Source organism: Pseudomonas sp. NPDC088368 (genome assembly GCF_044753445.1).
Lineage (GTDB): Bacteria > Pseudomonadota > Gammaproteobacteria > Pseudomonadales > Pseudomonadaceae > Aquipseudomonas > Aquipseudomonas bambusae.
This window is the reverse complement of record NZ_JBIVNG010000001.1, coordinates 115,343-171,713: the sequence shown is the minus strand read 5'-3', so window position 1 is coordinate 171,713 and position 56,371 is coordinate 115,343. Positions and strand designations below refer to the sequence as shown.

Below are 56,371 nucleotides of genomic sequence, written 5' to 3'. Positions count from 1 at the left end.
TTCGCGATACTCGCAACCGAGGCTCTTGAGCGCCTTGCCCATGTCTTCCATGCGCACGTCGACCGCCTGAAGGTGATCGAGCAACTGGCCGATAGCCTTGGCGACCGGGTCCGGCATGTCCTCACTGACGCCATACGCGTCAAAGCCGATCTTTTCGGCCATCGCCTTGCGCTTGGCGTGGGTCTCGTCCTCATCTGCCTTGACGATGATGCGCCCTGGAATGCCCACCACCGTCGCGCCCGCCGGCACCGGCTTGGTGACGACCGCATTGGAACCGACTTTGGCACCCGCACCGACGGTGAACGGGCCAAGCACCTTCGCACCCGCCCCCACCACAACACCGGATTCCAGCGTCGGATGGCGCTTGCCTTTATTCCAGCTGGTGCCGCCCAGCGTCACACCCTGATAGAGCGTCACGTCGTCGCCGATTTCAGCGGTCTCGCCAATGACGATGCCCATGCCGTGGTCGATGAAGAAACGGCGGCCTACCTTGGCACCCGGGTGGATTTCGATCCCCGTCATCCAGCGGCCGAAATTCGAGACCATACGAGCAGGCCATTTCAGGTCCTTGCCCCACAGCCAGCCTGATAACCGATGCAGCCAGATCGCGTGCATGCCGGGGTAGCAGGTCAGCACTTCGAATGCGTTACGGGCTGCCGGGTCACGGTGAAATACGCTTTGAATGTCTTCTCGCAAACGCTCGAACATCACTGATCCTTCCGCTTGTAGGGCTCACCGTTGGCCGTTTTCTGGGTCTCGGTGAGGATGCCACGCAAAATGTTCATTTCGGAGCGACTGACAGCAGAGCGACCATAAAGCCGACGCAACCGCGCCATCAGATGACGAGGCTTCTCGGGATCAAGGAAGCCAATGCTGACCAACGTGGCTTCCAGATGCTCATAGAATTTTTCCATCTCATCCATGGTCGCCAGCTCGTTACTGCGTACGGACGTCACTTCGTATTTCTCGACCTTGCTCGCCTGCCCTTCCGCCGCCAACCACGCCATGCGTGCCTCGTAGCTCAACACCTGAACAGCGGCCGCCAGGTTGAGCGAGCTGAATTCGGGGTCGGACGGAATGTGCACATGGTAATGACAGCGTTGCAGCTCCTCATTGGTCAGGCCGGCGTATTCACGGCCAAACACCAGAGCGATCTCTTCACCCTGAGCAGCGTGCTCGATGGTCTTGACGCCCGCTTCACGAGGGTCAAGCAAGGGCCAGGGGATACGACGATCCCGGGCGCTGGTGCCCATGACGAGATTGCAGCCAACCAGCGCATCTTCGAGTGTCGCGACCACCTGGGCGCTTTCCAGAATGTCGCCGGCCCCGGAGGCACGGGCATCGGCTTCGTGATGGGGGAAATGCGCAGGGTCGACCAATACCAGCCGCGACAGCCCCATGTTCTTCATGGCACGCGCCGCACCACCGATATTCCCCGGATGACTGGTTCCGACCAGAACGACACGAATGTTTTGCAGCACTGGGGCAGTCTCGCTAGCAGCTGGAAAGGGGGAGGAATCTTACAGAAGCGCCCGGCCCAAGGCTATGAACCCTTGCGCCAACGCCTCTGGATAGGCCCTGAAACTGACACGAATCCGCGACCGCCCGTCGCGCATGAGGCGACGAGACGCGGAGGAAAGGCCGTCTTCGCGCTGGAAATCATCGACAAGAACCCCTAGAATGCCCGGCTCTCTTTAACGACCTAGGTGATTACATCCATGCAGCCCATGCTGAATATCGCGCTGCGCGCCGCCCGCAGCGCCAGCGAATTGATTTTCCGCTCCATCGAGCGCCTGGATACCATCAAGGTCGACGAAAAAGACGCGAAAGACTACGTAACCGAGATCGATCGCGCCGCTGAAAAAACCATCATTGAGGCGCTGCTGAAGGCTTACCCGAATCACGGCATCCTTGGCGAAGAAAGCGGCCTTAAAGAAGGCACCGGCGAAGGCGCCGATTACCTGTGGGTCATCGACCCGCTGGACGGCACCACCAACTTCGTACGCGGCGTGCCGCATTTCGCAGTCAGCATTGCCTGCAAATACCGCGGTCGCCTGGAACACGCCGTGGTTCTCGACCCGGTTCGCCAGGAAGAATTCACCGCCTCCCGTGGTCGTGGCGCTCAGCTGAACGGCCGCCGCCTGCGTGTCAGCCCGCGCAAGAGCCTGGAAGGCGCCCTGCTCGGCACCGGCTTCCCGTTCCGCGAAAACCAGCTCGACAACCTGGACAACTACCTGAACATGTTCCGTTCGCTGGTCGGCCAGACCGCAGGCATCCGTCGCGCGGGCGCCGCAAGCCTGGACCTGGCTTATGTTGCAGCCGGTCGTTTCGACGCGTTCTGGGAGTCGGGTCTGTCCGAGTGGGACATGGCCGCCGGCGCCCTGCTGATTCAGGAAGCAGGCGGCCTGGTCAGCGATTTCAACGGTGGCCACGAATTCCTTGAGAAAGGCCACATCGTTGCGGGCAACACCAAGTGCTTCAAAGCCGTGTTGACCTCAATCGCACCGTTCGTGCCAGCGTCGCTCAAGCGCTAAGCGTTGATGCTACAAAAAAACCGGCCATGTGCCGGTTTTTTTTATGCCTATGAATCTCCACGGCGCTAACGGCTACAAACGGACCTGTAGGAGCGAATTCATTCACGAGACGGCGGTTCAGGCGATAAAAATGTGTCGTCTGCATGGGCGCCTCGCGAATGAATTCGCTCCTACAGGTTGATCATCGGCGGTGGCGCCTCCCACTCAACTCTCGGGACAAACCGATGAAGTTCTGTAACGGTGGCAGTTGATTGAAGCTGCGACACACCAACGTGATCGGCGCATGCAGTCGGGGCTTGGCGTCGACGATCGGGCAATAGACAACGCTCTCTTTGTGCACGTCCTTCATCGACGCGGGCACGATGGAAATCCCCGCGCCCGCAGCCACCAGACTGACGTTGGTCAGCATCCGCTCAACCTCAAAGGCGATCTTCGGATTGAAGCCCGCGTTTTGGCAGGCCTTGATGAGATTGGCGTACATCCCCGGCGCTCCGGGACGACGGACGAGAATGAACTGCTCGTCGGCCAGATCGTTGAGCGAAATGGAAGGCGCCCCATTGCCCGTATCGCGCCCCGCCAATAGACGATGACCCACCGGCAATGTCAGCAACATCTCCTCGTTAAGCAAGCGGTGGAACTCGATGCTTTGATGCCGCCCCACCGGCGCACGCAGAATCCCGACGTCGACGCTGCCTTCAATGGCCGCTTCGGTCAGTTGCTGGGCGCTGCCTTCTTTGAGCATCACGGCAACGCCAGGAAAGCGCTCACGGTAGGCGCGGATAATGCGCGGGATCAATGGATGGGCTGCAGCCGAACTGGTGAATCCCACCCCCAACTGTCCCTCGATGCCGTGGGCTGCGCGGGAAGCCTTGAGCGATCCTTCTTTGACCCGCGCCAGAATGTCCTGCGCTTCCTGCAGAAAGACCTGCCCGCCCGCCGTGAGATCCACTCCCTTGGGATGGCGTTTGAACAGCTCGAAACCCAACTCGTCTTCCAGCGCACGGATCTGCTGGCTCAACGGAGGCTGCTGCATGTTCAATCGCGCCGCCGCACGGGTGAAATGTCGCTCTTCGGCCACCATGACGAAATAGCGCAGATGACGAAGCTCCATGGTGGTCTATCCCGCAGCGAGGTTTTATGATTGCCGCCCGGTCATTGCGACAGCAGGCCGGCAAGCGTGCCCAATCGCCACCGTGCTGACAAGCCACGCTCATGACAATAAATACAACATCTCCGGAACGCCGATGCCGACAAGGCTTTTGAGCAGTGCCACGTTGCAACTTCTATTGGCCATCTTCTGTGGCGCGCTGCTGGGTGTCTTCGATCCGAAGCTCGCCGTTGAGATGAAACCGCTGAGCGACGGGTTCATCAGGGTCATTGGCTGGCTGATGCCGTTCATGATGTTCCTGCTGATCGCTTCGGGCGTTGCGGGCCTCAAGGTCAGGCAACGCGGGTTGGCGGGCAAGGTGTGGCTTTACTTTCAGGCGATGGCGCTGCTGTCGCTGTGCCTCGGTTGCCTGATCGCAGAACTCACTCATCCCGGCGCAGGCGCCACGCTGAGCACCTCGAACGTTTCCCTTTACCTCGGGCACATTCCTCCAGCGACGCCAGGCTTTTCCTGGTCCGCCGTCGGCTCGATTTTGTTGCGGGCGCTCACTCAGAATCCGATCTTGCAGGTCATGCTCGCGGGCTTAGTGACAGGCTTTGTGATGATGCGCGCCAAAGGCCACCGCCAGACTGATCGCTTGCACGCATTGCTGGAAAAGCTGGTAGAGCTGCTGTTCAAGGGCTTGAGGATCATTCTGCGTTTCGCACCGCTCGCCGCGTTTGGCGCCATCGCATTTACCCTCGGAAAATTCGGCCCCGCGTCCGCGCTGCCGTTGCTGAAGTTCGTCGCGGTGATGTACCTGGCCAGTGGCGCCTTTGTTGTATTGGTGCTGATACCGGTGGCGCAGCTGTCCGGCGTGTCGCTCTGGTCGCTGGTGAAACACGTCAAAGATGAACTGCTGTTGGTCACCTTCACCGGATCGTCCGTCGCCGCCCTCCCCGGCCTGATCGAGAAAATGCAGACACTGGGTTGCGAGCGGCAATTGACCCGATTGGTCCTGACCACGGGTTACACCTTCAACCTGAGCGGCTCGAACATCTACTTGATCACGGCGGTCCTGTTTCTGGCTCAGATGTCGGGCATCGAACTGACAGGTTCGGATCTGCTGACCCTGCTGTTGATTTCGCTGGTGACGTCGCTGGGTTCGACCAGCATGGCTGGCTCGGCGTTCTTTACGCTGATCGCCACGCTCAATCTGCTGCACATCGTGCCGGTGGAGGGCGTAGGTTTGCTGCTGGGCGTGGAGCGATTGATGAAATGCCGCGTACTGACCAACGTACTGGGCAACTGTGTCGCGTGCCTGGCGATTGCGCGGTGGCAGAATGCCCCAAACCTGTGGGAGCGAACTCATTCGCGAGACGGCGGCATGGGCGGGAATTCTCTACCGCCCAAGACATCGAATCGCGAATAAATTCGCTCCCCAGGATTTTGGTCAATCCATCAGGCAGTTTTTCAGAAGCTGACCTCAGCCCTTGGACGACAACAGCTTCTCGAACGCCCGGTCCAGATTGCCTTCCGCCTGGGTCAGCTTTTCCCGACGCTCACGCAGCCAGGTCTGATCGCCTTCCAGGTTTTTGTGCGCCTCCGCCAACATGCGCTTGACCTCTTCCGGTTGCGGGCCGCCAGTCCCCTTGCGGGTCTTGACCATGTTTTCCGGCGACAACGACCCTCGGAAAGTCGCTTCATCCAACGGCAGAGTGTTCGGTTTCCACTGGTACTTGTCGGCAGCTTTGGTGTAGAGCTTCTGCGCGTCGGCGTACGGGAAGGTCTTTGGCGTAAGGCCCTGATCGCGAGCCTGTTCGACGATCAGCGAAGCGAAGCTGTGGCCGATACGAAACGGTACTTTCTGTGTGCGCTCCAGCGTGTCGGCGAGTTCCATGGACGTGGTCCATTCATTTTCCAACTCTTCCCGCGCACGCTGCGGATTAACCTGCAACGCGTCGAGCACGGCATCCATCGCACCGAACATATCCTTGGTCGAATCGAAGACCCCCAGCGAGTCAAAAGCAAACTTGTAATCGGTCATGCCGGTGGTGACGTTGTGGGCGCGCAAGGTCACGGTCTGTGCCAGGCCTACCACATCGGACGCCGTTTCACGCGCACGCATCAGAAGACCCGGATTGCGCTTCTGTGGCATGGCGCTGCTGGTGTAGGTCTTTTCCTCGTCCAGCAACAGCCAAGGACGAATCTGGTGATATTGCGTGTGAATGTCGCCGATCAGCGCACCGATCCGAATGGCGGATGACGAGGCCACGTTGGCGGCTTCGATGGGAATGTCGTAGGTGGAAACCTGGCTGGAATCCAGCGAGTTTTCACGCACCCCGTCGAAACCCAGCAGCTCGGCCATCCGCTCGCGATTCAGTGGATAGGCTGAGTTCGCCAACACTGCCGTGCCCATCGGGCTCTGGTTCAGGCGCTGATACAGCTCGCGAATCCGCTGGCCGTCACGGTCGAACGCCGCTTCGTACGCCAACAGGTAATGCGCGTAGGTGATTGGCATCGCCTGCACGCCGTTGGTGTAGGCCGGAATCAGGGTGTCGATGTTCTTGTCCGCCAGATCCAGCAAGCGCTTGCGGGTAGCATTCAGGGCTTCGCTGTAAGCAAGGACGTCGGAGCGCAATTTCGCCAGGCGATACGTGGCGAGCATGTCCTGACGGCTGCGGCCGGAGTGGATCAGCGAGGCTTCCGGCCCAATCTTGTCGGTCATGATTTCTTCAAGCTGAAGCACGTCGCTGGGCCGCTTGCCGTTGGGCTGATCGGCTTGGTCGATGGCATAACGCACCCCCGTGGCGATCTTCTGGCCCATTTCCGGCTTCACGATGCCCTCTTCGGTCAGCATGACAATAGAGGCCTTGTTGATCCGGTTCAGCCAGGAAAACTGGCTTTCGGTCTTGCTGCCTTTTGTCTTCGACTTGTCGACCGTCGCGCCGATTTTCGCGGCCTGAGCGGCGCATTCTTCAGTGGTTTTGCAGGGCAAGTCAGCCGTGTTGGCGGCGTACGCGCCATAACTGTTGAATAGGGCAAACGCGACAGCCAGGTGGATAAGCGTCTTTCTTGTGGGCATTGCAGGCTCCAGTGCGGCGATGGCCGGGGGGGGTGAGCGTTGTCGGGATGTTGCTGAAAGTGTTGAGGCTCAGAGCAGCGGCAGCGTGTAGCTGACAATGACGCGGTTCTGATCGATGTTGTTGCCGCCGTTGCTGCGGTAGCTGCCGTTGCGCCACTTCAATTCGAGATTCTTTAATGCGCCACTCTGGAACACGTAGGCGATGTCGCTATTGCGCTCCCACTCGGTGCCTTCCTTGTTGCCACGCGCGAAGTTGTCGCCCTGCAGATAGCGGGTCATGAAGGTCAGGCCCGGCAGGCCGACAGTGGCGAAGTTGTAGTCGTAACGGGCTTGCCAGGAGCGCTCTTCGGGATTGGCGAAATCCGGGGAAATCATCACGTAGTTGACTAGGAAGGAATCAGTGCCTGCCAGGTGAGGGAAGCCGGTGTCGCCGCTCATCTTTTGATAGGCGAGGCCAAAACCATGGCCGCCGATGTTGTAGGTGAAACGTGCGCCAATTGCCGTGTTATCGACGTTGGTATTACCGTCCTTCAGCGAGCGTGCGTAACGCAGGTCGCTCTTGATCGACTGCGAATCACTCAGCGGAAAACTGTGCAGCAGCGTGACGATGTGCTGCTTGTAATTGTTCTCAAGACCGCCGTAGTTGTAGGACGTGGTCAGCCCCTTGGTCCAGTTGTAGCTGGCGCTGGCAAAGTCGAACTTGTCGCTTGGACGACCGCCCTTGATGCCCTTGGCTTCGGCGACGATGTCTTCGTGACCACTGTCATTGCGCTCGGTGTTACTGGTCAGGCGCCCGACGTTCAGGGTCATGTCGGTGATGTCTTTGGAGGTCACCTGTGCGCCACGGAAGGTTTGCGGCAGCAGACGTCCATCGTTAGGAACAACCGTTGGCAGTTTGGGAATCAGGGTGCCGACGCGCAGCACGCTCTTGGAAATTCGCGCCTTGGCCGTCACACCGGAACGGCCGTAGTCATCGGGCGCTTTTTCATCTCCCACCGGCAACAAACCGGTGTTGCGGCGATCAGGACCAGAGTCGAGTTTCAAGCCAAACAGCCCTATGGCATCGACGCCAAAACCGACCGGGCCCTCGGTGAATCCAGATTCAAAGTTGAGAATCAGGCCTTGGGCCCATTCGTCGCGTTTGGATTGGTTCGCGCCTTCCTGACGGAAATCGCTGTTGAAGTAGAAGTTGCGAAATTCAAGATCGGCTTTGCTGTCTTCGAAGAAATCAGCTTCAGCGAAACCTGGGAAGACCAGGCTCAATCCAAGGGCGGCAGCCGACGTGAGGCCGAGAGATACAGGGCTTTTTTGCATTTTTATTCCCGCATGGCATAGCTGGTTTTTATTAGAGTTGTTCAGATGTGCCGAGGGAATCAGGTCGCCCGGTCACGCAGAAAAGCTTACGCGGCGGGAGTACCGATTAAAAATATATAGTTACTACCAGATCAAGACTTTAAAGATATGCACCCGAGCTGACGTTCAGAACTTCGTGGAGTCTCGTGAGCGGGCCCAAAATACAGAGAGGCATGAAATCGCAGGCAAAAAAACACCCCTGCATGAGGGGTGTTTTTGGATGAGGCTAATTGCAAAGCTTACTGCTGACCAGCCTGACTCAACTCCAGCTGACCGTCTTTGTTCACTGGAATCTGGCTGCCCGGATCACGGTCCATACGCACCTGACCGACCTTGTCGTTCAGCTTGTACTTCACGTTGTAGCCCACGACCTTGTCGCTGATGTCGTTGACCGTGTTGCAACGAGTTTGAGTGGTGGTGTACGTGTCGCGGTTCTGCATGCCTTCCTGAACCTTGTTACCCGCGTAGCCACCACCGACGGCACCCGCGACGGTAGCGACTTTCTTGCCGGTCCCGCCACCGATCTGGTTACCGAGCAGGCCACCTGCCAAGGCACCGACAACCGTACCGACGATCTGATGTTGGTCCTTGACCGGCGCGCGATGGGTGACCGCGACGTCCTTGCACACTTCACGAGGGGTTTTGATCTGTTCTTTGACAGGCTCGACGGCAAGTACATCCGCGTACTCAGGGCCGTTGTTTTTGACGAGGCTGTAGGTGGCCAAAGCACCACCGGCGGTCACACCGACAGCACCCAATACCGCACCAACAAGCAACGATTTGTTCACGTGAACCTCCTGACCATATTCAGCGCAATTGCTCGCGCTACTCCCAGCCTTGGAGCATGAAAAAAGGCGCGAGTTCACACTCGCGCCTTTTAACGTGATGACCGGTCAGGAAAAATCGTCAGGGACGATCGTCGACCTTCTCGGTAGTCACCGGCGGCAGCAAGTCTTCGGAACGCAGGTTCAGCCAGATCAGCACCACGTTGGCGATATAGATCGACGAGTACGTACCCGCCAAGACACCGATAAACAGCGCCACGGAGAAACCGTGCAGGCTGTCGCCACCAAAGATCCACAGCGCGCCGATGGCCAGCAGCGTGGAAATCGACGTCGCCATGGTCCGCAGCAGGGTCTGGGTGGTCGAGATGTTGATGTTCTCGATCAGCGAAGCCTTGCGCAGCAGACGGAAGTTCTCGCGAACCCGGTCAAATACCACGATGGTGTCGTTAAGCGAGTAACCGATGATCGCCAAAACGGCTGCCAGTACGGTCAGGTCGAACGTCACCTGGAAGAACGAGAGGATACCCATCGTCACTACCACGTCATGGATCAGCGAAACGATGGCACCGACCGCGAATTTCCACTGGAAGCGGAAGGCCAGGTAAATCAGAACGCCGCCCAATGCCAGCAACATGCCGATGCCGCCCTGGTCGCGCAGCTCTTCACCCACTTGCGGACCGACGAACTCAACGCGCTTGACCGTGACCGGATTGTCCGCGCCGGTCTTGCGCAGCGCCTGGGCTACTTGCGCACCCAGTTGCGGATCTTCACCCGGCATGCGCACCAGCAGGTCGGTGGTGGCACCGAAGCTCTGAACGATAGCTTCGTGATACCCCGAGGAAGCCAGCTCTTCGCGCACCTTGCCGAGATCGGCCGGGTGCTCGTAAGTCAGCTCGATCAGCGTACCGCCGGTGAAGTCCAGGCCGAAGTTGAGCCCTTTATGAAACCAGCTGAACAACGCCAGAATCGTCAGGAGCATGGTGATGCCGAACGCAATGTTGCGAACGCCCATGAAGTTGATCGTACGTTTCATGTCAGCCCCTTAAATCCACAGCTTCTTGACGTCACGACCGCCATAAATCAGGTTGACCATTGCGCGGGTCACCATGATGGCAGTGAACATCGAGGTAAAGATCCCGAGGGACATGGTCACGGCGAAACCTTTGACCGGCCCGGTGCCCATGGCATACAAGATGCCGCCGACCAGGAGCGATGTCAGGTTGGCGTCGAGAATCGCGGTGTAGGCGCGGTCGAAACCTTCGTTGATCGCACGCTGCACGCTCATGCCGTTGGCCAGTTCCTCGCGAATCCGCGAGAAGATCAGCACGTTGGCGTCCACCGCCATACCCATGGTCAACACGATACCGGCGATGCCTGGCAGGGTCAGCGTTGCACCCAGCAGCGACATCAATGCCAGCAGCATGACCATGTTGAAGGCCAGTGCAACGGTCGCGATCAGGCCGAAGAAACGGTAGATGGCGATGATGAACAGCGAAACGAACAGCATGCCCCACAGGGAAGCATCGATACCTTTGGTGATGTTGTCAGCACCCAGGCTCGGACCGATTGTGCGCTCTTCAGCGAAGTACATCGGTGCAGCCAGACCACCGGCACGCAGCAGCAGCGCGAGTTCGGACGACTCACCCTGGCCGTTCAGGCCGGTGATGCGGAACTGGCTGCCCAACGGCGACTGGATGGTCGCCAGGCTGATGATCTTCTTGTCTTCCTTGAAGGTCTGAACCGGCACGTCTTTCTCGACGCCGTCCACAACCTGCTTGGTGTAGGTGGTCTGCGGACGCTGTTCGATGAAGATCACCGCCATGCTGCGACCGACGTTGGCGCGGGTCGCGCGGCTCATCAGATCGCCACCGTGACCGTCCAGCTTGATATTCACTTGCGGACGACCGTGTTCATCGAAGCCCGCCTTGGCGTCGGTCACCTGGTCACCGGTAATGATCAGGCCACGCTCAACCGGAGCAGCCGGACGACCGCCCTCGCGGAATTCGAACATTTCGGTGGTGGCCTTGGTGTCATCCGGGCCTGCGCCCAGACGGAACTCAAGGTTGGCGGTCTTGCCGAGAATACGTTTGGCTTCGGCGGTGTCCTGCACGCCTGGCAGCTCGACCACGATGCGGTTGGCACCCTGACGCTGAACCAGTGGCTCGGCCACACCCAGCTCGTTGACGCGGTTACGTACCGTGGTCAAGTTCTGCTTGATGGAGTATTCGCGGATCTCGGCGACCTTGGCCTGGGTCATGGCCAGACGCAGGATCGGCATCTCGCCACGGTCAGTCGTGGTGATGTCGAAATCGCTGTAGTCCTTGCGGATCAGGGCACGGGCCTGTTCGCGGGAATCGGTGTCACTGAAGCCCAGTTGAATGGCGTTGCCATCCTGCGGCAGGCTGCGATAGCGCAGTTTTTCCTTGCGCAGCAGGCTCTTCACTTCGCCTTCGTAGACGTTCAGACGTGCGCTCAGGGCCTTGTCCATGTCGACTTCGAGCAGGAAGTGCACACCACCGGACAGGTCGAGACCCAGTTTCATCGGGGTGGCGCCAATGTTGCGCAGCCACTTAGGCGTGGTCTGAGCCAGGTTCAACGCAACGACGTAGTCGTCACCCAACGCCTTGCGCGCGACATCCTTGGCGGGCAGCTGGTCTTCCTGCTTGGTCAGACGCAACAAACCGCCCTTGCCATTCTCGGCAAGAGACGCGCCCTTGACCGCGATGCCAGCATCGGTAAGCGCCTTGCTTACGCGATCCAGATCAGCCTGATTGACTTGCAACGCAGTGCTTGCGCCGCTGACCTGGATAGCCGGGTCATCAGGGTAGAGATTGGGTGCGGAATAAATAAAGCCGATCGTGAGCACTGCCAGGATCAGGATGTATTTCCACAGAGGGTATTTGTTCAACATCACGCCGCCTGCTTATAACGCGGGGCGCCTTGCGCGCCCCGTCGATTGGTAAAAGACTGGAATCAGAGGGCTTTCAAGGTGCCCTTAGGCAGGGTGGCAGCGATGGCGCCCTTCTGGAACTTCAGTTCTACGGTGTCGGACACTTCAAGGACAACGAAGTCATCGGTCACTTTGTTGATCTTGCCCGCGATACCACCGGAAGTGACGACTTCATCGCCCTTCTGCAAGTTGCCCAGCAGATTTTTCTGTTCTTTGGCGCGTTTGGCCTGCGGACGCCAGATCATCAGGTAAAAGATGACCAGAAAGCCGACCAGGAAGATCCACTCAAAACCCGAACCCGCAGGACCCGCGGCAGCAGGTGCGCCCGCGTCAGCCATGGCGTTGGAAATGAAAAAGCTCATTAAACACTCCAGTTGCATATTTTTAATAATAGGAAGCGGTAAGACCGGCTGTCATTTCAATCCAGCGGCGGCGTCGCAAGCCCGCGTTTGGCATAGAACGTGTCGACAAAGGCGGCCAATGTACCTTGTTGAATAGCCTCGCGCAAACCAGCCATCAGCAGCTGGTAATGCCGCAAATTGTGGATCGTATTGAGCATGCTCCCCAGCATTTCGCCGCACTTGTCCAGGTGATGCAGATAAGCGCGAGAGAAGTTCTTGCAGGTGTAGCAGTCACAGGTCGGGTCCAGCGGCGAATCATCATGGCGATGAAACGCGTTACGAATCTTCAGCACACCGGTGTCGATGAACAGATGACCGTTGCGAGCATTGCGCGTCGGCATGACGCAGTCGAACATGTCGACTCCGCGCCGCACACCTTCAACCAGGTCTTCCGGCTTGCCTACACCCATAAGGTAACGAGGTTTTTCAGCCGGCATACGCCCTGGGAGATAGTCCAGCACCTTGATCATCTCGTGCTTGGGTTCACCCACCGACAGACCGCCAATGGCCAGGCCGTCGAAATCGAGCTCGTTCAGCCCTTCAAGGGAGCGCATGCGCAGGTTTTCATGCATGCCGCCCTGAACGATGCCGAACAGCGCCGCGGTGTTTTCGCCATGGGCAATCTTCGACCGCTTGGCCCAACGCAGGGACAGTTCCATTGAGGTGCGCGCGACGTCTTCATCCGCAGGGTACGGGGTACACTCGTCGAAAATCATCACGATGTCAGAGCCCAGATCGCGCTGGACCTGCATCGACTCTTCCGGGCCCATGAACACTTTTGCGCCATCCACAGGAGAGGCGAAGGTCACGCCCTCTTCCTTGATCTTGCGCATGGCGCCGAGGCTGAACACCTGAAAGCCACCGGAGTCGGTCAGAATCGGGCCTTTCCACTGCATGAAGTCGTGCAGGTCGCCGTGGCCCTTGATCACTTCAGTGCCAGGACGCAACCACAGGTGGAAGGTGTTGCCGAGGATGATCTGCGCACCCGTGGCTTCGATATCCCGCGGCAGCATACCCTTGACCGTGCCATAGGTGCCCACCGGCATGAACGCCGGGGTCTCGACCACGCCACGGGGAAAGGTCAGACGACCACGACGAGCCTTGCCATCGGTGGCCAACAGCTCGAAAGACATACGACAGGTGCGACTCATGCTTGATCCTCTGGGGCCGATTCCTTGGGAGCCGTCGGCGCGGGATTGCGGGTGATGAACATGGCATCCCCGTAACTGAAGAAGCGGTAGCCGTTTTCCACAGCCGCCGCATAGGCCGCCATGGTTTCCGGGTAACCGGCGAAGGCCGAAACCAGCATCAGCAGCGTGGATTCAGGCAAATGGAAATTGGTGACCAGGGCATCGACCACGTGAAAGGGTCGGCCTGGATAAATGAAGATGTCGGTGTCGCCGCTGAACGGCTTGAGCACACCGTCGCGGGCCGCGCTTTCCAGCGAACGCACGCTGGTCGTGCCGACGGCGATCACCCGGCCGCCCCGCGCACGGCATGCTGAAACAGCATCGACCACGTCCTGCGCGACCTCCAGCCATTCATTGTGCATGTGGTGATCTTCGATCCGCTCAACGCGCACCGGCTGAAAGGTCCCCGCCCCCACGTGCAACGTGACGAACGCCGTCTCGACGCCCTTCTCGGCAATCGCGTCCATCATCGTCTGATCGAAATGCAACCCCGCCGTCGGCGCCGCCACCGCACCGGCACGCTGCGCGTACACGGTCTGATACCGCTCGCGGTCGGCGTCTTCGTCCGGACGGTCTATATAAGGAGGCAACGGCATATGCCCGACGCGCTCAAGCAGCGGCAGCACGGGTTCGGCAAACCGCAGCTCGAACAACGCGTCATGACGCGCCACCATCTCGGCCTCGCCACCCCCATCGATCAGGATCGAAGAACCCGCCTTCGGCGACTTGCTCGACCGCACATGGGCCAGCACGCGATGCTGATCCAGCACCCGCTCGACCAGGATTTCGAGCTTGCCGCCCGACGCCTTCTGCCCGAACAAACGTGCGGGAATCACCCGGGTGTTGTTGAAAACCATGAGATCGCCGGGGCGCAAATGCTCCAGCAAATCAGTGAATTGGCGATGAGCCAGTGCACCGCTTGGCCCGTCGAGGGTCAGCAAACGGCTACCGCGACGCTCCGCCAAAGGGTGGCGAGCGATCAGGGCATCAGGGAGTTCAAAGGTAAAGTCGGCGACACGCATGATGGGGTTCGTCTAGCAGGGCCGGGAAGTTTAGCCGAAAACCTGAAAATTGACTATGAAACATGATTGACCAACGGTAGGCACGTCTCTATACTTCGCCGCCATTGAGCCCTGATGGCGGAATTGGTAGACGCGGCGGATTCAAAATCCGTTTTCGAAAGGAGTGGGAGTTCGAGTCTCCCTCGGGGCACCAAACAGTAGGACCTTCAAGGGGTTGCGTGACTTGAAGGGAAAAAGAAAACCGGCCATGTTTGAGCCGGTTTTTTTGTGAATAAAAATCGATCAGGAGCAGGTTGGCTGGACGTTTGCCTGGCCCCACTCAACCCGACCGTCGCGCGATGTTCACCTTCTTGTAGTCTGAGCTTTTCGTTTTATCCAACGACACACGTCATCTTTAACAGACCGACCTTCCTCAGATGCGCGCTTTCTGATCATCGCCTGCACAGTCCGCAACAGCTCAGACTCCTCGCAATCAAACCGTTCGATTGCGAAAAGCAAGTCGTACCAAGAGAGAATTTCATAAACCGAACCGTCGCCAGCCTCGTCTTTTTCGATAAAAGAGACGATATCCTTCTCAAGCGAGCGGATCGCCAGATACGACTTTTTCTCCATCCAACAATCAACGATTTCATCAAGACTCAGAATGGCAGTGCGTTGACCTTCAGGTAAATACTCCTGAATACCATCACTCAGCTCTCGCATAAAATCAACAAGCTGCATATATCCGCGCATAGAGCCTCAGAGCACCGGGTAAGCCGTCACGATAAAAGCTGGCATGTGGTTGAATTCCGTAAACTCCACCACGATCACGATACTTTTCATCCCGACCGGGGTATCCGCCGATGTGCGTGTAATTCCCCATCCCACGTCTTCTATAAAACTCATCTTTAACGTCAAGCGGTTATTTTTTCGCAAAAACCTTAGCTTCGAGTAGCCCAGAATTTTGTACCTGTGCATCTGCAGTGCCTTACTCACCGCCCATTCAGCTTTTTCCAAACTGCTAAACGTAGACATGACATTTGCGTTTTGCATCCGCTTCAATCTTTTCTGAAGAGCTTCTACATCTTTACCTATATGACGCGCCTTTGTATGCCCGCCTAAACTTTGCCTTGGGGTATTCGGAAACCTCTCGCTCACGACAATCGTCATTTTCCCCGCACGCACAGAGGACACCCTGAACGCGTTATAGAGCGAAGCCGTGGAGAGGGGCACAGCAAACTCCGTCGCCAGACCGACGAGTCGGGCAGTGGTCGGTGACGCGCCCATCCCCCCGGCCGCAGATGCACCGATCTTGAAAGCATAGGAATCGGTGGCCCTTCCCGTGACGAGTTGATGCATACCCGCCGATGCCTGATCTGAACCGTGCACGCCCACGGCGACACACCCTATTTTGGTAAAAAACGGCTCCGGCGCTTTGCAGAGCACTCCCGCTCCCGCCAATTCGACGATGCCACCGACCAGTCGCAGGCTTCCAATTATTCGATTGGTCCTGATTTCAGTTTCGGAGAGAGACTCATGTTCCAGAATGGCCGCCATTTGGGCATAACTCAGAACAACGCGGAATTCTTCCTGATCAGGCATAACGCTTCCCTTTAATTAACGCGCCTCCGAGTGAAAAAGCAGAGTCGCGAGCGGTTGAACCCACGGGAAGCTAGCGAGGCGCATCTTTCATAACAAGCGAGAACGTATTGCAGGTCAGCTTTTCATCCATTTCCTACCTACCTTCGCGATTACTCCTACAAGTGATCCTGCGTCCCGTAGGTTTCAACGAAATGTGGGAGCGAATTCATTCGCGAAAAGCGGAACAGACGGCAGAGATATGCCAGCCGTACGAACCTATCGCGGATGAATTCGCTCCCACAGGAGTTATCCACACGTCTGCCTATTTCGGGTATTTCAGATAATTGAGGAATCGCGACGGCAAGCATCCCGTCACAACCCTCTTTATCAGCTTAAAAATCCTGCGCAGTCGGCCTCAGCACAATTTCGTTAATGTCCACATCCCCCGGCTGTTCAATCGCGAAGGCAATCGCCCGCGCTACGGATTCAGCGGGAATCGCCATTTTGTAGAACTCGTTCACGACGTCAGCGCTCGGCTGGTGACCGCTGCCCAGTTTCAACTCGGAATCCACGGCACCCGGTTCGATGGTGGTGGTGCGGATCTTGCCGCCGACTTCGTGGCGCAGGCCATCGGAGATGGCGCGGACAGCGTATTTGGTGCCGCTGTAGACCGAGCCGCCCGGGCTGAACACTTTGATACCCGCGACAGACGAGATGTTGATGAAGTGGCCAAAGCCTTGGGCTTCGAACTTGGGCAGCGCCGCGGCGATGCCGTAGAGGACGCCTTTGACGTTGATGTCGATCATGCGGTCCCATTCGTCAACGCGCAGTTCCGAGATGGGAGCGATGGCCATGAAGCCTGCGTTGTTGACGATGACGTCGATTTTGCCGAAATCCTGAACCGCGTGGGCGACGAGGGCTTCGAGGTCTTGGCGACGGGTGACGTCGACGGTGTAGGCCGATGCCTCGCCGCCTGCGGCTTTGATCTCTTGGACGATGACGTCCATCCGTTCCTGGCGACGCGCGCCCAGAACGACTTTGGCGCCGAGTTTGGCCAGGTGGCGGGCGGTGGATTCGCCCAGCCCGCTGCTTGCGCCGGTGATGACGACGACTTTGCCCTGGATGCCATTGCTCATAACGTTTCTCCGGCACTTGCTGTGGGTTGGTAATGATTGAGGGCAAGTTTGCAGTGGCTTTCTAATTCAGAAAATGGAAGAGTTTGGCTTTGAGAATTCCACTATCTGGAACCTGCTTTTGAAAGGGTCGACCAATGCTCAATCGCATGGAAATGCTTCGCGTCTTTCTGGTGGCCGTTGAATCACCGACTTTTCGAGAAGCGGCGCAGCGGCTGGGCACATCGCCGCAGAAGGTCACTCGGGCGGTGAAAGAATTGGAGCGGATGTTCGCCGAGCCTCTGTTTCACCGCAGCACGCGGCAAGCCCATGTCACGGCATTCGGCGCCCAGATCGCGCAGCAAGCGCGGGACACACTGACTCAGTTCGACAACCTGTTCGTCTCTCACTCGAAAGCAGAGCAAACCACCGTCACCGGGAGGGTCGGCATTACCGCGCCCCATGCCATCGGCAAGCTGTACCTGCCGGGCTTTCTCAAACCGTTGATGCAGGAAAATCCGGGATTGCAGATCGACCTGAGCCTGGACGACGAGTTGACCGATGCCGTGGCCGCGCAGATCGATATTGGCATTCGCGTGGGGACCGTCAAAGACCGACGCTACATTGCCCGCTCAGTGGGCGAAGTACCGTTGAAGGTCGTGGCTGCCCCGACGCTGATCGCCGAAACGGGCGCGCCGTCAAGCCTCGAAGCACTGAAATCCATGCCGCTGTCCATGTTGATTGATCGTAAGAACGGCAGGCCCTGGCCGTGGTTTTTTGCCTCCGGACAAACCTATCTGGCGCCCTCTCCCGCGTTCAGCTGCGACGATCCGGAAACCGAGTTGGAATTTGTTCTCGCGGGCTTGGCGTATGCGCAGATGCCGCATTACCTCGCCGAGCCATGGCTGGCTGAGGGACGGCTGGTAGAAGTGCTGAGTGAAATTGCGCCGCCGCCGATTGATCTGATGATTTACCGGACTCAATCAGGGCCAGTTCCTCCGCGTGTCAGATTGGTTTACGACCACTTGATGAAGTGCCTGGGAGACGAGCAACTCTTTCCCTGCCGTACGTCCTTGAAGAATGAGCCCGCAAACCGCTAGAAATCCCCACGACTGAGCCTTGACGTCATTTAAGTGGCCATTAGCCATTGAAACCACTTCGCTGCTGTGCTGAAATCCCCCGCCAATCAAATCGGATCCATCTGGAACCGCTCTATCTCAAGGACGAACGTGGGCTTATCAGCTCGACTGTTGCGTCCGCGGCAGTTTTCGCGCCTCACAAGGAGTGCATGCAGTGAAGTATTTCTACCCCGGCAGACTGACCGTGCTGGCGCTGGCGGTCGCCTTGAGCAGTTGCGCCTCCATGGACCAGGCGGGCCGAGATTATGGAACCATGATCGGCTGCGCAGGCGGCGCACTGTTGGGAGCGGGTTTGGTGTATGCCGCCACCGGTAACGCGGGCAAGGCTGTTGCGGGTGGCGTGGTCGGCGGTGCGGCAGGCTGTGCGGTTGGCTATGTATGGCAGAACCGTCTTCAAGAACTGGAGCGCATCGCGAAAGAAGAAAACCTGAAGATGCAGATAGACACGCTTCAGGCCCAAGCGCCCGCGCAGACGGGCAAGCCGGCAACAACGACGGATGCAGGTATCGTCGCTCAGGTCGAGGATCAGGGCATGTTCGCGACCGGCAGCGATCAACTGACCACGGACGGCTTGCGCCAGGTACGCAAACTCGCCCTTGCCTTCAAGCCGGCGGACGGTCAAGCCACCTCAACGCCCCAAGCGATTCTGGTGGTAGGCCATACCGACGCGACTGGCTCCCCCGAATACAATCAGCAATTGTCCGAAAGACGAGCCAGAAGCGTCGGAAAGGTGCTGGCGGAAGCAGGCATTCCGGCCAAGAATCTGTACTTCCAAGGCGTCGGAGCTGCACGACCTCTGGCCGATAACACGACGACCGAAGGACGCGCGCAGAACCGCCGTGTGGAAATTGCGCAACTGGAATCCACTGCTCTGCTGGAGCAGCGGGTCAAACAAGAACGCAGCAATCCGCGTTACCTTGCCCACGGCACGAGAACCCAAGCCGTGCCTGAAGCGAAAGTGAAAGCGCCCGCCCCCACTCCTTCAGCCAAACCCGCTTCAGCACCCGTCGAAAAAGCCGTCGCAGCAACGCCCGCAAATTTCATCGACTTCGGTGGCAGTCCCGCCAGCGCCGACACAACGCAGCTCGCGCCGTTGGTCAAGCCCATGCAGTCCAGTGGTTTCACCCTGATCAGCAAAGCCAACGCCAGCGCTCCGGTCGCCAGCTGTGACTCTGACCGCCCGCGCGTGATGGGCGCTGTGAAGAACCTGGCGAGCGGTCAGGAACTTGCGGACCACGACACTTCGGATTATCTGCCCGGCTACAACAGCAGGGTCTGGGCCAACACGGTCAACGGCAATTTGGTGACCATTACGCCGATCGCTGTCTTGCGCAATAACGCCGAGATTGCCAAACAGCCAAGGGTCCAGCTGGTTAAAGACTACGACCAGAACAAGAAGGGCAAGCCCACCACACTCAATGCCGTCGCCAATACGTTCGAAGGGCAGGACACCGTGCTGTATCGCGTGTTTGTCGATGACGCACAGGCGCCCGTGAGCTGCATGGACGTCGTGCTTGAAAAGTTCGGCAGCAAAGCCGTAGACGGCAAGCTGTTTTACGACAAGACCGGTGAAAGCTACGTCGCCAAATTCGTGCCTGTCCGCACCTGACGCACGCACTATTCGAGGAAAATCATGGAACAGTTTTCGATGGACAGTCTGACAGCCTTTCTCGCGCTGCACCGCGTGGCGGTCGCTGTCATTTTAATCACCATGGTGTTGATGGTCGCCATCAAGATCTGGTGGGCCAAGGTCAGTTACTTCTACATGAACGTGGCCTACACCTTCCCCGCCCTGGGTCGTATCAGCCGATGGGCGAGCAAGCCGCCGATCACCAACGCCGATGGCTGGATGGACAGTGAAACGCGCCTGTGCGCCGACTACTACGCGTACTACCAGGAGCTGAATAAAAGCCCTGACTTCTACGACAAGTGCCGCGATTACCTGAACAAGGTGCATGAGACCGGCCGTCGCGAAAAAGGCTTTCTGATGTGGATGCTCATCATTGGCCTGATCTTCTTCGAGGCTGTGGGCTTCGCGTACGTGCTCGCCCCTTTCATGGTGCAGAACATTTCGGCGAACGTTGCAGGCATGCTCGCCTGGTTCACGGCCTTCCTGCTCTCGGTGGCAGCGGTGTTCTTCACTGAAATGGCCGGCCGCGAAATGCACCACAGCAGCCTGATCACCAAGATCCGTACCTGGTACGAGCAGTCGCGCACACCGCGCGATCTTGAGGCTGACACCAAGGTAGACATCGACAACACATACCGTGACGACGATGAACCCAACTATTTGAAAGTCCTCAACCGCACCGATCACAATGCTCGCGTCACTCCCAAATACACCTGGACGACAGTGTGTCTGATTTATGTGCTGGCCATCGCCGTCGGTGCATTCGTCATTCGAAATTACAGCCTCAAATCGATGGAAGTCGATCTGGTGAGCAACCCTGATGTGTTCAGCCAGACCCAAGGCGCGAGCGGCAAATTGCCGGACTCGCCTTTCGAGCTGCCAGCGGAAAGCGTGCAGGAAAACCAGGCGGCCGATCATGCGTCGGCACAAGACAAAATGGAGGCCATTCGCGCAGCCTCACTGACGACGTACATCATCCTTTCGGTGATTTTCCTGGGCATTCAGGGCGTCGGCATTGTGCTGTCCAATCGGTTCTCCTTTGCAGGCAAGCAGTCGGGTCAGGCTTGGCACTACACCCGAGGCTTCAACAATGCAGAAGAGTTCGCCGCGCACTTCCAGAACCTGCGTGAGCGGGTGGCACGAGATGCGCAAGCCAAACTGACCTCGTTGCAAAGCCGGTTGGCCAACCGCATTACCACCTCCGGGCACGAGCGTGAGCATTTGCTCAAGGGCTTCGGTCATCGTAATTTCGACGCCTACGTCGGCAAGCGCCACGAAGACTTCCGCAAAAGCGACGACAGCCGTCTGGAACAGGAGCGCCTGCGCCGTGAACAGATTGGCGCAGACCAGGCCAGCGCCCGGGCAAGAGCCAGGCCTCTGGCGAGCGCAGCGCCCGCAGAGCCGGTCGTGAGCGCGGCGATCGAGACACCCCAACCTGCCGTTGCTCCGGTGAAAGCAGGCCTTGGGCTGGACCCTGACGATTTCGACGATTTGACCGACTTCGACGATGACGAACTGACCTTCCTGGCCGGCAAGTTTCACGTCACGCTCGATCAGCTGAAAAAGGTCCAGAAGCTGCAACGGATGGCCGCCAAGGCGGGCCGAACCCAGCAGGAGGTCTGACATGAAGTGGCGCACCCTACTCGCGTGCACGGGCGTGCTCTGCAGCGCATTGAACGCGCACGCAGCCGAGCGCAACGATCTGCCCAGCTGTTACGACTTCGCCAAACTGAGCCAATACCGGCCAGCACCGTCGGGACGTGAGCTGATCATCATCGTTGACCAGACCGTGCAATTGCCAAAGGAGTTGAAAGACTCCACGTACAGCCACGCGCTGCGGTACGTGAAACCGGGCGACAGTGTTCGGCTGTACCAGTTTTCCGCGTACCTGCCGGGCAATTACATGAAATTGCTCTACGCCGGACAACTGGAGGGCAAACTCGATGACAAGGTGCGCGATGACATCGGCATGAATAGTCTTCGTCAGCTGGAGGGCTGCCTGGCCAAGCAGGTCGATTTTTTCCGGAAAAGCCTGGGCCAACAGATGGTGGAAAGCTTCGCCAAACCGGGAGAAGACATCGCCAAAAGCGAGATTTTCTTCAGCCTCAAGCAGATAGGCGAGGACATCTCGGCGCGTCCTGCCCCTGAGAAAGTCGTGCTTCTGGTCTCGGATATGTTGGAGAACAGTGACTTTGGGAGCTTCTACGCCAACAATCAGATCCGCGCCCTCGACCCGGCGGCGGAGCTGAAGAAAGTTGAGCAGAAAAAGCTGTTCGCCGATCTGGGGGGCGCCAAGGTTTACGTGCTGGGGGCCGGGTTGGTACCCAGCTCAGCCAAGAACGGATATCGCTCCGGTAACACGGTGCAGAAGCTCGAATCCTTCTGGACCCAATACCTGACCCACTCCAATGCACAACTGCTCAGCTTCGGTGCACCGTCCCTGACCGTAGACCTGCAATAGCCCGCATTTCACCTCGCGCCGACGCCCGTCGGCGCGACCTCCCTCCCCTCCCATGGCTCCCAACAATTCATCCGCACACGCTGCAAATCCCCCGTTCTCAACTAGCCTTACCAATGACTGATCCAAAGCGAATTGGCCGTACGCTCAACCCTCGCTGATCGGATAAAAATAACAATGAAAGATCCCTATGCATTCGGGTTTTACTGCGCGTTGTTTGCGCTGGCAGCGATGACCGGCGCTGTCTTCTACGAGTCCTATACCGGGGCCGGTGTGTCCGGATCGGCCCGCGCCTATGACGTCATCAATTCCTGCTCCGCGCTGGTGCAAGCGCTGGCCGCCATCGGCCTGGTCGGCTTGGCGTTCAAGGCCTATCGGGCCTGGAAAAACGAGATCATCCACAATAAGGCCCTGGGCATCATCTGGGACGCAAACGTGGCGTTTCGTGAGATTGAGCTGAGTTTCAACGAATGGTTCTTCGGACCAAATGCGGTGGACAAGGCCAACAGCGAAGGCTCGCGGATCACGTCGCTGTTAGCCGCGAGCCCCTTCGGCGCCAGCCTGCGCAGCTTCAAGAAGCAGTGCATTCTCATCGACAAGGTGGTGATCAAGGACGACTGGCAATGGGTCAATCATGCGACGGAGCTGGACATGCTGGCGCGGGTGTTGAGCATGGATGCGTTTCGCCCGACCACCCGCACCAAGGAGACCGCGAATATCATTGATTTCCTGTACTCGCGTGAAGGCGAAGCGTTGAAGCGCACCCAGGCAGAATGGGAAATGTTGATGAAGGTCATCGAAAAAGACCTTGCTGCACTGGAGGCCGAGTTCAGCGAGTGACCCTCACCGCTCGCCGGCAAAGATGATAGAACTGTTGGCCTCTCGCCTGGGTCGAACGGCATGCCTTCCGCCGGATGCTCCTGCGGCAAGTTCTTTGTATCGGGGCCGCTGCTTCCTATGTTCGAACACATCGACATCAATTATCTGCTGGTCAACTACGGCTATTGGGCAGTGTTCATCGGTTGTCTGCTGGAAGGCGAAACCATCCTGATTCTCGGCGGGCTCGCGGCGCACCAAACGTCGCTGCGACTGCTCGATGTGATTGCTGTCGCCACGTTGGGGGGCATGTTGGGCGACCAGATTCTGTTCTGGACCGGGCGATATTTCGGGCCCCGAATTTTGCCCAAGCTGCATCGACAGCAAGCGACCATCGACCGCGTGTCAGGGCTGATCGAGCGCTACCCCACGGCGTCGATCTTCTCAGTACGCTTTCTCTACGGCATGCGTCTAGTAGGGCCGCTGGTGATTGGTGCAAGCCGCCTGTCACCGATCCGCTTTTCGCTGGTCAACCTGCTCGGCGCTGCGGTCTGGGCAACGCTGTTCGTGATGGGCGGGTATTGGGCGGGCGAAGCGCTGGAGAACCTGCTCGGCAACCTGAAGCCCTATCGCCTGCCGATCTTTGCCGGCGTCGTCGTGCTAGCGGCGGGCGTGGCGTGGTATCGGCATCATCGGGCGAAGGTTCGGGTGGGGCGGTCACAGGCTGAGTGAACCGAGGCTTCCTTTCCCGTGCTCGCGCTTTTATAACGGGATACCAACAACGGATCCTCAGGATTAACGCAATGAACAAACACAGCCCCGCCGCCCTGTTAATCATCCTGCTTACCGCCGCTCAGGCCCACGCCGACGAGCGGGTATCGCACCTGGACGCGATTCAGCAGAAAGGCGAGCTGGCGGTCTGCACCACTGGGGATTACAAGCCTTACACGTTTCTCAACGCCGACGGGCAATACGAAGGCATCGACATCGAATTGGTCCAGTCGCTCGCGCAAAGTCTGGGCGTGAAGGTGCAGTGGGTCCCAACCACCTGGAAAACACTGATGACGGACTTCACAGCAGGCAAGTGCGACGTGGCAGTAGGCGGGATTTCGGTGACGCTGGAGCGGCAGAAAAAAGCGTTTTTCAGTGACACGCTGGATGTAGACGGGAAGGTGCCGCTGGTACGTTGCGAGGACGAGGCGAAGTACCAGACGCTCGATCAGATCAATCAACCCAACGTACGTTTGATCGAGCCTCAAGGCGGGACCAACGAGGCGTTCGCCCACGCGTTTTTGCCCAAGGCCGCGCTGGCGTTCCACGACAACAAAACCATCTTCCAGCAGTTGCTCGACGGCAAGGCCGACGTGATGATCACCGACGCGTCCGAGGCGCTGTATCAGCAGAAGCGCCTGCCGGGTCTGTGCACGGTCAATCCGTCGCGCTACATGCAATACGGCGAGAAGGCGTATCTGTTGCCCCGCGATGACGTCAGTTGGAAGGCTTACGTCGATCAGTGGCTGCACTTGTCCAAAGCCACCGGTGCGTATCAGAAGGTCGTAGCGGAATGGTTGGCAGTGCCTGCGCCTTAGGCGTCCAAGACGCACATGTTCTAATTGCTCACCCTCTGGCGATTCAGCATCATGCCGGAACCCACTTCGGCGAAGGACCCGGCCGCATTCATGAAGCCCAGCAAAAGCATTACCCGCGCGTTTTGTGTCGAGTTGCAGCAGGAGCTGTCCATCGTGGCGGCGCGACGCGAGTATTTTTCTCAGGAACCGCCTCGGGCGCGCTTCAATTTCCTGTGCTCGTCCGAAGCCTGCCGCGCGCAGGGCGTGAAGATCACCGGGGTGCGGTATGACGTGAAACCCCAAGAAAATCCTACGTTCGTCTCCGCGCATTTCAGGGCCAATTCCAACTACGAGCATCACGTCGATTGCGAATGGGTGGACGAGGCCGATACCGGTGACGATAAACCCGAGGCCCCCGAAACGGAGTCGGAAACGGCCCTGCGCAAGGTCAAGCGTAAGCTGGACGACTACATCGATGTGTTCGATCCCGCACCCAAGGAGCGGGCAAAGTCTGAGTCATTGTCTGCCAAGCCCGACGAGGCTCTGGAAGAAAAGCCTGCTGAAATCACGCCTGTGTCTGACACGCCGAAAAGCAAACCGCTCACCGAAACCCGCACCAACAATCTGGAGCGTCTGGTGGACAGTTTCCGCCAGGCTCAGGCGCAGCTCACTAAAGAAGAGTTCGCATTGCTGACCTTGCGTATCCCTGGTCAGGGCGAGGTATCGCTGCGCTCGTACTTCCGCCACATCAAGTTCGCACAACTGGGTGACGAGCGACGGGTGTTGTATGGGGGCGGCCTGGTTGAGCGTTACGGGACGGGGTTCAAGTTCAAATTCTTTGACCGGCTCCAGGGCAAGCTCGTCACGCTGTACGTGTCGCCTGCGCAGATGCAGGCGTACCGATCCAGCCGTTACATCAGCGAGTTGCTGAGCCACGCTGAGGAGGTGCGATTCTTCACGGTATTCGCGTTGGGCACGCTGGCTGCCAGCCCTTCTGGCAAAAGCGTCAGCGTGGAGATCGACGACTTGCGGCACCTTGCGATCGTGTTGGGTCCTGCGAAAGCGGCCAATAGCGACGAGCGCACGCCTCCCACACCGGCATGACGTGTCGGCGCTCGCAGATCAGGCGACGCCGCGGGTGCTGATGTAATCCAGGAACGCATCCAGATCAGAACCGGACAGCATCCGGGCGACGGACTTCACTTCCTCCATCGGCCAATCCCACCACGCCGCCTGCAAGAGTTGGTCACGAACGCCTTCTTCAAAACGCCAACGGATGAACTTGCATGGGTTGCCCCCGACCACCGCGAAGGGCGGCACGTCTCGCGTAACCACCGCGCCAGCTGCGACGATGGCACCGTGACCAATGGTGACGCCCGAGAGAATGGTCGCCCCCGCGCAGATCCAGCAGTCACTGCCGATGACCACGTCGCCTTTGCTGGGCGCGTAATCCTTGATGTCTTCCAGACCGCTCATCATGGCAGGGAATGGATAGGTGGTCAGCCAATCGGTGCGATGCTCGCCACCCAGCAGAATCTTCACTCCCGCCGCAATCGAGCTGTACGAGCCAATGCGCAGGATCGTGTCGTCACCGAACTCGAACACTTCCGGAATACCGTACGTTCCCGTGCCCACCACGTACTTCGGGTAATGCAGTCGGATTTTTTCAGCGGCACGTTCGAGTTTGTCCAGGCTGCGCAGGTGCTTTCTGGTTTTACGGGTCTTGAGCAGTTCGAGGAATTTCATGCGGGGTCCGTGAACGAGAGCAGGCACGCGGGAAAAGGATCAGCTGCTCTGGCGGTGCAGCAACAGGCGCTTGAAGCGGCGGAAAGTGGTCTTGTTGAATTGCCGGAAGGGAATGGAGCGCAACAGGGTCCACGCGTACTTCTTGTCGCTGACCACTGCATATTTCAACGCCTTGTTGATGATCGCGGTCAGTCCCCGGCTGTAAGCAGGGTGAGTGCGATACGGGGCAATGGTGCGCATGTCGGCGTCAAGCAGCACCTTGTAGCGGCGCGACAGGTTGTTAGGGTGACGACGATAGCGCGTGACACTGACCGGCAGCACATGAACCTCATAGCCCTTGCTGGCGATTCTGAGGGTCATCTGGAAATCCTGTACCCGAATCTCGGGGTCGTAGAAATCCACGGCCCGTAGGGCGTCCATGCGGTACAGAGACACAGGGGCGCCAACCACGACGGCGTCGCCAAGGATTTCATCGAAAGTGAGTTTCTTGATGCCCGACAGCTTTTGCGTCTTGGTGTCGTTGCCGTCCGAATCCATGTAGATGATCAGCGCGCCCACACAACCGACTTCCGGGTGCTGATTCAAGTAGTCGGCGCGCAACCGCACAGACGACGGCAACATGATGTCATCGAGGTCCGGTGTGCACACGTATTCGCCACGGGCGTGACTGAGGCCGTGATTCAACGCAGCGCTGACGCCCTGATTGGCCTGAGAGTAGAGCTGGAAATCGTAACGGGCTTGCAGCGCCTGCAACATGGCAACACTGTTATCGCTCGAACCGTCATCGACGATGATGACTTCGAAGTTCTGATAATCCTGAGCGAAGATGCTGGCGATGGCGGCGTCCAGATACTTTTCTGCGTTGTAGCAGGGCGCAATGATCGATACCAGGGGCATCGAGTCATTCTTGGGCCGGATTTCTGGAGTGATTTGGTCAGTCATAATTCTGTTTGTTGTGTCTCTACGACTGGATCGAAGGCATTTCGCTACGATCCTTGTACAAAACAGACACATGATGCGGCAAAGCGAAGGCTTTTGTCATGGCTGAATAGCCTCTGCCTGCGCAAAAAATCGGATTGGTCCTACCTCAGTCGGTAATGTCTCCCTGACAGCTGCCTCTGATCGCCCAATAAAAAACCCCGTGGTTCTCGCGAAGCACGGGGTCTTTCATAACTGCGGTCGGGCGGCTAAGGAGCTGCGTACGTAATCAGCAATTCCTTAGTTACCTGAAAATCCAGCGACATGGCCACGCTCAGAGCAGTGATCGTGAAGATGGAGAACACGAACAGCTTGCGTGCCCAAACGGTGTCATCCTTGGCCTTGTAACCTGTCCAGGCCATGTACAACCAGTACATGCCCATCGCAGCCGCGACGGCCAGGTAATTGAGCCCGGCGTAACCGCCGAAGGTCAACATCAAGGTCGCCAACAAGAAGGCCAGGATGTAGATCAGAATATGCCGCTTGGCCACCCGAATGCCGCGCTTGACCGGAAGAACCGGAATCGAGGCAGCCAGGTAGTCGTTGAAGCGGAAGATCGCGATCGCATACGAATGAGGCATCTGCCACAGGCTGAACATGACCAGCAAGGTCAGTGCAGCGAGGTCGAAGCTGTTGCTCACGGCGACGTAGCCAATGACCGGTGGCATTGCCCCGGAGAGGCTGCCGACCAGCGTGCCGTGAACGGATTTGCGTTTCAGGTACAGGCTGTAGAAGCCGACATAAATCACGAAACCGATCACAGCGAACAGAGCCGCCAGTGCGTTGGCCTTGAAGTACAGCAGGCCGACGCCCACCACACCCAGCACCGTCGCATAGGCCAGGGCAAGCTTCAGCGAAACCAGCCCCTGCACCAGCACACGATTACGGGTGCGCTCCATCTTCAGGTCGATGTCGCGGTCGATGCAGTTGTTGAAAACACAACCGGATGCGACGACCAGCGACGTACCAATCATTGCAACAAGGAACAGGCCGAAATCGACATGCCCCTTGGATGCGAGGAAAAAGCCACCAGCCACCGAAAGCACGTTACCGAAAATGATCCCCGGTTTGGTGATTTGGATAAAGTGCTTCAGTGACATCAGGGTTTCCTCACTTCGCCATCATGAAGGTGTGAATGCTGAACATGATCCAGACACTCAAACCGACCAACAGCAAGATAACCAACGTTGCGAAGGCGAACGCGATCACACTGTTGCGCTGCGCCGCAGAGCGGTCCAGGTGCAGGAAGTACACGAGGTGAACCAGAACCTGCACGACAGCGAAAATCAGTACGACCCACAGGGTGGCGACTTTCGAAATGGTCGGGAACATCACCAGACCGAAAGGAATCGCGGTCAGGATGATCGACAGTACGAAACCGATCATGTACGACTTGAAGCTACCGTGGCTCGCATCGTCGTGAGAATGATGTGAATTAGCCATTTAGATGGTCCCCATCAGATAGACAACGGTGAACACACAGATCCAGACCACGTCCAGGAAGTGCCAGAACAGGCTGAGCATGCTGAGGCGAGTCTGGTTGGTCGACGTCAGGCCGTGTTTGCTGACGTGATACATCATGATCGCCATCCAGATCAGACCGCTGGTCACGTGCAGACCGTGGGTACCGACCAGCGTGAAGAACGCCGACAGGAAACCGCTGCGGTTAGGGCCGTAGCCTTCTTCGATCAGCATGTGGAATTCATTGACTTCCATGCCGATGAAGCCCAGACCGAACAGGAAGGTGATGAACAACCAACCCAGCACGCCAGCCTTGTTACCTTTGTGCATCGCCAGCATGGCGAAGCCGTAGGTGATCGAGCTGAGCAACAGGCAGGCAGTTTCGCCGAGCACATAAGGCAATTCGAAGATGTCGTGGCCCGAAGGACCGCCGGCAACGTTGTTCACCAGCACTGCATAGATTGCGAAGATCGACGCAAACAGAATGCAGTCGGTCATCAGGTAGATCCAGAAGCCGTAGATCTTCATCTCGCCGGCATCGTGATGATCATGGGCGTGGTCATGATCGTGATCGTGACCTTTCGCCCCTTCAAATACTAAGTTCGACATTGTTTATGCCTGCTCCAGCTTGTTGACAGGAGAGTTCGCCTGGGCAGCGCGCACCGAGGCCAGGATCTTGTGTTGCTCGCCTTCGACACGTGCCACTTCCGAAGCAGGAACCATGTAGCCCTGATCATCACGTGCAGTATGGATCACGAGGTAAACGACAGTGCCTACCAGGCTTGCGATTGCCAGCCACCAGATGTGCCAGATCATCGCGAAACCAAAGACGGTCAGCAGACCACCCATGATCATGCCGGTCGCGGTGTTGTGCGGCATGTGGATGTCGTTGTACTTGGCCGGAACCTTGTACGCCTCGCCATCACGCTTGGCAGCATAGAACGCGTCGATCTCGTCAGCCTTTGGCAGCTCTGCGAAGTTATAGAACGGCGGCGGCGAAGACGTGGACCATTCCAGGGTGTGGCCATTCCATGGGTCACCGGTCAGGTCACGGTTCTGCTCGCGATCACGGATACTGACGTAGATCTGGATCAGCTGGCAGGCGATACCGACTGCGATCAGCGCAGCGCCCCAGAAGGCAACGTGCAGGTAAGGTGTCCAGTCTGGGTTATCAGTGGTGTTCAGACGACGGGTCATGCCCATGAAGCCCAGAGCGTAAAGCGGCATGAATGCCACGTAGAAGCCCGAGATCCAGAACCAGAACGCTGCCTTGCCCCACTTCTCGTTCAGCTTGAAGCCGAACGCTTTAGGGAACCAGAACGCGAAGCCGGCGATGTAACCGAATACCGCGCCACCGATGATCACGTTGTGGAAGTGCGCGATCACGAACAGGCTGTTGTGCAGAACGAAGTCAGCACCCGGAATGGCCAGCAGTACGCCGGTCATGCCACCGATGGAGAAGGTGATCATGAAGCCCAGAGTCCAGAGCACTGGCGCGTCGAAGCGCAGACGGCCCTGGTAGATCGTGAACAGCCAGTTGAACAGTTTCACACCCGTCGGGATCGAAATCAGCATCGTCGCCAGACCGAAGAAGGCGTTAACGCTCGCACCCGAACCCATGGTGAAGAAGTGGTGCAGCCATACCATGAAGCCCAGCACCGAGATCGCGCCGGAGGCGTAGATCATCGAGTGGTGGCCGAACAGGCGCTTGCCGGTGAACGTCGAGATGACTTCGGAGAAGACACCGAACGCCGGGAGAATCAGGATGTACACCTCAGGGTGACCCCACGCCCAGAACAGGTTCACGTACATCATCGGGTTACCACCCAATTCGTTCGTGAAGATGTGGAAGTCGAGGTAACGGTCGAGGGTCAGGAATGCCAGGGTGCCGGTCAGGATCGGGAACGAAGCCACGATCAGGACGTTGGCCCAGGTGCAGGTCCAGGTAAAGATCGGCATGTCCATCAGCTTCATGCCCGGAGTGCGCATTTTCAGAACGGTAACCAGGAAGTTAACGCCCGTCAGTGTCGTACCCAAGCCGGATAGCTGTAGCGCCCAGATGTAGTAGTCCACGCCCACGCCAGGGCTGTAGCCCAGCTCGGACAGCGGTGGATAGGCAACCCAGCCAGTGCGTGCGAATTCCCCGACACCCAAGGACACGTTCACCAGAACCACGCCAGAGATCAGCAGGTACAGGGACAGCGAGTTCAGGAACGGGAACGCAACGTCGCGAGCGCCGATCTGCAGAGGCAGAACGATGTTCATCAGACCGGTGAAGAATGGCATCGCCATGAAGATGATCATGATCACACCGTGAGCGGTGAAGATCTGGTCATAGTGTTCAGGCGGCAGGTAGCCAGGCGAACCTTCAGTGGCCAGGGCCAACTGGGAACGCATCATGATGGCGTCGGCAAAACCACGCAGCAGCATGACCATGGCGATGACGATGTACATCACACCGATTTTCTTGTGGTCGACGGAGGTCAGCCACTCGGTGTACAGGTAGGTCCACTTCTTGAAATACGAGATCAGACCGACAACCGCCGCACCGCCGATAGCGATCATCGCGAGCGTGATCATGACTATCGGTTCGTGAAACGGAACCGCGTCTAGAGTTAATTTACCAAACATCGTTTACTCCTCTGCCTCAGCAGCTGAATGCTTACCCATGTCCATCCCTTCCATACCGGCCACTTCTTTCTTCTCGTGGACAATCTTGCCCGGCTTCATACCTTCATATTTGTCGATGATGATCTGAAACAGGTTAGGAGTGACCGTGGAGTAGAGTTCAACGGGGTTACGTTCGCTAGGTTTGGCCAGAGCGGTGTACTCAGCCGTTGCCAGCTGTTTAGGTGAATTCTTGACATCGGCTACCCAGGCGTCGAAACCAGCCTGATCGGTCGCGGTTGCCGTGAATTTCATGCCGGTGAAACCTGCGCCGCTGTAGTTCGCGGAGATGCCGTCGAAATCGCCTTTCTCGTTGGCGATCAAGTGCAGCTTGGTCTGCATGCCGGCCATCGCGTAGATCTGGCCGCCCAGTGCAGGGATGAAGAACGAGTTCATGACCGAATCAGAGGTGATGCGGAAATTGAGCGGAGTATTGGCCGGGAAGACGATCTTGTTGACGGTGGCGATACCCTGGTCCGGGTAGATGAACAGCCATTTCCAGTCAAGCGCAACCACTTCGATGGTCAGGGGCTTCACGTCGGACTCAAGTGGACGGTATGGGTCCAGCGCGTGAGTAGACTTGTAGGTCACATAGCCCAGCACGATGATGATGGCCAGCGGAACCAGCCAGACAACCAGTTCGATCTTGGTCGAATGCGCCCAGTCAGGCGTGTACGTGGCGCTCTTGTTCGTCGCGCGATACTTCCAGGCGAAGATGATGGTCATGAAGATGACCGGCACCACCACCAGCAGCATGAGCAAGGTTGCAGTGATGATCAGATCACGCTCTTGCACGCCGACATGGCCCTTGGGGTCCAGCAGGGTGTAATCGCACCCGCTGAGCAGGAGCATGCTGAAAAGGGCCAAGAAGCCAAAAAACCTGGGGTACCTTTTTTTACTCATCTCACGACCTCTAAAAGCAGCTTTCGCATCGCAGTTGGGTTTCGACCGCCAACACTTCACCCTGCCAGGTGCTGGCAAATTCTTTGGATTGAACAGGGGCCTGTCAGGAAGCGTTTGGCCTCGTAACAAATCCAGGTTTAGCTGTGGTTTCTTATTCGAATGGTGGCAACCGCCGACGCGGTCCAAATCCCTTGGCGCAGACATTCAGAATTTGACTCAAGAGGCCATCCAAACGGCGTCTACAAAAGGGGCAAAACCCCTTCCCGACCTCGATTTACGCCGTCCATACGTGATGGGGGGCGTTAAGTGGGGGCGATTGTAGATACGTAAAGTTTTATTGACTATGAGTTTCTGCGCAACAGTTAATTTCCGGATATGTAAGAATGCGCGCATATGTCGCACCCTTCAAACCCGGAAAGGCCCCAAATTTCCTAAAGCATTTGAGGCATTCTTTTCCGCAACACTTTGTAATCAACGCGCTTTCATACGGTTCCGAATGATGCCGACCGGTACCAGAATTACGGTGAGAACGAAAGCGATCAATGCCCATTGGGCAAGCGACAGTCCCAAGACTGGCGGATATGGCGTCTCACAGAAGCCTGCCACTTGGAAACCCAGCGGAAACAGTGAGGCCAGGGGCAAACCGTCCACGATCGGTTGCAGTATGTCGATGCCGCAGCTCTCGGTCGGATGGGTCTGAATCCAGACGTGACGTCCCGCAGCGACCACACCGCCGATCGCGCTGAGTGTGACCAACACTTCACAAATGCTCAGGCTTACGCGTCCACGCATGGCGGCGCCGATGAAGGCAAAAATCGCGATGAACAGCAGCGCATAGCGTTGCAGGATGCACAGCGGACAAGGCGCTTCGCCCAGCACCACCTGCATGTACAGCGCCCCGCCGATCAGCGCCAGGCAAATGATGCCCAGCAAAACCAGAAACTGCTTTTCGCGCCGCAGGTAAAACATCTCGTCAGTCATTCACATACCCTTTGAATGTGGTGTCCATCCAGATCGAAGATCTGCCTTGTTGCGTGCCCCGGGTGCCCGGAAAGCCGGCAATTCTACCATCGTCGCAGCCGCACGCCGGTGCAGATGGTGAACACATCTGCATTAGCCGAACATTAACCCTGGCACGGGTCAGCCAACGGTCACCTTCTCCAGATCCTTCTATATATAGAAGCGTGCGACGCTTTGCCGCAGGGGCAGATCGCCGCACCCTTCCTTATATATAGAAGGCTGCGTCTATTTGTCGCAGCAGCCAAGGGTCATTCGAGTGCTGAAGCCGGACCGAAGAACTCGTAACGCGCCTGGTCATCCGGAACACCTGCCGCCTTCAATTGGCGCTTCACTGCCGCCATGAACCCTTTTGGCCCCAGGAAGTACGCATCCAGATCGCGGTCCTCAGGCAACCACTGCTCCAGTTGCGTTTGATCCAGCAGGCCGACCGCGTGAGCGCCCGGGCTGACGCCGTCGTCCTCGTTGTAGAGGTAGAACCGTTTCAATTGAGGGTGCTTGCTTGCCAGCCCCTCGATCCAGTCGCGGAACGCGTGAACCGAGCCATTGCGCGCGCAGTGGATGAAATGGATTGGGCGCTGCGTTTCCAGCGCCGCCTGCAGCATGGCCAGGGTCGGTGTGATGCCCACGCCCCCACTGATCAGCACCAGCGGCTTGTCGCTGTGCGCCAGGGTGAACTCCCCCGAAGGCGGGAAGAGGCTGATGCTGTTCCCCACCTGCACTTCGTCATGCAGGTAGTTGGAGGCACGACCGCCAGGCTCGCGCTTCACGCTGATGCGGTACTGATTGTTGCCGGCCCGCGCAGACAATGAGTAGTTACGGCGGATCTCATCGCCGTTCAGGAACAGCTGCATACCGATGTACTGACCGGGGGTGAAGTCGAGGATCGGCTGACCATCCGCGGGCGCGAAGTAGAACGATGTAATCTCGGCACTTTCGGCGACTTTGTTGACGACTTTGAACTCCCGGGCACCCCGCCAGCCGCCAACGGCCAAGGCTTTTTCCTCGTAGATGTTTTCTTCGGCGCCAATCAGAATGTCAGCCAACTGCCCGTAGGCCCGTCCCCAGGCAGCGATGACCTCGTCCGTCGCGATTTCCGCACCCAGCACTTCACGGATCGCCTCCAACAGGCACTCGCCGACCAGCGGGTAATGCTCCGGCAGAATTTGCAGCGCGACGTGCTTATTGATGATCTTGGCCACTAACCCACCCAATTGATCGAGTTGGTCGATGTGCCGGGCGTACATCAACACGCCGTTGGCCAGCGCACGGGGCTGATCGCCACTCGCCTGGTGCGCCTGATTGAACAGCGGGCGGACTTGTGGGTACTTATTGAGCAGCTTTTTGTAAAAATGAGTCGTCAGGGCTTCACCGCCGCTTTCCAGCAGTGGAACGGTGGATTTGACGATGGCACGATCCGAAGCATTCAACATGACGAACTCCTGAGGCTCAATGAAAAGAAGATGCATTAGTCATATCAGGAACCGTGCCAGGTAAATTTATCAATAAATTCAACTAGATATACCAGACGTGTCTTTTTGACACGCAACTGAAAGAAGTCATTACGACACATAAAAAGTCATTATGACTACGCGAAAGGACGTGAGCCTACCCACAGGAAGAGGCAAAAAGTTAAAGCCTGCCTGCACAGGGTCGATACATCGACATCGACAGCTGTTTGCGCGTTAAGGCGCACTCAGACACTGCATGACAGAAGGTTCACATGTCCAAAAACGTCCGTGCGGATTCCCTCTCGCTGCTGCTGTTCACGTTACGCAGCGGAAAGCTGATGGCGATCAACCTGCTCAAAGTCAGTGAAATCATCCCCTGCCCTCCCCTCACTCGCCTTCCGGAATCACACCCCCACGTCAAAGGGGTCGCGACCTTGAGGGGCAATTCGCTCTCGGTGATCGACCTGAGTCGGGCCATCGGCGAACGCCCGCTGCTCGACCCGGACGGCGGCTGCCTGATCGTCACCGACGTCAGCCGCTCCAAGCAGGGGCTTCACGTGCAAGCGGTGAGCAAAATCGTCCACTGTCTGACCACCGATATCCGTCCGCCCCCTTTCGGCTCGGGCAACAAGTCGTTCATCACGGGCGTCACGCAAGTGGATGGCACACTGGTTCAGGTGCTTGACATCGAAAAGGTCATCCACGGGATTTCGCCGGTGCAAATCGTCGCCCAGGAAGCCGAGCTGAGCCCTGAAGAGGTCAAGGTGTTGAGTAAGGCGCGTATTCTGGTGGTGGACGACAGCCAGGTCGCGTTGCAACAGTCCGTGATCACGCTGCGCAACCTCGGCATCGAATGCCACACGGCACGCAGCGCTCGCGAGGCGATCGATCAACTGCTGGACCTGCAAGGTACGGCGCATCAGATCAACGTGGTGGTCTCCGATATCGAGATGTCGGAAATGGACGGATACGCGTTCACCCGCACCCTGCGCGAGACGCCAGACTTCCAGGAGCTTTACGTCCTGTTGCACACTTCGCTGGACAGCGCGATGAACGCCGAGAAAGCCAAAGCGGCTGGCGCCAACGCAGTGTTGACCAAGTTTTCTTCACCCGAGCTGACGCGATGCTTGATCGAAGCCGCCCGTACGGTCGAAGCCCAAGGGATCTGAAACCCGGCGTTCACGACGCCTCGCCAGAGCACTACTGGTTGATGCGTCGCGACCTGAGCCAGATTCATCGCCCGTTGGGCTGGCCTGACTCGTTGCATCGGGTGGATTTCTCCCGCCAAAACGCTGCTGCAGTGCATCGACTGCTCAGGCTCGGCACCGAGCTGGGCGGAGGTCGCGTGCCGGAATTCGAGACATGGCTCGACGGATTCGAGAACGATCCCGAGTTCGATCCCGCGTTGTGTTTCGTCCTGGAAGACTCATCCGGTGTCATCGCCGTCGCGCAATGCTGGACCAGCGCGTTCATCCGCAATCTTGTGGTTCATCCTCGCCTGCAAGCCCAGGGTGTCGGGCTCGCCTTGCTGAATCAGGTATTTGAGACTTTCGCGGCTCGGCATGAGGGACATGTCGATTTGAAAGTCATGGAGAGCAACCTGATAGCCCGGCGTCTGTATGAGCGCGCTGAAATGTACTACGTGCAACGCTGCGAACTAGAACCCCGCTGAGTCAGTCAAAGCCGCTGTCATTCCGCTGATAAGACAACGATGGAGACTCTCATGAAAAGGACCACCTTGGTTTTGCTCGCCCTCACTGCCGTCGCAGGCCAGGCCAGCGCCTCCAGCCCGGACGCCTGGAAAGCTTTCGACAAAACGCTGGTCGACAGCTGCGTCGCGGCCAGCTCCCTGAAAAACGCCAAACCTGCCGGCACCTCTGCGATGTTCGACGACAGCGTGGGATACAGCGCGCTGCTGATCAAAGGCCAGTACAAGCAAGCGTTCATGAAAAACAAGACCGGCACCGAGCTGTGCCTGTATGACCGTAAAAACAAGAAAGCGCTGATCACCGAGTGGGATAACGTCACCACACTGCCGAAGAAATGAGCTATATGTTCATCCCTTTGCCGGGCGCCTGAGAGGCTTCGATGAAAAGCGTTGCGATTGTGCTGTTCCCCCATGTTCAGTCCCTGGATGTCGCAGGCCCGCTGGATGTTTTCGCCGAAGCCAATCGCTACGTCGCCAAAGGAGAGGGTTATCAGATCGTGACGATCGGCGCGGCGTCCTACCCCATCCTCGCCTCCAACGGCATGCCACTCGGCGCGCAATACGAGCTGGCCGATGCGCCGAAGCAATTCGACATTTTGTTAGTGCCGGGCGGGCCGCTGTTACCCGAAAGCGCAGAAATGCCGCACATCACGGCCTGGCTGCATGAGGCAACGCCGCTGGCGGGTCGTTATGGCTCGATCTGCACTGGGGCTTTCATTCTCGGGCACGCCGGGTTGCTGGATGATAAACAGGCCGCGACCCATTGGAGCCACGCGCAGCAATTGGCCGATCTGTTTCCGAAAGCCAGGGTCGAGCCAGACCGCATTTACGTGCGAGACGGCAAGCTGATGACATCGGCAGGGGTCACGGCGGGGATCGACATGGCGTTGGCGCTGGTGGCCGAAGATCACGGCCCGGCGATTTCGCTGGCCGTCGCCAAACGCTTGCTGGTCGTGGCCCAGCGTCAGGGCGGGCAGTCGCAGTTCAGCCCCTACCTGAATGCCTCGGCGGACGATGACACGCCGGTGGCGAAGATTCAGCGCTATGTGATGGAACACATCAGCGAGCCGTTTTCAGTGGAGCGCTTGGCGGAGGTGGTGTCGATGAGCCCACGCAGCTTCGCTCGGGTGTTCGCCCGAGATGCGAAGGTCACCCCGGCCGAGTTCGTGCAACGCGCCCGCATCGACGCCGCCCGGCACCTGCTGGAAGGCAGCGAAATGGTGATCAAGGCGGTGGCGTATCACTGCGGATTCGGCAGCGCTGCCCGCATGCGGTTGATCTTCACCCAACGGTTGGGCGTGACGCCGACGCAGTATCGAGACAGTTTTCGTAAGGAAGGCTAGAGGCATCTTTGGCTAACGGCCGGTACAACCAATACCTCTTCAGCGCCTGACCAATTTTTCGCGAATGAATTCGCTCCTACAGTTGAGTGCGCGCCAGACCTCACGGTTCGCAGTGATGCAGAACCCTGTGGGAGCGAATTTATTCGCGAAGGGCCAAGACAGCCGACGCATCTCCAGCGCCTGGCTATTTTTCGCGAATGAATTCGTTCCTACAGTTGAGCGCGCGCCAGACTTCACGATTCGCAGTGATGCAGAACCCTGTAGGAGCGAATTTATTCGCGAAGGGCCAAGACAGCCGACAAATCTCCAGCGCCTGGCCGATTTTTCGCGAATGAATTCGCTCCTACAGTTGAGCGCGCGCCAGACTTCATATTTCGTAGTGATGCAGAACCCTGTGGGAGCGAATTTATTCGCGAATGGTCGGCACAACCGACACCTCTCCAGCGCTTGGCCTATTTTTCGCGAACGAATTCGCTCCCACAGTTGAGCCAGCGTCAAGCGATCAGCGCTTGCCCATCGAGCGACGAGTGCCTGAGGGGGCAGCACCAGGGCGTTTGTCGTGGTTCGATTTGCCCGAGCCTTTGTAGTGCGACGGGTTTTTCTTCGCCTGCAACAGCTCTGCTGGTTTGAACGGAAAGCCGAAGGCAGGAATGGCCGGCTTTTTCTCGCCGGATTCGGCTTGAACATCGACAGATTCGTCAGCGACATCGGGAGCTGGCGTGTGTTCGGGGGTGGTCATGGAAGCTCCGTGAGCGCTGGACGGTCGATGGGCAAACAGGCGTTGCCCGCAGGCCGCGCAGCATACCTGAATCCCCTTTCGACCGCCCGTGACAACCGAGCAACGGCTACTTGTAAAACAGGTCCACGAACACCTCTGCCGAGAATGGACCGGGGGTCGGGGTGTTGGTCTGCCATACCAGTTCGGCGTTGAAATCGGCGGTACCGGAATACATATCTTCGAGCAGATCAATGATGTGAAACGGCTCGTTGAACCGAATCGGTCGGTGGGCAGGCGCATGGGTCACACGGATTCCAATGCTGTCGTTGTTGACTGGCACCAGCACGTCGCCCGCCAGCATGCCGGACACTGGGGTGAAGCGCGCATTCAAGCTGAACGGCGAATCGCAGGTGCGGCTCGTCGCCAGCGCAAACCGCTGAAAAGTCGCCACCTCCCCTACACGCACGTTCTTGATGGGCACGGTGCCGAAATCGACGGTTTCCGGCAGCACTCGGAGCTCGGCATCACAGGCCACGAACCGCAGGCCCATCAAATTGTTGATGACGTAGTTGAGGTTGTTGTCCGGCACCGGGCTCATGCCATTGCCGCTGTCGACCTGGAACATGCGGTAGTCGAGCAAGTCACTGGCCGATCCGGACGGCGGCGTCGGCCCGTACTTCTGTATGAATACCGAAAACGGCAGATTGAAACTGACCCTTGGACAGGCTGCGATATTCCCCATTCCCTCGGTGCAAGCCGGAAGCACTTGCTGCGTGGGAATTCGCCCGTTGCTTTGCAGGTAATCGATACCGTTGAGGGTCAGCCCCGCACGAATCCCTTCGCCGATCTGAACGTTCTCGGGATTCAGGTACAGCACCACGTCTTCCGCAGGGCCGGACGCTTCGCGGGCGCATTCGATTGCTGCGTTCAAGCGCTCCGAACGCCAGACAACGCTGCCATCAGGCAACGTTGCAGGAATGGCAACGCTGCTGCTGAGATCGGCACGTATCACCGTTTCACCCGACCCTTGGGTCTTGCAGGTCATGGCCATGCCGGTCGCAGGCATGAGCAGGACACTCAGAAAAACCGGACACCAGCGTGAGAAAGAAAAAGTCGTCATGTTCAGCATTTCTCGTTGAGTAGAGGGGGCACAGAGCTGCGACCGAGCGTGCTACGCAGTCGAGCCATAAACGGTTCCGAACCCTGCGACAGGGCCGAAAAGCCGCGCTGTCCGCCGTAATCGGTGAGTGCCTTGAAGTGCAGACAGCCCGTTCCTACAGCCCGTGTCAGCCCTCCCGGTAAGCGAAGTGAGCGCTCAGAAAACGGTTCGAGCATGAGGTCTTCCTGAATCTGGACCCCGCCGAAAGTGATCTTCAGCAGCGCGGCATGGAACGCCGTCGGATTGCGTACGTGGAGGACGTCCGAGTCTTGCATGCTCCGTTGCCAGCGAAGGCTTTGCGGCACGTCAGCGGGATCGCCATCTAGGCCTTTTGGCCGATAGAACACGTTGATGCGCTGACGCACGGCGATGGTCATTTGCTGCGGTGCATGGCTACGACGGGGCACTTCCAGCACGTAAAGGTGAAGCAGGGATTCGCGATCCTGCGGCATGCCGACACCCTCATAAAGCACCCGTAAAGTCTGTCGCCCTTGCGCACTAATCTGTGTCAGATGAGGGGTCAGTACGAACGGCAGATCCACGGGTGCTGCCTGGTCGGCTTTTGGGTTTTCGATCCAGGCCTGAATCAATACCGGTCCGCTGCCGGGATTGCTGACGTCAAGGGTCGCTTCCCGAAACCGGCCATCGAACACAAGCCGCGTCCCGCCCAATGACACGACCGCTTGCGCTTCGCCGCCCGCCAGCAGTGCGATGAAACAGATCATGGTCGCCCGTTTCATCGGCATGTCACCGTGATCCGATCGTAGGTGCGCTGGGGATCGCGCGGCGGCAGGTCGAATGGCGCCCGACAGTGCTGATCAGACCATTTGACCACCAATTCGCCACTGTCTTGCTCGCTCAGCACCAAGGCGCGGCTGGTGGGGTCAACCGCTGCCAGCAGCTTACCGTGGCCGTCTTCAACCACCGCGCCGAGCGGCACGCGGCTGCCGTCTCCGCGTACCAGTTCGAACTGCACCCGTCGCCCGACCTGCGCCTGGAACTTCACCACTGGAACCGCTCCCCGGCGTGGAATAACCTGCGTCACCGGGTTTTCCAGTTCCACATCAGCGCCCAACTGACGCGTATCCAGACTGACCCAATTGGCGCGATACGGCTGGGTGTAAGGCAGCACCGCATAGCCATTGCCGGCTGTTTCTATGTGGCTGTAATTGCTCAGCCGCGCGCCCGCGACGTCCTTCACCTGCACCAGTGCGAAGGTTTCACCCAACGGCTGGCCGAGGTTCACGCCACCGGCATGGGCGACCACTGACCCCGCCGCACCGACGTTGAATGCCCGATAATCGCGCCCTTGGCCGTAGCCAACATCGAAACGGCCGAACGGCGTGGTGGTGTTGATCTTGCCGGACCCGGACGACCCTGAACGACTGTCTTGCCCGGCCTGTACCGAATAGAACGTGCTGCGATCATCGAAGACCTGGCCATTGAGACCGGCCTGCATGTCGTGGTCGCCAACGCTGTCGCGGACAGCATTGAAAAAGGCCCGCGAAGACGACGGGCTGTTCCCCAGCGGCAAGCTCAGCGTCAGGGCAATGCGGCTGTCCGACTGCCGCTGGCCGTCAATCAGAAAGGTCTGATTGCGTTCTACAGAAATGCCGTAGCTGAGGCTGCGCCAGGCGGCGTTCCATGTCAGGTAAAACTGTCGCGTCTTGCCCGTCGAGTCCCAGTAGCGCTGCTCAGAACCCGTAAAGCTCAGCGACGCAGACTGTTCCGGCAGCGCCTGCGTCAGGTTGAATTCAAGACGATCTTTGGCGCGCCCGTACCGCGTACCGTTCAAGGCTTGGCGCTCCTCGACATGCTCGTCAAACGTGCGATACCGGTCGGTGGAATAGCGATAACCGGCGACGGCCAGCGTTGTGTTGGTCAGGTCCAGCGTGTTGGCGTAACGCACCCGCACGCTTTGCCCGGTGTGGGTTTCGCGGGCCTGCTGGCTGACGGATTGAGTCACGTCCACCGACACCGCACCGACGCCTGTGTTAACCCCTGCGCCGATGTTGCCTGCCCGAAAATCTTCGGCGACCTGCGTGCCTCCCGCCACGGTCATGCGCTCGGTCAGACCGTAGATCAGCGTCGCGCTGGTGAAGGTCGGTGACTCGCCAGACTCATCGTGGCTGTCGTAACGCCCCGCTGCGAGGCTGTAACGCAATGCCCCCTTGGGGACCATAATCGGCAACGACGCATAGGCCTGTACGAAAACGCGCTTGCGCCCGTCGGCCTCAACCACAGTGATTTCCAGATCACCATTTGAGCCACTGGGGTAGATATCCGAGATTTCGAACGGCCCCGGCGACACGTTGCCGCTGTAGAGCATGAAGCCGTTCTGCCGCACTTCGACTGTCGCGTTGGTCTCGGCAATGCCCCGAATAACCGGGGCGTACACCCGTTCGCTGTCCGGCAACATGCCGTCATCGGACGCCAGCATCGCGCCGACGAACCGTACGCTGTCGAAGACTTGGGAATCCGTGAACGTTTCACCCAAGGTCAGTTGACCCTTGAGCGCCGTCACGTCTCGCTGAAGAAAGCTCCGGTTGCTGCGAAAGCGATAAGGCTGAGCATCGCCGTAGACCAGCGAAGATTCGTTGCGCAATCGCCAGGCACCCAGGTTCAGCCCGTTACGCAGGCCAAGATAATACTGATCCTGCGTCTGGCCGCCCCGCGTACGTCGGGCGCCACTGAAGCTGTAATTGACGAACGCTGCCGTCTCGCCCTCGTCCCACAACTCCGGAGATACATAGCCGCGCACGCTGCGCAACATCATGGCTTGGGGAATGCTGATGTTCAGTCGCAGGCTGGTGGGCTGGTATTCCACATGGGCGAACTGGACCTTGGCGGCAAGATCGAAGCAGCGGTCAGGCGCGTTGTCTGTGCTACCCAACTCCGAGGTGTCCATGCCGAACTGTTGGAGCATCTCCAAGGTCAGGCAGGCCTCTATCGCGCCGCTTGCCGGGTTCGCCACAAAAGGGATGTCGCGTCGCCCACTCAAGGCCCGGTTGACGTAAATGTCGACCCTATACGTTCCCGGCACCACGCTATTGCCTTGAAGAAAGGTCTCCAGATCAGCGGGTTGATCGGTGCCTTGAATGAAAGCGGTGTTGAATTTCACCGTAGACGGGGCCGCTGCGGACACAGCGTTTTCGCCGCTGCCGCCGGTCATCGCCCAGGCGCTGGCGCTCATCGTCCACGCCATCGCAGCGGCGATGCCGGTGCTCAGCGGTTGACGCTGCCCGGGGAAACTCGGTGTGCGGACAGGCCTTCGTTTATCTGACGGGATAGGTTTCGAACTACGTTTCTGGGTGTGGATGTCTCGCTGTTCCATTAGCTGATTTCACTCGTACTCTGAGTATCGATGCACCTGTGGAATCCTTTCTCACAGGCATGCGACGCTGATACCGGCTGCGTGTCCGGCTAAAAAGTGGGTAACGAAAATCCCGACGGACGTGGCGGTGGCTAGTCAGGGCGTGAGTCGGCCTTGTTCGCCTGGATGACCCGGTCAGCCGTCACCTTTGCGCGGTAAGGTTCCTGACCGCCGAAATCGTTGATGCTGATAAACGCCAGATCCAACGGGGCCTGCCGACTGATCGCCTTCAATGGCCACTGCATATGGGCCTTGGGCGCCAGCATTCGGCTGTCCTCCTGAAACACGATTTGCCCTCGATGACTTGCCGAAAGCTTGATCATCGAGACGTGATAAGGCCCGGGATTGACGACTTCGAGTTGCCCATCGCGCACCTGCCATTGCAGGGTCTGCGCAGCCTGCAGCGGGTCTTCGGTCAGCCCCTGTGGGCGGTAGAACAGCTTGATTCTTTGGCGGATGGCGATCTGCAATTCGTTTTCGCGGGCCGTCTGCGGGATTTCCTGAACGTTAAGCCACAGCACCGACTCCCGGTCGGTCGGCAGGCCTTCCCCGGCATAGATAATCCGGATCAGTTGCTTGGCATTACCGGCCATTCTGGCCAGCGCGGGGGTGATCGCGAACAAAGGGTGGCTGGCGGCCGGACTCTCGTTGTCAGCCTCAAGCCATGACTGCGCGAGAATTTCCGACGTGCCGGTGTTGTGGACCTGCAAGCTGACTTCTTTATCTGTCGCCGGATAGATGACACGCGTGGTGTTCAACACGATGCCGGCCTGTGCCTGAATCGCCAGCGTCATCGTGAGCGCCGCGCACAGCCACGCTGTGGGACGCCTCAAAAAATAAGAAAACATGAGGGAGCGGTCTCTCAATCGGAGGGTGGCGGGGCCAGCAAAGCTCGCCCCGCCGGTTGCATCACTGATAATCCATTACGAAGGGCAGGAAGCCGTCCGCATTACCAGGGTTGGTGGCCGCACCGTTCAGCACGTACACCGCGCCAAAGTTGAGTTCGGCCGTTGCGCCGCCCGCCCCATCCTGAACCAGCGGTGCATCAATGGTTTCGTTGCCGCTCAGGTCCATTAGCTGATACGACGAATTCAGCAGACCGATGCCCACACCGTCGGCCGCACCGGTGGCGCGCAGCAGTTTCTGATCGAGGTTATCCAGGCCGCTGCCTTGGCGAGCGACGAAGCGCATGTCCACGGTGTTGTATTGCGCGGCGCCGCCGGTGCAATTGACCAGCAATTGAATCGGCGACGCGGTTTCCAGTTTGTTGTCGGCGAACCGGCCGATTTCGGAGAAAGAGACATTGCCCAGGTCGACATTGATTTCGCCCGGATTGGTGCCAGGGCTTGCGCCCGTGCCAGCACCGACGTCACAGGTGATGTCGGTGAGGGTGCCGCTGAACACCAACTTGCCATTGTTCGCTGCGTTTGCACTGCCCACAGCGCCCAAGCCCATTGCGGCCACGATAGCCAGAGAAAGAGAGATCTTTTTCATGTTAACGACGTTCCTTGTGTCAATTCGTGTGTGCCCAAGAGGACGACGAGAACTATAAGGGCGTCGCTCAAAGCCGGATGTCAGGTTATCTACCTCGAACTTGCAGAAATGACAGTGCAGCGTGCCAGACATTTCTGTAGGACATGACAGATCAAACGCACAGCCCCCGAACAGCGTGGCCTGTAGCGAAGTCGCTCTAAAAAAGGGTGGACCGAGGTTTGCCGGGAGGTTGTAAGGAAATGTCGTCGTTGGCAACGGACAGACATAAAAAAAACCGCCCCGAGCCGGATTGACTGGGGCGGTCGTTTGCGCTCGACGCAGAGCGAGGTCGGGGCGCTATTGGTAGGTCAGGGTCACGATCCCACTGTGTGCGCCGACCAACACCGAGGTGCGTTCGGCATACGCCAGAGACACGGGCACTGCTGAACCTTCGCAGGCATCATCGTGGTCGGCGAGGCCCAATGTCAGGCTGGCGTTCACTTTCAAAGACTTCAGGCCATGCAATTGGCCCGGAACAGTGAGCACTTTGGCGTCACATCCTGCGTTAACGAGTTGTCCGTGAAACATGAGGGCACTTCCTTGTGCCGAGGCTGCCGACCCTGTCAGCAAGGAAACCCCGATCAATGCGATTGAAAAAAACGTCGAAACTGTCTTTTTACCTTTCATCGCCACACTCCGAAGTGATGTCCCACCTATCACAGTTAAGTCGAGTCAGAGACAATCGACCAACGTTAGGGCACTTGTTTGTAGGAATTTTCGCGCCCCCCTTCATGGTATCGCCAAGTTGCGCCCTTTCTTGACGCCACTTCATGCTCCGCCCTTATTCAGCTGACAATATTGACAGGTAGCAGTCATTTTGCTGACCGGGTCAAAGGTTTATAAGGAAGCTGTCAATTGTCCGCCTCTCACCTTTTCGCTGGCGTTATATCTGTATGCCCAAAAACAAAAAATCTGTGCTAGCCGTTGCTGTTCTTGCTGTCGTGATTGCGGCTGGCGTCTGGGCGGTCAAGCGTCCCACAGAGAAAAAAGTCAGCGCGCCCGCCGCAGTGCCTGTTCAAGTCATCAATGTGGTCAAGCAGGATGTGCCGCGTTATGTCACTGGCATCGGGTCGGTACTCTCGCTGCAGAGCGTGGTGATTCGCACTCAAGTCGACGGCATCCTGACCCGGCTGGCCGTGAAGGAAGGGCAACAGGTCAAGACCGGCGACTTGCTGGCGACCATCGACGACCGCTCCATCCGCGCGGCCCTCGAACAGGCCAAGGCGCAGTTGGCCCAAGGTCAGGCGCAGCTGGACGTCGCTGAAGTAGACCTTAAGCGCTACAAGCTGCTCACCGTTGATAACAGCATTTCCAAGCAGCAATTCGATCAGCAGCAGGCGTTGGTCAACCAGCTGAAAGCGACGGTTCAGGGGAATCAGGCCTCGATCAACGCTTCGCAAGTTCAACTGTCTTACACGCAGATTCGCTCGCCAGTGACCGGCCGCGTCGGCATTCGTAATGTCGATGAAGGCAATTTCCTGCGCGTCAGTGACGCCGTCGGTCTGTTCTCGGTGACCCAGATCGATCCGGTGTCGGTGGAGTTCTCATTGCCCCAACACATGCTCCCGACCTTGCACGATTTGCTGGCGTCCGCCGACCCGGCCAAGGTCAACGCCTACATGGGGGAAGGCGCGACCGGTACATTGCTCGGTGAGGGCAAGCTCACGTTGATTGACAACCAGGTCGCTGCCACGACGGGCACCATTCGCGCCAAGGCCGTCTTCGACAACGGGGCCGAAAAACTGTGGCCCGGCCAGCTGGTCACTGTGCGCATTCAGACCGCGATTGATCGCGACGCGTTGAAAGTCCCGCCACAAGTGGTGCAGCGCGGCATCGACCAGCATTATGTCTACCGGGTCAAGGGCGATACCGTCGAAGTGATCCCGGTCAAAGTGCTGTATCAGGACAGTGACCTGACCCTGATCAGCGGCGTGAACGCCGGTGACGTGCTGATCAGCGACGGTCAGTCGCGGCTCAAAAACGGTTCGCACATTGAAATCGTCAAAGCGCAACCGGTGGACACCTTGGCCGACGCCGCCACAGGCGCGTCTGGAGCCGCGAAATGAAGGGCCACGGTTCGATCTCCGCCTGGTGCGTGAATCACCCGATTGCCACGGTATTGCTGACGTTCGCGCTGGTCCTGCTCGGCTGCATCGCCTTCCCTCGCCTGCCCGTGGCGCCGTTGCCGGAAGCCGAATTCCCGACGATCCAGGTCTCGGCCACGCTGCCCGGCGCCAGTCCGGAAACCATGGCGTCGTCAGTCGCCACGCCTCTTGAAGTGCAGTTCAGCGCCATTCCGGGCATGACGCAAATGACGTCGAGCAGCGCCTTGGGCTCGACCAACCTGACCCTGCAATTCGTGCTGAACAAGAGCATCGACACCGCCGCACAGGAAGTACAAGCCGCGATCAATACCGCATCGGGCCGGTTGCCCAAGGACCTGCCCACCGCCCCGACCTGGCGTAAGGTCAACCCGGCGGACAGCCCGGTGCTGATCCTGAGCGTCAGTTCAAATCTGATGCCTGCCACTGAGCTGAGCGACGTCACCGAATCCCTTCTCGCCCGTCAGTTGAGTCAGATCAACGGCGTAGGCCAAGTCGCGATCACCGGTCAGCGTCGCCCTGCGATTCGCGTACAGGCGTCTTCCGACAAGCTCGCTTCCATCGGCCTGACCTTGGCCGACCTGCGCGGTGCGCTGCAACAGACTAGCCTGAACCTGGCGAAAGGCGCGCTGTACGGCAAGGACAACGTGTCGACCCTTGCGTCCAACGACCAGCTGTTTCGGGCCAAGGATTACGACCAACTGATCGTTTCCTACAAGGACGGCGCCCCGGTTCACCTGCGAGACGTCGCAAAAGTCATCGACGGCTCGGAAAACGCTTACGTCAACGCGTGGTCCGGGGATCAGCAAGGCGTGAACATCGTGGTCTTCCGCCAGCCCGGCGCCAACATCGTCGAGACCGTGGACCGGGTGTTGGGCGAGTTGCCGCGTTTGCAGGAAATGCTCCCGGCGTCGGTGGATGTCACCGTACTCAGCGACCGCACCAAGACCATCCGCGCCTCGCTGCACGAAGTGGAAATGACCCTGCTGATCGCCATCGTGTTGGTGATCGCGGTGATGGCGCTGTTCCTGCGCCAACTCTCGGCGACGCTGATCGTCACCGCTGTGCTCGGCGTGTCGCTGGTGGCCAGTTTTGCCCTGATGTACGTCCTCGGCTTCAGCCTCAACAACCTGACACTGGTGGCGATTGTGGTGGCCGTGGGGTTTGTGGTGGACGACGCCATCGTGGTGGTAGAAAACATTCACCGACACCTCGAAGCGGGCGAAAGCATGCGCGAGGCGGCGATCAAAGGCGCGGGCGAGATCGGCTTTACCGTCGTGTCGATCAGCTTCTCGCTGATTGCGGCGTTCATCCCGCTGCTGTTCATGGGCGGCGTGGTCGGGCGGCTGTTCAAGGAGTTCGCACTGACGGCGACGTCGACCATTCTGATTTCGGTGATGGTCTCGCTGACGCTGGCTCCCACACTGGCTGCGTTGTTCATGCGCGCCCCGAAACACGACGCTCACGCCAATCCTGGTTTCGGCGAGCGGCTGCTGGCGCATTATGCGCGTGGCGTGCGTTATGCCCTCGCCCACCAGCGCCTGATGCTGAGCATCTTCGGCCTGACCCTGGGCTTGGCCGTCGCTGGCTATGTGCTGATCCCCAAGGGCTTCTTTCCGGTACAGGACACCGGCATGGTGCTCGGTACCAGTGAGGCGGCGGCGGACATTTCTTACCCGGATATGGTGGAAAAACATAAACAGCTGGCGAAAATCATCGGCGCAGACCCGGCGGTCAAAGCTTTCTCGCACTCGGTCGGGGTGAGTGGCAGCAACCAGACCATCGCCAACGGTCGGGTCTGGATCGCATTGAAAGACCGTGAAGACCGCGACGTGTCCGCCAGTGAGTTCATCGACCGCATCCGACCGAAACTGGCGAAGATTCCGGGCATCGTGCTTTACCTGCGCGCAGGCCAGGACATCAACCTCAGCTCAGGCCCGAGCCGTGCGCAGTATCAATACGTCCTCAAGAGCAACAACGGCGCCCTGCTCAACGAGTGGACGCAAAAGCTCACTGAAAAGCTGAAAACGATCCCGGCGTTCCGCGACCTGTCCAACGACTTGCAATTGGGCGGCAGCGTCACCCATCTGGACATCGACCGCAGCGCCGCCGCGCGCTTCGGCCTGACCACGGCGGACGTCGACCAGGCGCTGTACGACGCGTTCGGTCAGCGACAGATCAACGAATACCAGACCGACATCAACCAGTACAAAGTCATTCTCGAACTCGACCCGTCGCAGCGCGGCAAAGCCGAGAGCCTGAATTACTTCTACCTGCGCTCGCCGCTGACCAACGAGATGGTGCCGCTGTCGGCGCTGGCCAAAGTCGGTGCGCCGAAGATGGGGCCGTTGTCGATCAGCCACGATGGCATGTTTCCGGCAGCAAACCTGTCGTTCAACCTGTCAGCGGGCGTGGCCTTGGGGGATGCGGTGCAACTGCTCGACCAGGCGAAAAACGAGATCGGCATGCCGTCTTCGATCATCGGCAATTTCCAGGGTGCGGCTCAGGCGTTTCAAAGTTCGCTGGCCAACCAGCCGTGGCTGATTCTGGCGGCGCTGGTCGCGGTGTACATCATTCTCGGTGTGCTGTACGAGAGCTTCGTCCACCCGTTGACGATCATTTCCACCCTTCCTTCGGCGGGGATTGGCGCGCTGTTGCTGCTGTGGCTGATGGGTCAGGACTTCTCGATCATGGGCTTGATCGGCATCGTCCTGCTGATCGGCATCGTCAAGAAAAACGGCATTCTGCTGGTGGACTTCGCGCTGGAGGGGCAACGTCATCGTGGCCTGTCGCCTGAAGACGCGATCTATGAAGCCTGCGTGACGCGTTTCCGGCCCATTATCATGACTACGCTGGCAGCGTTGCTGGGTGCCCTGCCGCTGATGCTCGGCTATGGTGTGGGGGCGGAGTTGCGTCAGCCGTTGGGCATCGCGGTCGTCGGCGGTTTGCTGGTGAGCCAGGCGCTGACGCTGTTCACCACGCCAGTGATTTACCTGCAACTGGAACGAATCTTTCATCGCAGGCATCCGACCGTGACACCGACTGCACCCGTAACGAACAAGAAAACTGCGGCCCTACTCGCTACTGAAAAGTAAGCACACAAGAAGTGAGAGTGGACCATGCGTGTCCTGATTATCGAAGACGAAGAAAAAACCGCCGACTACCTGCATCGGGGCCTGACCGAACAGGGCTATACCACCGACGTTGCCCGGGAGGGCATCGAGGGTCTGCATCTGGCGCTGGAGAGCGATTACGCGGTCATCATTCTCGACGTCATGTTGCCGGGGCTGGACGGCTATGGGGTGCTCCGGGCGTTGCGGGCGCGCAAGCAGACGCCGGTGATCATGCTCACGGCCAGGGAAAACGTTGATGACCGTATTCGTGGCCTGCGCGAAGGGGCTGATGACTATCTGGGCAAACCCTTTTCCTTTCTGGAACTGGTGGCGCGCCTGCAGGCCCTGACCCGTCGCAGTGGCGGCCATGAGCCGGTGCAGATCAGCATCGCCGACCTGTGGATCGACTTGATCAGCCGCAAGGCCACACGTTCCGGCTCACGGCTGGACCTGACCGCCAAGGAATTCTCGCTGCTGAGCGTGCTGGCTCGGCGCCAGGGGCAAATCCTCTCCAAGACCTCAATTGCCGAGATGGTCTGGGACATCAATTTCGACAGTGACGCCAATGTTGTCGAAGTCGCGATCAAACGCCTGCGTGCCAAGCTCGACGGACCGTTCGAACAGAAACTGCTGCACACCATTCGCGGCATGGGTTACGTATTGGAGAGCCGTCGTGGCGAGTAACTCCATCGCCCTGCGCCTGAGCGGCATGTTCGCGCTGGTGGCGCTGTTGGTATTTCTGCTGATCGGCTGGGCGTTGTACCTGCAAGTCGACAAGGGCCTGGGCCTGTTGCCGGAAGCCGAGGTGGATGCGCGCTACAGCGTTCTGGAATCGGCGGTTCAGCGCTACGGCACGCCTGAGCACTGGGTGAAGATCAACGCCAAACTCAAACTGCTCAGCGAAGAAGACAAACGCCTGCGTTTCTGGGTCGTCAGCGACAACCCGACTTACGAGTTCGGCAACCCCGACGCCGAGATTCGCACCTTCGCCAAAGGCCCGTTGGGCATGCGCGATCTGAACCTGGGCGGCCACGACTACCCATTCAAAGTCCTCGTCAGCGAATTTCCCGCCAAAGACCAGCGCCCTCCCCTGCGCTTTTTGACCGCCATCGACACGGAGACATTTTGGCAGACTCAACATTCGCTGCTGATCGCCTTGATCAGCCTTGCCGCCATCGGCATTGTCCTGGCTTCGGCGCTGGGTTATTGGGTGGCGCGCATTGGCCTGAAACCTTTGCTCAATCTGTCGCTGGAAGCCCGAAAACTCGCGCCGCCCCGGCTGTCTGGTCGTCTGCAACTCTCGTCACTTCCCCCAGAGTTGGATCAGTTCGTGACCTCATTCAACTCGACGCTGGAACGGGTCGAGCAGGCGTATTCGCGACTGGAATCCTTCAACGCTGACGTGGCCCATGAACTGCGTTCACCGCTGACCAACCTGATTGGCCAGACCCAAGTGGCGCTGACCCGTGGGCGGTCCGCCGAGCATTACTTTGAAGTGCTGCAATCCAACCTCGAAGAGCTGGAGCGGCTGCGTTCGATCATCAACGACATGCTGTTCCTCGCCAGCGCCGATCAAGGCAGCAAGGCCACCGAACTGACCGAAGCGTCCTTGGCGGAAGAAGTGGCGACGACGCTGGATTACCTGGACTTCATCCTCGAAGACGCCCAGGTGCAGGTTCAGGTCCGTGGTGACGCCAGCGCCCCCATCGAAAAAGCCCATCTGCGCCGCGCGATGATCAACCTGCTGCACAACGCCGTGCAACACACCTCACCGGGGCACGTCATTCACGTGGACATTCTGGATGAAGGCGATCACGTCAGCATCGGCGTGACCAACCCTGGCGCGCAGATTTCGGGGGAGCATTTGCCGAAACTGTTCGAGCGTTTTTACCGGGTCGATGCCTCACGCAGCAACAGCGGCGCGAATCATGGGTTAGGACTGGCCATCGTCAAAGCGATTGCGTTGATGCATGGCGGCACCGTGTTCGCACGCAGTGAGCGGGGGGAGAACACGTTCGGGATGAATTTGCCGTGCTGAGGACCGGGTGCATCACGGCCTGAGGTGCATCTCTGTGGGAGCGAATTCATTCGATACGGTGGAGCAATGGATACATCTCCATCGCCAGAACCCTTCTTCGCGAATGAATTCGCTCCCACAGGGGGTAAAAGTCGGCCGAGAGGTCAGCCTTTCTTGACGAACTCCGACTTCAGCTTCATCGCGCCGATGCCGTCGATCTTGCAGTCGATGTCGTGGTCGCCGTCCACCAGACGGATGTTCTTGACCTTGGTGCCGACCTTGACCACCAGCGACGAGCCTTTGACTTTCAGGTCTTTGATCACGGTGACGGTGTCGCCGTCTTGCAGCGTGTTGCCTACGGCGTCTTTGATGATCTTCACGTCATCGCTCGCCTCAGCCGCGCCATCGGCGGACCACTCGTGGGCGCATTCCGGGCAGACGAGCTGGGTGCCGTCTTCGTAGGTGTATTCGGAATTGCATTTGGGGCACGGCGGTAAGCTCACGACGGTTCTCGCATCAGGAAAAATAGGCGCAGGATTATAAGGGTTTTTATTCACCTGCGGACAGTGGGGTTTTAATGGCCCGGAACCTTGCGTCTCACGGCAGTCATACAGGGTATGCGCTGCCAACAGCGGCGGATCTGATGCGAGAGGCTTCGACATGAACGACGAACACGATCTGCAACGTTTTCTCGATGCACAGGAACCCCTTTTCGAGCGCGCTCTGTCGGAGCTGCGCAACGGGCGCAAGCGCAGTCACTGGATGTGGTTCATCTTTCCCCAGTTGAAAGGGTTGGGTCACAGCGAGATGGCCCAGCGCTACGGCATTTCAGGACGCGAAGAAGCGCTGGCGTATCTCCGACACCCTTGCCTGGGTGCCCGGTTGGAAAGCTGCAGCCGCGCGGTGTTGCAGTGGAAGCACCGCAGCGCCACGGAGATCATGGGGTCGCCGGATGACCTGAAACTGCGTTCGAGCATGTCGCTGTTCGCCAGCGTGGCGCCGGAGCTTGGAGTGTTTCAGGAGGTGATCGAGGCGTTTTTTGGGGGTAAAGCGGATACAGCGACGGTGTCGCGACTTAACCTAGGTTGACGCATGGCAATGACATGCCCCTGTAGGAGCGAATTCATTCGCGAGGCGGCATTGCAGACCCAGCATCTCCATCGCCTGACAGCTATTCGCGAATGAATTCGCTCCCACAGGGGAGGCCGCCCGATGTTGACTTGTCGCTACGCCAACGCCGTGTCCATCACCATCATCAGGCAAAATCCGACCAGCAGCCCGAGGCTGGCGATCTTGTCGTGCCCGTTGCGACGGGACTCGGGGATGATTTCGTGGGTCACCACCAGCAGCATCGCCCCGGCTGCCAAGGCTAGGCCGATGGGCAACAGCAACGCAGCGATTTCCACCAGCCACGCGTAGAGCACGGCGAAGACCGGCTCGACCAACCCCGAGGCCGCGCCGATCAGAAAGGCATTCAAACGGGACATGCCCGCCGCCGCCAGAACCAGCGCGATGACCAACCCTTCCGGGACGTCCTGCAAGGCGATGCCCATTGCCAGGCTGTCCGCATGGGCCAGTCCGCCGCCCGCCGACACGCCCACCGCCATGCCTTCCGGGATGTTGTGGGCGATGATCGCAATGACGAACAGCCAGATGTTTGACGGGATGGCCGGTTTGTCCGCGACTTCCGATAGCTGCGGGCCGCGAGAGACCAGCGTGTCGACGATGAAAAGCCCGACCGCTCCGGCCAGAATCCCGCCGCTGACCAAGGCGCCCGCGCCCCATTGCGAAAACCCGAGACCTTGCGCCGCGCTCAAGCCCGGCACAATCAACGAAAAAGCGGTCGCCGCGAGCATGATGCCCGCGCCGAAACCGAGCAACCCGTCGGACACCGCCACCGGCATCCCACGGATCACCAACACTGGCACCGCACCTAGGGCGGTGCCCAGTGCGCACAGCGCCCCACCTTCCAGCGCCCTCAGCATGCGCGGTTCAAGGCTCAACCAGGTCAATCCCTGGGCGATGAGCAACCCTGTGCCGACCAGCAGCAACACCGAACCGATGGCCAGACGAAACAACCGTCCGCTGCTGAGGGTGAGTAAATCCGAAGGCATAGGTCGTCTACTTCATTATCAAATTTGGCTGGAAAGGGCGGCGCTATATCGCTTGGCCACTTCGTCCCAGTTCACGACGTTGTAGAACGCAGCGATGTATTCCGGGCGACGGTTCTGGTAACGCAGGTAATAGGCATGTTCCCAGACGTCCAGACCGAGAATCGGCGTGTTGCCGTTCATCAGTGGGCTGTCCTGGTTACCGCTGCTCTCAACGACCAGCTTCTTCTCCGGCGTAACGCTCAGCCAGGCCCAGCCGCTGCCGAAGCGGGTCAGTGCGGCTTTGGTGAAGGCTTCTTTGAAGGCGTCGATGCCACCGAGTTGTTCGTCGATAGCCTTGGCCAGCGCGCCACCTGGTAGACCGCCGCCTTTGGGGCTCATGACCTCCCAGAACAGCGAATGGTTGGCGTGACCGCCGCCTTGGTTGATCACCGCTGGACGCAGTTTTTCTGGCAGTTGGCCAACGCTGGCGACCAGTTTCTCAATCGGCCATTCAGCGTATTCGGTGCCTTCGACGGCGGCGTTGAGGTTGTTGATGTAGGTCTGATGGTGCTTGGTGTAGTGGATTTCCATGGTCTGCGCATCGATGTGCGGCTCAAGGGCATCGTAGGCGTATGGCAAGGCAGGCAAGGTATACGGCATATCAATGGACTCCAAAGGACAAAGTGCCGGCGGCAGCGGCGTTGCGCTGTAGCGCCGAGCGTGAGTGTTCGCCGCTGCTGTTGAGCAGTCGGTGGGTGCGTGGGTATTCACCGTATTCGCTGATGAAGCCCAACAGTTCGCTGTAGGTTTTGTTGCTGTGCCGGAACGCGGCCTGACGCAACCCAGGCGTCAGGCGCGGGTTCTGGATCACGTGCAGCAAGCGTTGATGGGCCGAGCACAGGTATTCGGCGCTTTCTTCGGGCTGGTTCAGGCTCAGGTGCAGATCGGCCAGGTTGTGATGGGAAATCACGAACGCGGCAACCGCCTCGTCAGGGTCTTTCCAGCGCTCCAGCAGCACTTGCGCCAAGGCCAGGGCTTGCAGATAGAGTTCGCGGGCGTCGACCAGATCGCCACGGTTGAAGCAGCTATTGCCTTTCAGAATGGTGCTTTTCCAATGCTCCATGGCGCGTCTCCTTGATCGCTGACGTGGGTGGTCGCAGGTCAGATGCCGCCTGCGGTGAGTTTTTCCGGGTTGAGCAGGGTTTCCAGCCGGGTGCGATCCAGATCGGTGTGCTCAAGCGCCACGTCGATGATCGGGCGGGCTTCCTTGTAGGCGGTCTTGGCGATTTCGGCGGCCTTCTGGTAGCCGATGATCGGGTTGAGCGCGGTCACCAGAATCGGGTTGCGCGACAGCGCCTCCTTGAGCTTGGCCTCGTTGACCTTGAAGGTCGCGATGGCTTTGTCGGCCAACACGCGGCTGGCGTTGGCGAGCAGCTCAATGCTTTCAAGCAGGTTGTGGGCGATGATCGGCAGCATCACGTTGAGCTCGAAGTTGCCCGACTGACCCGCCACAGTGATGGCCGCGTCGTTGCCGATCACTTGCGCAGCGACCATCGCGGTGGCCTCCGGAATCACCGGGTTGACCTTGCCCGGCATGATCGACGAGCCCGGCTGCAGCGCCTCCAGTTCGATTTCGCCAAGGCCTGCCAACGGGCCGGAGTTCATCCAGCGCAAGTCGTTGGCGATCTTCATCAGCGACACGGCGGTGGCTTTCAACTGGCCAGAGACTGCGACGGCGGTGTCCTGCGAGCCGATCAACGCGAACAGGTCTTTGCCCGGCACGAAACCAACGTTGCTCAGCCGGCTCAATTGCGTGGCGAAACGCGAGGCGAACTCCGGATGCGCATTGATCCCGGTCCCCACGGCTGTGCCGCCCTGGGCCAGCGCTTGCACGCTCGGCAGCAGGTTTTCGATGTGCTCGACGTTGGCCTTGATCTGCTGCGACCAGCCGTTCAGCACTTGGCTCATGCGCACGGGCATGGCGTCCATCAGGTGGGTGCGGCCGGTTTTGACAAACGGGTGAACCTGCAGCGCTTTCTGTTCGGTGACCTGCACCAGATGCCCCAGTGCAGGCAGCAGCTGTTCGTGGATCGCCAACGCGGCGCTGACGTGGATGGTGGTCGGAATGATGTCGTTGCTGCTCTGACCACAGTTGACGTGGTCGTTGGCGTTCACCGGTTCGCCCAGCACACGGGTCGCGAGGGTAGCGATCACCTCGTTGGCGTTCATGTTGGTGCTGGTGCCGGAGCCAGTCTGAAACACGTCCACCGGGAAATGCGTCATGAAGTCGCCCGCCAGC

The 56,371-nt window shown here is 58.7% G+C and carries 54 protein-coding genes and 1 tRNA gene (2 of these 55 cut by a window edge); 20 read left to right on the top strand and 35 right to left on the bottom strand.

The window, feature by feature from the left end:
- Positions 1-708 carry the 5' portion of a serine O-acetyltransferase gene (cysE, locus tag ACIQAL_RS00710; RefSeq protein WP_401141390.1) on the bottom strand. It extends 81 nt beyond the left edge of the window, so the window shows 708 of its 789 coding nt (coding positions 1-708); the start codon lies at positions 706-708; its stop codon lies beyond the left edge, outside the window.
- A complete protein-coding gene (gene trmJ / locus ACIQAL_RS00705; protein WP_341959710.1) occupies positions 708-1,481 on the bottom strand; it encodes a tRNA (cytosine(32)/uridine(32)-2'-O)-methyltransferase TrmJ in 774 nt (257 codons plus the stop codon). Before trmJ ends, cysE begins: the two co-directional genes overlap by 1 nt.
- Positions 1,482-1,718: 237 nt before the next feature.
- Between trmJ and suhB the strand changes: the two genes are divergently transcribed.
- Positions 1,719-2,534 (top strand): inositol-phosphate phosphatase, encoded by an 816-nt coding sequence (suhB, locus tag ACIQAL_RS00700; protein WP_166593664.1) that lies wholly within the window; start codon positions 1,719-1,721, stop codon positions 2,532-2,534.
- A 181-nt stretch (positions 2,535-2,715) separates the two neighbouring features.
- Here suhB and ACIQAL_RS00695 read toward each other — a convergent pair whose 3' ends face one another.
- Complete coding sequence (locus ACIQAL_RS00695; RefSeq protein ID WP_166593665.1) at positions 2,716-3,645, bottom strand: LysR family transcriptional regulator; 930 nt, start codon at positions 3,643-3,645, stop codon at positions 2,716-2,718.
- Between the two features lie 133 nt (positions 3,646-3,778).
- Between ACIQAL_RS00695 and ACIQAL_RS00690 the strand changes: the two genes are divergently transcribed.
- Positions 3,779-5,053, top strand: a complete 1,275-nt coding sequence (locus ACIQAL_RS00690; protein ID WP_401141386.1) for a cation:dicarboxylate symporter family transporter — start codon at positions 3,779-3,781, stop codon at positions 5,051-5,053.
- A 54-nt stretch (positions 5,054-5,107) separates the two neighbouring features.
- Here ACIQAL_RS00690 and ACIQAL_RS00685 read toward each other — a convergent pair whose 3' ends face one another.
- The 8 genes from ACIQAL_RS00685 to queA all read right to left on the bottom strand — a co-directional run bounded on the left by ACIQAL_RS00685 (position 5,108) and on the right by queA (position 14,407).
- The gene (locus ACIQAL_RS00685) at positions 5,108-6,706 is read right to left on the bottom strand and encodes an argininosuccinate lyase (protein ID WP_401141383.1); all 1,599 of its coding nucleotides are present in this window, start codon (positions 6,704-6,706) and stop codon (positions 5,108-5,110) included.
- 69 nt (positions 6,707-6,775) lie between these two features.
- Positions 6,776-8,020 (bottom strand): OprD family porin, encoded by a 1,245-nt coding sequence (locus ACIQAL_RS00680; RefSeq protein ID WP_401141380.1) that lies wholly within the window; start codon positions 8,018-8,020, stop codon positions 6,776-6,778.
- A gap of 278 nt (positions 8,021-8,298) precedes the next feature.
- Positions 8,299-8,847 carry a glycine zipper 2TM domain-containing protein gene (locus ACIQAL_RS00675; protein ID WP_166593669.1) on the bottom strand — a complete coding sequence of 183 codons (549 nt, stop codon included), beginning with the start codon at positions 8,845-8,847 and terminating at the stop codon, positions 8,299-8,301.
- Between the two features lie 118 nt (positions 8,848-8,965).
- A complete protein-coding gene (gene secF, locus ACIQAL_RS00670; protein WP_401141377.1) occupies positions 8,966-9,877 on the bottom strand; it encodes a protein translocase subunit SecF in 912 nt (303 codons plus the stop codon).
- 9 nt (positions 9,878-9,886) lie between these two features.
- Positions 9,887-11,755, bottom strand: coding sequence for a protein translocase subunit SecD (gene secD / locus ACIQAL_RS00665; protein WP_166593671.1), 1,869 nt, complete (start codon positions 11,753-11,755; stop codon positions 9,887-9,889).
- Positions 11,756-11,817: 62 nt separating this feature from the next.
- Positions 11,818-12,156, bottom strand: a complete 339-nt coding sequence (gene yajC / locus ACIQAL_RS00660; protein WP_166593672.1) for a preprotein translocase subunit YajC — start codon at positions 12,154-12,156, stop codon at positions 11,818-11,820.
- A gap of 56 nt (positions 12,157-12,212) precedes the next feature.
- Positions 12,213-13,328, bottom strand: a complete 1,116-nt coding sequence (gene tgt / locus ACIQAL_RS00655) for a tRNA guanosine(34) transglycosylase Tgt (protein WP_166593815.1) — start codon at positions 13,326-13,328, stop codon at positions 12,213-12,215.
- A 14-nt stretch (positions 13,329-13,342) separates the two neighbouring features.
- Positions 13,343-14,407, bottom strand: a complete 1,065-nt coding sequence (gene queA / locus ACIQAL_RS00650; protein WP_401141375.1) for a tRNA preQ1(34) S-adenosylmethionine ribosyltransferase-isomerase QueA — start codon at positions 14,405-14,407, stop codon at positions 13,343-13,345.
- Between the two features lie 108 nt (positions 14,408-14,515).
- Between queA and ACIQAL_RS00645 the strand changes: the two genes are divergently transcribed.
- Positions 14,516-14,600, top strand: a tRNA-Leu gene (locus ACIQAL_RS00645).
- 149 nt (positions 14,601-14,749) lie between these two features.
- Here ACIQAL_RS00645 and ACIQAL_RS00640 read toward each other — a convergent pair.
- From ACIQAL_RS00640 to ACIQAL_RS00630, 3 genes are all read right to left on the bottom strand, one after another.
- Positions 14,750-15,127, bottom strand: a complete 378-nt coding sequence (locus ACIQAL_RS00640) for a hypothetical protein (RefSeq protein ID WP_401141373.1) — start codon at positions 15,125-15,127, stop codon at positions 14,750-14,752.
- An 18-nt stretch (positions 15,128-15,145) separates the two neighbouring features.
- The gene (locus ACIQAL_RS00635; RefSeq protein ID WP_401141371.1) at positions 15,146-15,988 is read right to left on the bottom strand and encodes an RNase A-like domain-containing protein; all 843 of its coding nucleotides are present in this window, start codon (positions 15,986-15,988) and stop codon (positions 15,146-15,148) included.
- 371 nt (positions 15,989-16,359) lie between these two features.
- Positions 16,360-17,103 (bottom strand): SDR family oxidoreductase, encoded by a 744-nt coding sequence (locus ACIQAL_RS00630; RefSeq protein ID WP_166593678.1) that lies wholly within the window; start codon positions 17,101-17,103, stop codon positions 16,360-16,362.
- A gap of 134 nt (positions 17,104-17,237) precedes the next feature.
- Between ACIQAL_RS00630 and ACIQAL_RS00625 the strand changes: the two genes are divergently transcribed.
- The 8 genes from ACIQAL_RS00625 to ACIQAL_RS00590 all read left to right on the top strand — a co-directional run bounded on the left by ACIQAL_RS00625 (position 17,238) and on the right by ACIQAL_RS00590 (position 25,794).
- A complete protein-coding gene (locus tag ACIQAL_RS00625) occupies positions 17,238-18,179 on the top strand; it encodes a LysR family transcriptional regulator (protein WP_401141369.1) in 942 nt (313 codons plus the stop codon).
- Positions 18,180-18,372: 193 nt separating this feature from the next.
- Positions 18,373-19,827, top strand: a complete 1,455-nt coding sequence (locus tag ACIQAL_RS00620; protein WP_401141367.1) for an OmpA family protein — start codon at positions 18,373-18,375, stop codon at positions 19,825-19,827.
- Between the two features lie 24 nt (positions 19,828-19,851).
- Positions 19,852-21,471: a hypothetical protein gene (locus ACIQAL_RS00615; protein WP_401141365.1), complete on the top strand. Its 1,620-nt coding sequence runs from the start codon at positions 19,852-19,854 to the stop codon at positions 21,469-21,471.
- Between the two features lies 1 nt (position 21,472).
- Positions 21,473-22,309: a hypothetical protein gene (locus ACIQAL_RS00610; protein ID WP_401141362.1), complete on the top strand. Its 837-nt coding sequence runs from the start codon at positions 21,473-21,475 to the stop codon at positions 22,307-22,309.
- A gap of 174 nt (positions 22,310-22,483) precedes the next feature.
- A complete protein-coding gene (locus ACIQAL_RS00605) occupies positions 22,484-23,146 on the top strand; it encodes a hypothetical protein (protein WP_401141359.1) in 663 nt (220 codons plus the stop codon).
- A 117-nt stretch (positions 23,147-23,263) separates the two neighbouring features.
- Positions 23,264-23,854, top strand: a complete 591-nt coding sequence (locus ACIQAL_RS00600) for a DedA family protein (protein ID WP_401142361.1) — start codon at positions 23,264-23,266, stop codon at positions 23,852-23,854.
- 71 nt (positions 23,855-23,925) lie between these two features.
- Positions 23,926-24,711 (top strand): transporter substrate-binding domain-containing protein, encoded by a 786-nt coding sequence (locus ACIQAL_RS00595; protein WP_401141356.1) that lies wholly within the window; start codon positions 23,926-23,928, stop codon positions 24,709-24,711.
- Positions 24,712-24,801: 90 nt separating this feature from the next.
- Positions 24,802-25,794, top strand: a complete 993-nt coding sequence (locus tag ACIQAL_RS00590) for an ATPase (protein WP_401141353.1) — start codon at positions 24,802-24,804, stop codon at positions 25,792-25,794.
- A gap of 18 nt (positions 25,795-25,812) precedes the next feature.
- On the opposite strand, the gene ACIQAL_RS00585 is transcribed toward ACIQAL_RS00590, so the two are convergent.
- The 9 genes from ACIQAL_RS00585 to hmpA all read right to left on the bottom strand — a co-directional run bounded on the left by ACIQAL_RS00585 (position 25,813) and on the right by hmpA (position 34,895).
- The gene (locus ACIQAL_RS00585; RefSeq protein WP_401141350.1) at positions 25,813-26,436 is read right to left on the bottom strand and encodes a CatB-related O-acetyltransferase; all 624 of its coding nucleotides are present in this window, start codon (positions 26,434-26,436) and stop codon (positions 25,813-25,815) included.
- A gap of 39 nt (positions 26,437-26,475) precedes the next feature.
- Positions 26,476-27,333 (bottom strand): glycosyltransferase family 2 protein, encoded by an 858-nt coding sequence (locus ACIQAL_RS00580; RefSeq protein ID WP_401141347.1) that lies wholly within the window; start codon positions 27,331-27,333, stop codon positions 26,476-26,478.
- Between the two features lie 290 nt (positions 27,334-27,623).
- Entirely contained in the window at positions 27,624-28,514 is an 891-nt protein-coding gene (gene cyoE / locus ACIQAL_RS00575; protein ID WP_166593687.1) for a heme o synthase, read from the bottom strand.
- Positions 28,515-28,524: 10 nt separating this feature from the next.
- Entirely contained in the window at positions 28,525-28,857 is a 333-nt protein-coding gene (gene cyoD, locus ACIQAL_RS00570) for a cytochrome o ubiquinol oxidase subunit IV (RefSeq protein ID WP_166593688.1), read from the bottom strand.
- Positions 28,858-29,484 (bottom strand): cytochrome o ubiquinol oxidase subunit III, encoded by a 627-nt coding sequence (locus ACIQAL_RS00565; protein ID WP_166593689.1) that lies wholly within the window; start codon positions 29,482-29,484, stop codon positions 28,858-28,860.
- A gap of 3 nt (positions 29,485-29,487) precedes the next feature.
- Positions 29,488-31,506, bottom strand: a complete 2,019-nt coding sequence (cyoB, locus tag ACIQAL_RS00560; RefSeq protein WP_166593690.1) for a cytochrome o ubiquinol oxidase subunit I — start codon at positions 31,504-31,506, stop codon at positions 29,488-29,490.
- 3 nt (positions 31,507-31,509) lie between these two features.
- The gene (cyoA, locus tag ACIQAL_RS00555; RefSeq protein WP_166593691.1) at positions 31,510-32,445 is read right to left on the bottom strand and encodes a ubiquinol oxidase subunit II; all 936 of its coding nucleotides are present in this window, start codon (positions 32,443-32,445) and stop codon (positions 31,510-31,512) included.
- A gap of 471 nt (positions 32,446-32,916) precedes the next feature.
- Positions 32,917-33,426, bottom strand: coding sequence for a disulfide bond formation protein B (locus ACIQAL_RS00550; protein WP_401141342.1), 510 nt, complete (start codon positions 33,424-33,426; stop codon positions 32,917-32,919).
- Positions 33,427-33,713: 287 nt separating this feature from the next.
- Positions 33,714-34,895, bottom strand: a complete 1,182-nt coding sequence (hmpA, locus tag ACIQAL_RS00545) for an NO-inducible flavohemoprotein (RefSeq protein ID WP_401141339.1) — start codon at positions 34,893-34,895, stop codon at positions 33,714-33,716.
- Positions 34,896-35,185: 290 nt separating this feature from the next.
- Between hmpA and ACIQAL_RS00540 the strand changes: the two genes are divergently transcribed.
- The 4 genes from ACIQAL_RS00540 to ACIQAL_RS00525 are packed head-to-tail and all read left to right on the top strand — an operon-like array spanning position 35,186 to position 37,964.
- Complete coding sequence (locus ACIQAL_RS00540; RefSeq protein ID WP_341959755.1) at positions 35,186-36,082, top strand: chemotaxis protein; 897 nt, start codon at positions 35,186-35,188, stop codon at positions 36,080-36,082.
- Positions 36,037-36,585 (top strand): GNAT family N-acetyltransferase, encoded by a 549-nt coding sequence (locus ACIQAL_RS00535; protein ID WP_401141337.1) that lies wholly within the window; start codon positions 36,037-36,039, stop codon positions 36,583-36,585. Before ACIQAL_RS00540 ends, ACIQAL_RS00535 begins: the two co-directional genes overlap by 46 nt.
- A 51-nt stretch (positions 36,586-36,636) precedes the next feature.
- Positions 36,637-36,960 carry a hypothetical protein gene (locus tag ACIQAL_RS00530; RefSeq protein WP_401141334.1) on the top strand — a complete coding sequence of 108 codons (324 nt, stop codon included), beginning with the start codon at positions 36,637-36,639 and terminating at the stop codon, positions 36,958-36,960.
- Between the two features lie 41 nt (positions 36,961-37,001).
- Positions 37,002-37,964: a GlxA family transcriptional regulator gene (locus ACIQAL_RS00525; RefSeq protein ID WP_401141331.1), complete on the top strand. Its 963-nt coding sequence runs from the start codon at positions 37,002-37,004 to the stop codon at positions 37,962-37,964.
- A 502-nt stretch (positions 37,965-38,466) separates the two neighbouring features.
- On the opposite strand, the gene ACIQAL_RS00520 is transcribed toward ACIQAL_RS00525, so the two are convergent.
- From ACIQAL_RS00520 to ACIQAL_RS00490, 7 genes are all read right to left on the bottom strand, one after another.
- The gene (locus ACIQAL_RS00520; protein WP_401141329.1) at positions 38,467-38,703 is read right to left on the bottom strand and encodes a hypothetical protein; all 237 of its coding nucleotides are present in this window, start codon (positions 38,701-38,703) and stop codon (positions 38,467-38,469) included.
- Between the two features lie 106 nt (positions 38,704-38,809).
- The gene (locus ACIQAL_RS00515) at positions 38,810-39,802 is read right to left on the bottom strand and encodes a fimbrial protein (RefSeq protein WP_401141326.1); all 993 of its coding nucleotides are present in this window, start codon (positions 39,800-39,802) and stop codon (positions 38,810-38,812) included.
- Positions 39,803-39,804: 2 nt separating this feature from the next.
- A complete protein-coding gene (locus ACIQAL_RS00510) occupies positions 39,805-40,581 on the bottom strand; it encodes a molecular chaperone (RefSeq protein WP_401141324.1) in 777 nt (258 codons plus the stop codon).
- Complete coding sequence (locus tag ACIQAL_RS00505; protein WP_401141322.1) at positions 40,578-43,034, bottom strand: fimbria/pilus outer membrane usher protein; 2,457 nt, start codon at positions 43,032-43,034, stop codon at positions 40,578-40,580. The genes ACIQAL_RS00510 and ACIQAL_RS00505 overlap by 4 nt, the downstream gene beginning before the upstream one ends.
- Before the next feature lie 272 nt (positions 43,035-43,306).
- Complete coding sequence (locus ACIQAL_RS00500) at positions 43,307-44,062, bottom strand: molecular chaperone (protein WP_401141320.1); 756 nt, start codon at positions 44,060-44,062, stop codon at positions 43,307-43,309.
- Positions 44,063-44,123: 61 nt separating this feature from the next.
- Positions 44,124-44,708 carry a fimbrial protein gene (locus tag ACIQAL_RS00495; protein ID WP_401141318.1) on the bottom strand — a complete coding sequence of 195 codons (585 nt, stop codon included), beginning with the start codon at positions 44,706-44,708 and terminating at the stop codon, positions 44,124-44,126.
- A gap of 336 nt (positions 44,709-45,044) precedes the next feature.
- Positions 45,045-45,374, bottom strand: coding sequence for a hypothetical protein (locus ACIQAL_RS00490; RefSeq protein ID WP_401141315.1), 330 nt, complete (start codon positions 45,372-45,374; stop codon positions 45,045-45,047).
- Between the two features lie 266 nt (positions 45,375-45,640).
- Between ACIQAL_RS00490 and ACIQAL_RS00485 the strand changes: the two genes are divergently transcribed.
- The 4 genes from ACIQAL_RS00485 to ACIQAL_RS00470 are packed head-to-tail and all read left to right on the top strand — an operon-like array spanning position 45,641 to position 52,000.
- Positions 45,641-46,813: an efflux RND transporter periplasmic adaptor subunit gene (locus ACIQAL_RS00485; protein ID WP_401141314.1), complete on the top strand. Its 1,173-nt coding sequence runs from the start codon at positions 45,641-45,643 to the stop codon at positions 46,811-46,813.
- Positions 46,810-49,944, top strand: coding sequence for a multidrug efflux RND transporter permease subunit (locus tag ACIQAL_RS00480; RefSeq protein WP_166593704.1), 3,135 nt, complete (start codon positions 46,810-46,812; stop codon positions 49,942-49,944). The genes ACIQAL_RS00485 and ACIQAL_RS00480 overlap by 4 nt, the downstream gene beginning before the upstream one ends.
- 24 nt (positions 49,945-49,968) lie before the next feature.
- Complete coding sequence (locus ACIQAL_RS00475) at positions 49,969-50,646, top strand: heavy metal response regulator transcription factor (protein WP_166593705.1); 678 nt, start codon at positions 49,969-49,971, stop codon at positions 50,644-50,646.
- Entirely contained in the window at positions 50,636-52,000 is a 1,365-nt protein-coding gene (locus tag ACIQAL_RS00470; protein WP_401141310.1) for a heavy metal sensor histidine kinase, read from the top strand. Before ACIQAL_RS00475 ends, ACIQAL_RS00470 begins: the two co-directional genes overlap by 11 nt.
- A 143-nt stretch (positions 52,001-52,143) precedes the next feature.
- Here the strand turns inward: ACIQAL_RS00470 and ACIQAL_RS00465 are convergent, their stop codons facing one another.
- The gene (locus ACIQAL_RS00465) at positions 52,144-52,482 is read right to left on the bottom strand and encodes a zinc ribbon domain-containing protein YjdM (RefSeq protein WP_199884985.1); all 339 of its coding nucleotides are present in this window, start codon (positions 52,480-52,482) and stop codon (positions 52,144-52,146) included.
- Positions 52,483-52,639: 157 nt separating this feature from the next.
- Between ACIQAL_RS00465 and ACIQAL_RS00460 the strand changes: the two genes are divergently transcribed.
- Positions 52,640-53,068: a DUF1810 domain-containing protein gene (locus ACIQAL_RS00460; protein WP_401141306.1), complete on the top strand. Its 429-nt coding sequence runs from the start codon at positions 52,640-52,642 to the stop codon at positions 53,066-53,068.
- A gap of 137 nt (positions 53,069-53,205) precedes the next feature.
- On the opposite strand, the gene ACIQAL_RS00455 is transcribed toward ACIQAL_RS00460, so the two are convergent.
- The 4 genes in view from ACIQAL_RS00455 to ACIQAL_RS00440 are tightly spaced (at most 38 nt apart) and all read right to left on the bottom strand, a layout consistent with a single transcriptional unit that may run on beyond the window.
- The gene (locus tag ACIQAL_RS00455) at positions 53,206-54,093 is read right to left on the bottom strand and encodes a ZIP family metal transporter (RefSeq protein WP_401141303.1); all 888 of its coding nucleotides are present in this window, start codon (positions 54,091-54,093) and stop codon (positions 53,206-53,208) included.
- An 18-nt stretch (positions 54,094-54,111) separates the two neighbouring features.
- A complete protein-coding gene (locus tag ACIQAL_RS00450; RefSeq protein ID WP_401141301.1) occupies positions 54,112-54,732 on the bottom strand; it encodes a superoxide dismutase in 621 nt (206 codons plus the stop codon).
- A gap of 1 nt (position 54,733) precedes the next feature.
- Positions 54,734-55,195 carry a hypothetical protein gene (locus ACIQAL_RS00445; protein ID WP_401141298.1) on the bottom strand — a complete coding sequence of 154 codons (462 nt, stop codon included), beginning with the start codon at positions 55,193-55,195 and terminating at the stop codon, positions 54,734-54,736.
- A 38-nt stretch (positions 55,196-55,233) separates the two neighbouring features.
- On the bottom strand, positions 55,234-56,371 hold the 3' portion of the coding sequence (locus ACIQAL_RS00440; protein ID WP_401141296.1) for a class II fumarate hydratase. It continues 239 nt past the right edge of the window; 1,138 of the gene's 1,377 nt are visible here — the last part of the coding sequence; the start codon falls outside the window, past its right edge; the stop codon is at positions 55,234-55,236.

Coding starts and splice junctions, on each gene's coding strand:
- suhB (WP_166593664.1), top strand. CDS start 1,719: ATGCAGCCCATGCTGAATATCGCGCTGCGCGCCGCCCGCAGCGCCAGC.
- ACIQAL_RS00695 (WP_166593665.1), bottom strand. CDS start 3,645: ATGGAGCTTCGTCATCTGCGCTATTTCGTCATGGTGGCCGAAGAGCGA.
- ACIQAL_RS00690 (WP_401141386.1), top strand. CDS start 3,779: ATGCCGACAAGGCTTTTGAGCAGTGCCACGTTGCAACTTCTATTGGCC.
- ACIQAL_RS00685 (WP_401141383.1), bottom strand. CDS start 6,706: ATGCCCACAAGAAAGACGCTTATCCACCTGGCTGTCGCGTTTGCCCTA.
- ACIQAL_RS00680 (WP_401141380.1), bottom strand. CDS start 8,020: ATGCAAAAAAGCCCTGTATCTCTCGGCCTCACGTCGGCTGCCGCCCTT.
- secF (WP_401141377.1), bottom strand. CDS start 9,877: ATGAAACGTACGATCAACTTCATGGGCGTTCGCAACATTGCGTTCGGC.
- secD (WP_166593671.1), bottom strand. CDS start 11,755: ATGTTGAACAAATACCCTCTGTGGAAATACATCCTGATCCTGGCAGTG.
- yajC (WP_166593672.1), bottom strand. CDS start 12,156: ATGAGCTTTTTCATTTCCAACGCCATGGCTGACGCGGGCGCACCTGCT.
- tgt (WP_166593815.1), bottom strand. CDS start 13,328: ATGTCTTTCGAGCTGTTGGCCACCGATGGCAAGGCTCGTCGTGGTCGT.
- queA (WP_401141375.1), bottom strand. CDS start 14,407: ATGCGTGTCGCCGACTTTACCTTTGAACTCCCTGATGCCCTGATCGCT.
- ACIQAL_RS00640 (WP_401141373.1), bottom strand. CDS start 15,127: ATGCAGCTTGTTGATTTTATGCGAGAGCTGAGTGATGGTATTCAGGAG.
- ACIQAL_RS00635 (WP_401141371.1), bottom strand. CDS start 15,988: ATGCCTGATCAGGAAGAATTCCGCGTTGTTCTGAGTTATGCCCAAATG.
- ACIQAL_RS00630 (WP_166593678.1), bottom strand. CDS start 17,103: ATGAGCAATGGCATCCAGGGCAAAGTCGTCGTCATCACCGGCGCAAGC.
- ACIQAL_RS00625 (WP_401141369.1), top strand. CDS start 17,238: ATGCTCAATCGCATGGAAATGCTTCGCGTCTTTCTGGTGGCCGTTGAA.
- ACIQAL_RS00615 (WP_401141365.1), top strand. CDS start 19,852: ATGGAACAGTTTTCGATGGACAGTCTGACAGCCTTTCTCGCGCTGCAC.
- ACIQAL_RS00610 (WP_401141362.1), top strand. CDS start 21,473: ATGAAGTGGCGCACCCTACTCGCGTGCACGGGCGTGCTCTGCAGCGCA.
- ACIQAL_RS00605 (WP_401141359.1), top strand. CDS start 22,484: ATGAAAGATCCCTATGCATTCGGGTTTTACTGCGCGTTGTTTGCGCTG.
- ACIQAL_RS00600 (WP_401142361.1), top strand. CDS start 23,264: ATGTTCGAACACATCGACATCAATTATCTGCTGGTCAACTACGGCTAT.
- ACIQAL_RS00595 (WP_401141356.1), top strand. CDS start 23,926: ATGAACAAACACAGCCCCGCCGCCCTGTTAATCATCCTGCTTACCGCC.
- ACIQAL_RS00590 (WP_401141353.1), top strand. CDS start 24,802: ATGAAGCCCAGCAAAAGCATTACCCGCGCGTTTTGTGTCGAGTTGCAG.
- ACIQAL_RS00585 (WP_401141350.1), bottom strand. CDS start 26,436: ATGAAATTCCTCGAACTGCTCAAGACCCGTAAAACCAGAAAGCACCTG.
- ACIQAL_RS00580 (WP_401141347.1), bottom strand. CDS start 27,333: ATGCCCCTGGTATCGATCATTGCGCCCTGCTACAACGCAGAAAAGTAT.
- cyoE (WP_166593687.1), bottom strand. CDS start 28,514: ATGTCACTGAAGCACTTTATCCAAATCACCAAACCGGGGATCATTTTC.
- cyoD (WP_166593688.1), bottom strand. CDS start 28,857: ATGGCTAATTCACATCATTCTCACGACGATGCGAGCCACGGTAGCTTC.
- ACIQAL_RS00565 (WP_166593689.1), bottom strand. CDS start 29,484: ATGTCGAACTTAGTATTTGAAGGGGCGAAAGGTCACGATCACGATCAT.
- cyoB (WP_166593690.1), bottom strand. CDS start 31,506: ATGTTTGGTAAATTAACTCTAGACGCGGTTCCGTTTCACGAACCGATA.
- cyoA (WP_166593691.1), bottom strand. CDS start 32,445: ATGAGTAAAAAAAGGTACCCCAGGTTTTTTGGCTTCTTGGCCCTTTTC.
- ACIQAL_RS00550 (WP_401141342.1), bottom strand. CDS start 33,426: ATGACTGACGAGATGTTTTACCTGCGGCGCGAAAAGCAGTTTCTGGTT.
- hmpA (WP_401141339.1), bottom strand. CDS start 34,895: ATGTTGAATGCTTCGGATCGTGCCATCGTCAAATCCACCGTTCCACTG.
- ACIQAL_RS00540 (WP_341959755.1), top strand. CDS start 35,186: ATGTCCAAAAACGTCCGTGCGGATTCCCTCTCGCTGCTGCTGTTCACG.
- ACIQAL_RS00535 (WP_401141337.1), top strand. CDS start 36,037: ATGCTTGATCGAAGCCGCCCGTACGGTCGAAGCCCAAGGGATCTGAAA.
- ACIQAL_RS00530 (WP_401141334.1), top strand. CDS start 36,637: ATGAAAAGGACCACCTTGGTTTTGCTCGCCCTCACTGCCGTCGCAGGC.
- ACIQAL_RS00525 (WP_401141331.1), top strand. CDS start 37,002: ATGAAAAGCGTTGCGATTGTGCTGTTCCCCCATGTTCAGTCCCTGGAT.
- ACIQAL_RS00520 (WP_401141329.1), bottom strand. CDS start 38,703: ATGACCACCCCCGAACACACGCCAGCTCCCGATGTCGCTGACGAATCT.
- ACIQAL_RS00515 (WP_401141326.1), bottom strand. CDS start 39,802: ATGACGACTTTTTCTTTCTCACGCTGGTGTCCGGTTTTTCTGAGTGTC.
- ACIQAL_RS00510 (WP_401141324.1), bottom strand. CDS start 40,581: ATGAAACGGGCGACCATGATCTGTTTCATCGCACTGCTGGCGGGCGGC.
- ACIQAL_RS00505 (WP_401141322.1), bottom strand. CDS start 43,034: ATGAGCGCCAGCGCCTGGGCGATGACCGGCGGCAGCGGCGAAAACGCT.
- ACIQAL_RS00500 (WP_401141320.1), bottom strand. CDS start 44,062: ATGTTTTCTTATTTTTTGAGGCGTCCCACAGCGTGGCTGTGCGCGGCG.
- ACIQAL_RS00495 (WP_401141318.1), bottom strand. CDS start 44,708: ATGAAAAAGATCTCTCTTTCTCTGGCTATCGTGGCCGCAATGGGCTTG.
- ACIQAL_RS00490 (WP_401141315.1), bottom strand. CDS start 45,374: ATGAAAGGTAAAAAGACAGTTTCGACGTTTTTTTCAATCGCATTGATC.
- ACIQAL_RS00485 (WP_401141314.1), top strand. CDS start 45,641: ATGCCCAAAAACAAAAAATCTGTGCTAGCCGTTGCTGTTCTTGCTGTC.
- ACIQAL_RS00480 (WP_166593704.1), top strand. CDS start 46,810: ATGAAGGGCCACGGTTCGATCTCCGCCTGGTGCGTGAATCACCCGATT.
- ACIQAL_RS00475 (WP_166593705.1), top strand. CDS start 49,969: ATGCGTGTCCTGATTATCGAAGACGAAGAAAAAACCGCCGACTACCTG.
- ACIQAL_RS00460 (WP_401141306.1), top strand. CDS start 52,640: ATGAACGACGAACACGATCTGCAACGTTTTCTCGATGCACAGGAACCC.
- ACIQAL_RS00455 (WP_401141303.1), bottom strand. CDS start 54,093: ATGCCTTCGGATTTACTCACCCTCAGCAGCGGACGGTTGTTTCGTCTG.
- ACIQAL_RS00450 (WP_401141301.1), bottom strand. CDS start 54,732: ATGCCGTATACCTTGCCTGCCTTGCCATACGCCTACGATGCCCTTGAG.
- ACIQAL_RS00445 (WP_401141298.1), bottom strand. CDS start 55,195: ATGGAGCATTGGAAAAGCACCATTCTGAAAGGCAATAGCTGCTTCAAC.